This window comes from Streptomyces sp. NPDC042638, from assembly GCF_040647235.1.
Lineage (GTDB): Bacteria > Actinomycetota > Actinomycetes > Streptomycetales > Streptomycetaceae > Streptomyces > Streptomyces rameus.
The window spans coordinates 1-55,585 of sequence record NZ_JBEZBT010000054.1 but is presented as its reverse complement, the minus strand read 5'-3'; the positions used below and the strand labels follow the sequence as shown (position 1 = coordinate 55,585).

General features: G+C 72.6%; 37 protein-coding genes and 4 pseudogenes. 24 read left to right on the top strand and 17 right to left on the bottom strand.

Annotated elements, in window-relative coordinates:
• From AB0B40_RS31410 to AB0B40_RS31390, 5 genes and pseudogenes are all read left to right on the top strand, one after another.
• Nucleotides 1-233: pseudogene (locus tag AB0B40_RS31410) on the top strand (glucose-6-phosphate isomerase); the annotation flags it as partial.
• A 2-nt stretch (nt 234-235) separates the two neighbouring features.
• A complete protein-coding gene (gene gnd, locus AB0B40_RS31405) occupies nt 236-1,114 on the top strand; it encodes a phosphogluconate dehydrogenase (NAD(+)-dependent, decarboxylating) (RefSeq protein ID WP_345047263.1) in 879 nt (292 codons plus the stop codon).
• 6 nt (nt 1,115-1,120) lie between these two features.
• Nucleotides 1,121-1,714 (top strand): histidine phosphatase family protein, encoded by a 594-nt coding sequence (locus AB0B40_RS31400; protein WP_345047262.1) that lies wholly within the window; start codon nt 1,121-1,123, stop codon nt 1,712-1,714.
• Between the two features lie 142 nt (nt 1,715-1,856).
• A complete protein-coding gene (locus AB0B40_RS31395) occupies nt 1,857-3,320 on the top strand; it encodes a membrane-associated oxidoreductase (protein ID WP_362266885.1) in 1,464 nt (487 codons plus the stop codon).
• A gap of 103 nt (nt 3,321-3,423) precedes the next feature.
• Nucleotides 3,424-4,089 carry a TetR/AcrR family transcriptional regulator gene (locus tag AB0B40_RS31390; protein ID WP_345047259.1) on the top strand — a complete coding sequence of 222 codons (666 nt, stop codon included), beginning with the start codon at nt 3,424-3,426 and terminating at the stop codon, nt 4,087-4,089.
• Between the two features lie 144 nt (nt 4,090-4,233).
• On the opposite strand, the gene AB0B40_RS31385 is transcribed toward AB0B40_RS31390, so the two are convergent.
• On the bottom strand, nt 4,234-4,824 hold the full coding sequence (locus AB0B40_RS31385) for a TetR/AcrR family transcriptional regulator (protein WP_345047257.1): 591 nt from the start codon (nt 4,822-4,824) through the stop codon (nt 4,234-4,236).
• Between the two features lie 114 nt (nt 4,825-4,938).
• Here AB0B40_RS31385 and AB0B40_RS31380 point away from each other — a divergent pair, with 114 nt between their 5' ends.
• Nucleotides 4,939-5,817, top strand: coding sequence for an NAD(P)-dependent oxidoreductase (locus AB0B40_RS31380; RefSeq protein ID WP_362266883.1), 879 nt, complete (start codon nt 4,939-4,941; stop codon nt 5,815-5,817).
• A gap of 61 nt (nt 5,818-5,878) precedes the next feature.
• On the opposite strand, the gene AB0B40_RS31375 is transcribed toward AB0B40_RS31380, so the two are convergent.
• Nucleotides 5,879-6,316 (bottom strand): PPOX class F420-dependent oxidoreductase, encoded by a 438-nt coding sequence (locus AB0B40_RS31375; RefSeq protein WP_362266881.1) that lies wholly within the window; start codon nt 6,314-6,316, stop codon nt 5,879-5,881.
• Nucleotides 6,317-6,532: 216 nt separating this feature from the next.
• Between AB0B40_RS31375 and AB0B40_RS31370 the strand changes: the two genes are divergently transcribed.
• Complete coding sequence (locus tag AB0B40_RS31370; RefSeq protein ID WP_362266879.1) at nt 6,533-7,756, top strand: serine hydrolase domain-containing protein; 1,224 nt, start codon at nt 6,533-6,535, stop codon at nt 7,754-7,756.
• 55 nt (nt 7,757-7,811) lie between these two features.
• Here the strand turns inward: AB0B40_RS31370 and ribA are convergent, their stop codons facing one another.
• Nucleotides 7,812-8,483, bottom strand: a complete 672-nt coding sequence (ribA, locus tag AB0B40_RS31365; protein ID WP_345047251.1) for a GTP cyclohydrolase II — start codon at nt 8,481-8,483, stop codon at nt 7,812-7,814.
• Between the two features lie 38 nt (nt 8,484-8,521).
• Here ribA and AB0B40_RS31360 point away from each other — a divergent pair, with 38 nt between their 5' ends.
• A complete protein-coding gene (locus AB0B40_RS31360; protein ID WP_362266877.1) occupies nt 8,522-9,298 on the top strand; it encodes a creatininase family protein in 777 nt (258 codons plus the stop codon).
• Nucleotides 9,299-9,426: 128 nt separating this feature from the next.
• On the opposite strand, the pseudogene AB0B40_RS31355 reads toward AB0B40_RS31360, so the two are convergent.
• The 5 genes and pseudogenes from AB0B40_RS31355 to AB0B40_RS31335 form a co-directional block, all read right to left on the bottom strand.
• Nucleotides 9,427-10,389: pseudogene (locus tag AB0B40_RS31355) on the bottom strand (lysylphosphatidylglycerol synthase transmembrane domain-containing protein); the annotation flags it as partial.
• Between the two features lie 386 nt (nt 10,390-10,775).
• A complete protein-coding gene (locus AB0B40_RS31350) occupies nt 10,776-11,948 on the bottom strand; it encodes a class I SAM-dependent methyltransferase (RefSeq protein WP_345047248.1) in 1,173 nt (390 codons plus the stop codon).
• Nucleotides 11,945-13,126 carry a glycosyltransferase family 4 protein gene (locus AB0B40_RS31345; RefSeq protein ID WP_345047247.1) on the bottom strand — a complete coding sequence of 394 codons (1,182 nt, stop codon included), beginning with the start codon at nt 13,124-13,126 and terminating at the stop codon, nt 11,945-11,947. Before AB0B40_RS31345 ends, AB0B40_RS31350 begins: the two co-directional genes overlap by 4 nt.
• Nucleotides 13,123-13,521: a 6-carboxytetrahydropterin synthase gene (locus AB0B40_RS31340; protein ID WP_345047246.1), complete on the bottom strand. Its 399-nt coding sequence runs from the start codon at nt 13,519-13,521 to the stop codon at nt 13,123-13,125. Before AB0B40_RS31340 ends, AB0B40_RS31345 begins: the two co-directional genes overlap by 4 nt.
• 112 nt (nt 13,522-13,633) lie before the next feature.
• A complete protein-coding gene (locus tag AB0B40_RS31335) occupies nt 13,634-14,623 on the bottom strand; it encodes a dehydrogenase (RefSeq protein WP_345047278.1) in 990 nt (329 codons plus the stop codon).
• 107 nt (nt 14,624-14,730) lie between these two features.
• Here AB0B40_RS31335 and AB0B40_RS31330 point away from each other — a divergent pair, with 107 nt between their 5' ends.
• Both AB0B40_RS31330 and AB0B40_RS31325 read left to right on the top strand, forming a co-directional pair.
• The gene (locus AB0B40_RS31330) at nt 14,731-15,492 is read left to right on the top strand and encodes a CDP-alcohol phosphatidyltransferase family protein (protein WP_345047244.1); all 762 of its coding nucleotides are present in this window, start codon (nt 14,731-14,733) and stop codon (nt 15,490-15,492) included.
• A gap of 549 nt (nt 15,493-16,041) precedes the next feature.
• Nucleotides 16,042-20,793 carry a DNA methyltransferase gene (locus tag AB0B40_RS31325; protein ID WP_362266874.1) on the top strand — a complete coding sequence of 1,584 codons (4,752 nt, stop codon included), beginning with the start codon at nt 16,042-16,044 and terminating at the stop codon, nt 20,791-20,793.
• A gap of 33 nt (nt 20,794-20,826) precedes the next feature.
• Here AB0B40_RS31325 and AB0B40_RS31320 read toward each other — a convergent pair whose 3' ends face one another.
• The 6 genes from AB0B40_RS31320 to AB0B40_RS31295 form a co-directional block, all read right to left on the bottom strand.
• Complete coding sequence (locus tag AB0B40_RS31320) at nt 20,827-22,704, bottom strand: discoidin domain-containing protein (protein ID WP_345047241.1); 1,878 nt, start codon at nt 22,702-22,704, stop codon at nt 20,827-20,829.
• A 141-nt stretch (nt 22,705-22,845) separates the two neighbouring features.
• Complete coding sequence (locus AB0B40_RS31315; protein ID WP_345047239.1) at nt 22,846-24,210, bottom strand: GH1 family beta-glucosidase; 1,365 nt, start codon at nt 24,208-24,210, stop codon at nt 22,846-22,848.
• 29 nt (nt 24,211-24,239) lie between these two features.
• Complete coding sequence (locus AB0B40_RS31310) at nt 24,240-25,121, bottom strand: carbohydrate ABC transporter permease (RefSeq protein ID WP_345047238.1); 882 nt, start codon at nt 25,119-25,121, stop codon at nt 24,240-24,242.
• Nucleotides 25,114-26,100, bottom strand: coding sequence for a sugar ABC transporter permease (locus tag AB0B40_RS31305; protein WP_345047237.1), 987 nt, complete (start codon nt 26,098-26,100; stop codon nt 25,114-25,116). The genes AB0B40_RS31310 and AB0B40_RS31305 overlap by 8 nt, the downstream gene beginning before the upstream one ends.
• A gap of 8 nt (nt 26,101-26,108) precedes the next feature.
• Nucleotides 26,109-27,425: a sugar ABC transporter substrate-binding protein gene (locus tag AB0B40_RS31300; protein ID WP_362266871.1), complete on the bottom strand. Its 1,317-nt coding sequence runs from the start codon at nt 27,423-27,425 to the stop codon at nt 26,109-26,111.
• 816 nt (nt 27,426-28,241) lie between these two features.
• A complete protein-coding gene (locus AB0B40_RS31295; RefSeq protein WP_345047233.1) occupies nt 28,242-28,529 on the bottom strand; it encodes a hypothetical protein in 288 nt (95 codons plus the stop codon).
• A gap of 456 nt (nt 28,530-28,985) precedes the next feature.
• On the opposite strand from AB0B40_RS31295, the gene AB0B40_RS31290 reads away from it, so the two are divergent.
• Together AB0B40_RS31290 and AB0B40_RS31285 are read left to right on the top strand one after the other, a co-directional pair.
• On the top strand, nt 28,986-29,609 hold the full coding sequence (locus AB0B40_RS31290) for a lasso peptide biosynthesis B2 protein (RefSeq protein WP_345047231.1): 624 nt from the start codon (nt 28,986-28,988) through the stop codon (nt 29,607-29,609).
• 1 nt (nt 29,610) lies between these two features.
• Nucleotides 29,611-31,431 carry an asparagine synthase-related protein gene (locus AB0B40_RS31285; RefSeq protein ID WP_345047230.1) on the top strand — a complete coding sequence of 607 codons (1,821 nt, stop codon included), beginning with the start codon at nt 29,611-29,613 and terminating at the stop codon, nt 31,429-31,431.
• Here the strand turns inward: AB0B40_RS31285 and AB0B40_RS31280 are convergent.
• On the bottom strand, nt 31,415-32,716 hold the full coding sequence (locus AB0B40_RS31280) for a hypothetical protein (protein WP_362266869.1): 1,302 nt from the start codon (nt 32,714-32,716) through the stop codon (nt 31,415-31,417). The genes AB0B40_RS31285 and AB0B40_RS31280 overlap by 17 nt on opposite strands.
• Before the next feature lie 248 nt (nt 32,717-32,964).
• Here AB0B40_RS31280 and AB0B40_RS31275 point away from each other — a divergent pair, with 248 nt between their 5' ends.
• The 11 genes and pseudogenes from AB0B40_RS31275 to AB0B40_RS31225 all read left to right on the top strand — a co-directional run bounded on the left by AB0B40_RS31275 (nt 32,965) and on the right by AB0B40_RS31225 (nt 53,643).
• Nucleotides 32,965-33,843 (top strand): peptidoglycan-binding protein, encoded by an 879-nt coding sequence (locus AB0B40_RS31275; RefSeq protein ID WP_362266867.1) that lies wholly within the window; start codon nt 32,965-32,967, stop codon nt 33,841-33,843.
• A gap of 193 nt (nt 33,844-34,036) precedes the next feature.
• Nucleotides 34,037-34,729: a peptidoglycan-binding protein gene (locus tag AB0B40_RS31270; protein WP_362266865.1), complete on the top strand. Its 693-nt coding sequence runs from the start codon at nt 34,037-34,039 to the stop codon at nt 34,727-34,729.
• A gap of 22 nt (nt 34,730-34,751) precedes the next feature.
• Nucleotides 34,752-34,985 (top strand): annotated as a pseudogene (locus AB0B40_RS31265) (peptidoglycan-binding protein); the annotation flags it as partial.
• Between the two features lie 90 nt (nt 34,986-35,075).
• Nucleotides 35,076-35,378, top strand: coding sequence for a M23 family metallopeptidase (locus AB0B40_RS31260; protein ID WP_345047274.1), 303 nt, complete (start codon nt 35,076-35,078; stop codon nt 35,376-35,378).
• 132 nt (nt 35,379-35,510) lie between these two features.
• Nucleotides 35,511-36,374 carry a nuclease gene (locus AB0B40_RS31255; RefSeq protein WP_345047223.1) on the top strand — a complete coding sequence of 288 codons (864 nt, stop codon included), beginning with the start codon at nt 35,511-35,513 and terminating at the stop codon, nt 36,372-36,374.
• Between the two features lie 641 nt (nt 36,375-37,015).
• Nucleotides 37,016-38,083 (top strand): PQQ-binding-like beta-propeller repeat protein, encoded by a 1,068-nt coding sequence (locus AB0B40_RS31250; RefSeq protein ID WP_362266863.1) that lies wholly within the window; start codon nt 37,016-37,018, stop codon nt 38,081-38,083.
• Nucleotides 38,084-38,089: 6 nt separating this feature from the next.
• Entirely contained in the window at nt 38,090-40,981 is a 2,892-nt protein-coding gene (locus AB0B40_RS31245) for a DUF6603 domain-containing protein (protein WP_345047220.1), read from the top strand.
• A gap of 49 nt (nt 40,982-41,030) precedes the next feature.
• Nucleotides 41,031-43,562 (top strand): hypothetical protein, encoded by a 2,532-nt coding sequence (locus AB0B40_RS31240; RefSeq protein ID WP_362266861.1) that lies wholly within the window; start codon nt 41,031-41,033, stop codon nt 43,560-43,562.
• Between the two features lie 31 nt (nt 43,563-43,593).
• Nucleotides 43,594-49,728 (top strand): hypothetical protein, encoded by a 6,135-nt coding sequence (locus AB0B40_RS31235; RefSeq protein ID WP_362266859.1) that lies wholly within the window; start codon nt 43,594-43,596, stop codon nt 49,726-49,728.
• A gap of 581 nt (nt 49,729-50,309) precedes the next feature.
• Nucleotides 50,310-52,664 carry an FUSC family protein gene (locus tag AB0B40_RS31230; RefSeq protein ID WP_362266857.1) on the top strand — a complete coding sequence of 785 codons (2,355 nt, stop codon included), beginning with the start codon at nt 50,310-50,312 and terminating at the stop codon, nt 52,662-52,664.
• Between the two features lie 337 nt (nt 52,665-53,001).
• Nucleotides 53,002-53,643, top strand: a complete 642-nt coding sequence (locus tag AB0B40_RS31225) for a hypothetical protein (protein ID WP_362266854.1) — start codon at nt 53,002-53,004, stop codon at nt 53,641-53,643.
• A 29-nt stretch (nt 53,644-53,672) separates the two neighbouring features.
• Here AB0B40_RS31225 and AB0B40_RS31220 read toward each other — a convergent pair whose 3' ends face one another.
• Both AB0B40_RS31220 and AB0B40_RS31215 read right to left on the bottom strand, forming a co-directional pair.
• Complete coding sequence (locus AB0B40_RS31220; protein ID WP_362266852.1) at nt 53,673-54,794, bottom strand: IS630 family transposase; 1,122 nt, start codon at nt 54,792-54,794, stop codon at nt 53,673-53,675.
• An 84-nt stretch (nt 54,795-54,878) separates the two neighbouring features.
• Nucleotides 54,879-55,005, bottom strand: a pseudogene (locus AB0B40_RS31215) (IS5/IS1182 family transposase); the annotation flags it as partial.
• A gap of 253 nt (nt 55,006-55,258) precedes the next feature.
• On the opposite strand from AB0B40_RS31215, the gene AB0B40_RS31210 reads away from it, so the two are divergent.
• Nucleotides 55,259-55,480, top strand: a complete 222-nt coding sequence (locus AB0B40_RS31210) for a hypothetical protein (RefSeq protein WP_362266849.1) — start codon at nt 55,259-55,261, stop codon at nt 55,478-55,480.
• Nucleotides 55,481-55,585: the final 105 nt, after the last annotated feature.

Below are 55,585 nucleotides of genomic sequence, written 5' to 3'. Positions count from 1 at the left end.
TGACCCCGTCCGTGCTCGGCCAGCTGATCGCCCTCTACGAGCACAAGGTGTTCGTACAGGGCGCCGTGTGGAACATCGACTCCTTCGACCAGTGGGGCGTGGAACTGGGCAAGGTCCTCGCCAAGCGGGTCGAGCCCGCCCTCACCGAGGGCGCGGACGTACCCGGTCTGGACCCGTCCACCACGGCCCTCGTCGCCGCCTACCGCACTCTCAAGAACGCTCAGGAGAACTGATCATGCAGCTCGGTCTCATCGGTCTCGGCAAGATGGGCGGCAACATGCGCGAGCGGATCCGCCGCGCCGGCCACACCGTCATCGGCTACGACCGCAACCCGGAGGTCTCGGACGTCAAGTCCCTCGCCGAACTGGTCGAGAAGCTGGACGCGCCGCGCACGGTCTGGGTGATGGTCCCGGCCGGGACGGCCACCCAGGGGGTCATCGACGAGCTCAAGGACCTGCTGTCCGAGGGCGACACGGTGGTCGACGGCGGCAACTCGCGCTGGACGGACGACGAGAAGCACGCGGCCGAACTCGGCGTCAAGGGCATCGGCTTCGTCGACGCCGGCGTCTCCGGCGGCGTGTGGGGCCTGCAGAACGGCTACGCCCTCATGGTCGGCGGCGACAAGGAGCACGTGAGCCGCGTCAAGCCGGTCTTCGACGCGCTCAAGCCGGAGGGCCCGTACGGCTATGTCCACGCGGGACGGGTGGGCGCCGGACACTTCTCGAAGATGGTCCACAACGGCATCGAGTACGCCATGATGCAGGCCTACGCCGAGGGCTGGGAACTGCTGGAGAAGGTCAAGTCCGTGGACAACGTCCGCGAGGTCTTCCGCTCCTGGCAGGAGGGCACCGTCATCCGTTCCTGGCTGCTCGACCTCGCGGTCAACGCCCTGGACGACGACGAGCACCTGGAGAAGCTGCGCGGGTACGCGGAGGACTCCGGCGAGGGCCGCTGGACCGTCGAGGCGGCCATCGACAACGCGGTGCCGCTCCCGGCGATCACCGCTTCCCTGTTCGCCCGGTTCGCCTCGCGGCAGGACGACTCCCCGCAGATGAAGATGATCGCCGCCCTGCGCAACCAGTTCGGTGGCCACGCGGTCGAGAAGAAGGACTGAGCCGCCGTGGGGGACCTCCTGCTGGTCCGCCACGGTGAGACGGAGTGGAGCCGGTCGGGGCAGCACACCAGCTGGACCGACCTGCCCCTGACCGGGCACGGCGAGGAACAGGCCAAGTCCCTCGCCCCGCTGCTCACCGGCCGGACCTACACCCACGCCCTGGCCAGCCCGCTGAGCCGTGCGCTGCGTACCGCCGAACTGGCGGGCATACCCGCGGTCGAACCCGAGCCCGACCTGCGGGAATGGGACTACGGCGGCTACGAGGGCATCACCACCGCCGAAATCCACCGCACCCGGCCCGGCTGGGACCTGTGGACCGACGGCGTGCCGCCCGGCCCCGAGGGACACCCCGGTGAGTCCCCGGAGCAGGCCGGCGCCCGCGCCGACCGGGTCCTGGCCCGCGTCGACGCGGCTCTCACCGAGGACGCCGGCGACGTCGTCCTCGTCGCCCACGCCCACTTCCTGCGCGTCCTCACCGCCCGCCGCCTGGGCCTGCCGCCCGCCGAGGGCCGGCTGTTCCAGCTGGCCACGGGCACGGTCAGCCGGCTGTCGACCGAACACGGCCGCCCGGTGATCGCGGAGTGGAACGTCCGACCCTAGGGTCCTTCGTCCACCCGGATGCCCCCGCACCGCTGTCTCCGGCGGTGCGGGGGCACCGTGCCGTCGTGCCGGCGGCGGTACCCCGCGCAGGGTCCCGGCCGCCGATTGACAGCGGCTCGCACCCCGGGTCAGAGTCCCGCTGGTGGAGACCAACGAGCTGACGGCGGCCGAGGAGCGGGTGTGGCGGGCGTTCCCCCGGGGGGAGGCCGTGGACTTCCGGGAGACGAGCGAGGACGATCCCGCCGAGGGAGAGCACTGGGGACCCGGACGGACCCTGCGGGCCGAGGTGTTGCGGGCACTGCTGCTGGACGGGCCACGGCAGGACGGGGAGATACCGTCGCTGAACCTCGCGGGCGCCCGGATCACCGGCCGGCTCGATCTGCAGTACGCGACGGTCGACCACCCGGTGCGGCTGCGCCACTGCCACTTCGACGAGGCTCCCCGGTGCTACGCGGCCCGGCTGCGTGAACTCAACCTCAGCGAGTCCGTCCTGCCCGGGCTGGTCGCCCACGCCGTGCAGGTCGACGGCGTCATGCGCCTGACCCGGGCACGGTGTCACGGTGTCGTGCGGATGGGCGGCGCCCGGATCACCGGCAGTCTGTATCTGGAGGGCGCCCACGTGGCCGCGCCCGGTGGCGAGGAGCCGGTGCTCCAGCTGAACCAGGCGGCCGTCGGCGCCGACCTGTGGGCGCCGGGGCTGCGCACCCACGGGCAGATACGGCTGAACGGCGCCACCGTCGCCGGGTCGGTCAACCTCAACGAGGCGCGGCTCAGCCGGCCCGAAGGCGCCGCGCTGGACGCGGAGACGTTCGCCGTCGGGGGCGACATGCTGGTCCGGTACGCCGAGGTGCGCGGCTGGACGGGCCTGCGCGGCGCCCGTATCGCGGGGCGGCTGGACCTGTCGTACACCCTCCTGTCGAGTCCGGGCGGTTCGGCCCTGCGGGCCGGCAGCACGACCATCGGCGAGCTGTGGCTGCGCAAGGGGCCGCCCATGGAGGGCGCCCTCAATCTGCGCCGCGCCCAGGTCGAAGTCCTCTACCTGGAGCCGGAGTCGGTGCCCGACGAGGTGCTGCTCGGCGAGCTCACCTACACCTCGCTCGTCCCGCACGAGCCGGCCGAGCGCCGGCTGCCCATGCTGGAACGGGAGCGCGACGGCCATGTGCCGCACGCCTACGAGCAGTTGACGTCGTCCTACCGCCGGGTCGGCGACGACCACGCGGCCCGGCTCGTACAGCTCGCCAAGCAGCGCCGGCGCCGGCACACCCTTCCCTGGTACGGCCGGCTGTGGGGCCTGGTGCAGGACGTCACCGTCGGCTACGGCTTCCGTCCGCTGCGCGCCGCCGGCTGGCTGCTGTCGCTGCTCGCGCTCGGTTCCGTCACCTACGCCCTGCACCACCCGCAGCCGCTGAAGGCGGGCGAGGCACCGCCGTTCAGCCCGGTGTTCTACACGCTCGACCTGCTGCTGCCGGTGATCTCCTTCGGGCAGGACTCCGCGTTCGCCCCGCACGGCTGGTACCAGCTGCTCGCCTACGTCCTCGTCCTCACCGGCTGGATCCTCGCCACGACGGTGATCGCCGGTGTCACCCGCACGGTCAGCCGCCAGTGATGGCCGCCCGGAAGCCCCCGTCGTGCGCCGGGGCCCGGCTTCTACAATCACCGGCACGCGAAGGAGCGCGCCGCCCCGGCGCCTCATGGCCCGAAGGACACCGATGACCAGCGTCGAAGAACCGGCCGGACCCGGCGAGCGGGTGCGTGACGCCGCCCGCACCAGGGCCGAGATCCTCGACGTGGCGACGCAGGAATTCGCGCGTGGCGGCTACGACGGCACCCGGGTCGACGAGATCGCCGCCCGCACCCGCACCACGAAGCGGATGATCTACTACTACTTCGGCGGCAAGGAACAGCTGTTCACGGCCGTGCTGGAGCGGGCGTACGGGGTGATCCGGGAGGCCGAGCGCCAGCTGGACGTCGAGCACCTGGACCCGGTGGCGGCGATCCGGCGGCTGGCCGAGCTGATCTTCGACCACCACGAGCGGCACCCGGACTTCGTCCGGCTGGTCGGCATCGAGAACATCCACGGCGCCGTGCACATGGCGGCCTCCGAGGAGCTCGGCCGGATCGCCTCCCCGGCACTGGACGTGATCCGCCGCATCCTCGCCGCCGGGCAGGAGCGCGGGCTGTTCACCACCGGTGTCGACGCGGTGGACCTGCACGCGGTGATCAGCTCGTTCTGCTTCTTCCGGGTCGCCAACCGGCACACGTTCGGTGCCCTGTTCGGCCGGGACCTGGTGGACCCGGCGCGGCGGGAGCACTACCGGACCATGCTCGGGGACATGGTGATCGCCTATCTGACGGCGGGCCGGACCGCGCGGTGACGGCCTGACACCCACCGCGCGGCGCGTCACCCGCTCACCGGCAGGTCCGTCCAGGCCGCCACCCGGCGCAGTGCGTGGGCCGAGGAGGAGACGGCCGGCGCCGCGACCGTGGCCGATCCGGCGGGGCCGGGCTGATCCTGCGGGTCAGGGGCGTACGGCGGCGTCGAGCAGGGGGCCGAGTTCCCGTACGACCGTGTCGAGGGGCCGTGCGTCCCGCTCGGCCCGGGCCATCAGGATCGCGCCCTCCAGGGCGCTGATCATGAGGGTGGCCAGGGACCCGGCCCGTGCGGCGGGAACCCCCATGCCCGTCAGGGCCTCGGTGAGGGGGGTCCGCCAGGTCGCGAAGGCGGCTGCCGCCGCCTGCCGGGTCGAGTCGCCCGAGGTGGCGCAGTCGACCGTGGCGGCGGCGACCGGGCACCCCCCGGCGAAGCCGTCGGCCGCGTACTCGTCGGTCCACTGGGCGGCCATGGCCGCGAACAGGCCGCTCGGCGTCGGCTCCTCGAGCCCCGCGAGGAAACGGGCGACGCGCTTGCCCGCGTACCGTCCGGCCCACCGCACCGCCTCGTTGACCAGTTGCTCCTTGCCGCCCGGGAAGTAGTGCTGAAGGGAGCCGCGCGGTGCGTCCGCGTGCGCGGCCACCTCGCGCATGCCGGTGGCGGTGACGCCGTCCCGCCGGATGAGCTGGGCCGCGCTGAAGACCATCCGCTCCCGCGGTCCGCGCCGCTCCCGCGTCATCGTCGGCCTCCGTTCCTCGTTCCCATCCCGCGTCCCACCCTATGACCACCGTCATAACCGGCGCTACTATGACCACTGTCATAGTCGGCCCGTGGCGCGAAGGGCGGCCCCGCCGTGCACGTCGGATTCATCGGTCTCGGAGTCATGGGCGGGCCCATGGCCCTGCGCCTTGCATCCGCCGGCACCCCCCTGCTGGTCTGGAACCGCACCCCGGACCGCGCACGACCGCTGCGCGCGGCCGGGGCCGAAGTGGCGGCGGACGCCGGCGAGGTGTTCACGCGTACGGAGACCGCGCTGCTGATGCTCGCCGACGAGGCCGCGGTGGACGCGGTCCTCGGCCGGGGCACGCCGGAGTTCGCCGCGCGGGTCGCGGACCGGACGATCGTGCACATGGGCACGACCTCGCCGGAGTACTCCCACGCCCTGGAGAGCGACATCCGGGCCGCCGGCGGCCGGTACGCCGAGGCGCCCGTCTCCGGGTCCCGGGTGCCGGCGGAGCAGGGGCAACTGGTCGCCATGCTCGCCGGCGACGAGGCGACCGTGGCCGCCGTACGTCCGCTGCTCGCGCCGATGTGCCGGGAGACGTTCGTGTGCGGGCCCGCGCCCGGGGCGCTGCTGATGAAGCTGTCGGTGAACCTGTTCCTGATCACCCAGGTGACCGGGCTCGCCGAGGCGTTCCACTTCGCCGAGCGGCAGGGCCTGGACCGGCGGCTGTTCCTGGACGTCGTGGACGCGGGCCCGATGGCCAGCGCGGTGTCCCGGATGAAGGCACCCAAGCTGCGCGAGCGGGACTTCGCGGTGCAGGCGGCGGCACTGGACGTACTGAAGAACAACCGGCTGATCGCCGAGGCGGCCCGCAAGGCCCGCCTCGCCTCACCGCTCCTCGACGTCTGTCACACCCTGTTCGAGGAGACGGTGGCACAGGGGTACGGCGGCGAGGACATGGCCGCCGTGCTGCGGGCGATCGAGACGCGGACGTCCGAGGCCCCGTAGCCCTGGACCCGCCCGAGGGGCCGTCGACCGGGTCCCGCCGAGGCGCCGCCGGGGGGCCTGGTCAGCTCCTCGGGACGCCGTACGCCCGCTCGACACGCAGCCGCACCACCAGGCGGCGGTCACGGACCATGGCGGCCCGGTATTCGTCCCAGTCCGGGTGTTCGCCGAGGACGTCGCGGTAGAGCCGGACCAGCTCCTCGACGGTCGCGTCGTGCGGGTCGGCGGCGACCGGGGTCAGCTCGGCGGTGCCCTCGGCGACGGCGTACGCCCAGCGGTCGGCACTGGTGACGTGGTACGAGGCGCGGGGGTCCCGGCGGAGGTTGCGGGTCTTGGCGCGGTCGTCGGTGACCGAGATCCGGATGATCCGCTCGTCCGGGTAGTAGGCGTGGCTGACGTTGGACAACTGGGGGCGGCCGTCGCGCCGGAGGGTGACCAGCACACCGCCGTGGCCTTCGGAGATCAGGCCGAGCAGCGCGTCCTGCGGGGAGTCCTGGGTCATATCCGGATCAACTCGCCCGGCTCCCGCCGCATTCCCCCACCGGTCGCGCGAGGTGGACCGTGCCCGTGCTCGCGCCGCCCCGGCCGGCCGCCGTCGCGTCGGTCACACACATCGCGGACGAGCCGGTCCCGGCCACTGGTCCTGCGCGACGATGAGAAGCGGACGCGGCCCGGTGCGGCCGGGAGCAACCGCGGACGACACGACCGGAGGAGAGCGATGGCACAGCTGCGGCAGGACGTCGAGGCGGCGGAAGCGGGACTGGACGCCGGGGCGCTGGACCGGCTGGACCGGCACCTCGCCCGGCATGTCGACGAGGGCCGTCTGCCCGGCTTCCTGGTGGCGGTGGCCCGTGCCGGCCGGGTCGCCCATCTGACCGTCCACGGTCTGCGGGACGTCGGGGCCGGGCTGCCGGTCGAGCCGGACACGCTGTGGCGGATCTACTCGATGACCAAGCCGGTCACCGCGGTCGCGGTGCTGCTGCTGGTGCAGGAGGGCCGGCTCTCCCTGGACGACCCGGTCGACCGGTATCTGCCCGCGTTCGCGGGCCCGCGCGTGTACGAGAGCGGTTCGGGCACCGACGTGCGCACCCGCCCGGCCGCCGGCCCGGTTCTGGTCCGGCATCTGCTCACCCACACCGCGGGCCTGACCTTCGGCTTCTACCACCGCCACCCCGTCGACGCCCTCTACCGCGAGGCGGGCCTGGAGTACTCGGTGCCACCGGGCAAGGACCTCGCCGAGACCGTGGACCTGTACGCACGGATGCCGCTGCAGTTCGAGCCGGGCACCCGGTGGAACTACTCGGTCGCCTCCAACGTGCTCGGCCGGCTGATCGAGGTGGTGTCCGGACGGCCGCTGGACGCGTTCTTCGCCGAGCGGATCCTGGGCCCGCTCGGCATGACCGACACCGGCTTCCACCTCGCGCCCGGACAGGAGGGCAGACTGGCCCAGTTGTACGGCGAGACGGACGAGGGCGGGATCGAGCCGGTGCCGGGGCTGCCGGTGCACGGCCGGCCCCGGTTCCTGTCCGGCAGTGGCGGCCTGGTCTCCTCCGCCCATGACTTCCACCGCTTCATGGAGCTGCTGCGCCGGGGCGGCGAGCTGGACGGGGTACGGCTCCTGTCCCCACGTACGCTCGCCCTGATGACCCGCAACCAGTTGCCCGGCAAAGCCACCATCCGCTCCTTCGGCGCCCCGGTCCACCAGGAGCCGGCCATGGACGGCCTCGGCTTCGGCTTCAACGTCTCCGTCGTCACCGACCCCGCCCGCACCCTGGCGCCGTCCCACGCCGGCACCTACGGCTGGACCGGCGTGGCCACCACCGCCTTCTGGGTCGACCCGGCGCACGACCTGACCGTCCAATTCATGACCCAGGTGCGCCCGAAGAGGCTGAAGATCCTCCCGGAGCTGCGGCGGCTGGCACACGCGGCTGTGACGGACTGAACCGGATCCGCCGCCGGACGGGGGTCCGTGTGCGCTCCCGGCCGGCGGTCCGGTGTCAGGAGCCGTGGGCGACGGCGTCGAGATGCGGCAGATGGTGGTCCATCCGCTCCCGCTTGGTCCGCAGATACGTGATGTTGCTCTCGCACGGCTCGATCAGCAGCGGCACCTGCTCGGCGACCTGGATACCGTGCCGGACCAGCGCCTCCCGCTTGCGCGGGTTGTTGGACATCAGCCGTACCGAGGCCACCCCGAGGTCGCGCAGGATCTCGGCGGCGACGCGGTAGTCACGGGCGTCGACCGGCAGGCCCAGCGCGAGGTTCGCCTCGACCGTGTCCAGGCCCTCCGCCTGCAGGGCCATCGCGCGCAGCTTGGCGAGCAGTCCGATACCCCGGCCCTCGTGGCCCCGCAAGTAGACGACGACTCCGCTCCCTTGGGTCACCACCGCACGCATGGCCGCCTCCAGCTGGTCGCCGCACTCGCAGTGCCGGGAGCCGAACGCGTCGCCGGTCAGGCACTCCGAGTGCAGCCGGACGAGGACGTCGTCGGTGCCGATCTCGCCGTACACCAGGGCCACTTGTTCGTCACCACGGTCGTGGTCCAGGTAACCGATCGCCTGGAATTTCCCGTACACGGTGGGCAGCGGTGCATTCACGACGCGTTCCGCGCCCGAACGCCGCGGGGACTTCTCGCCGAGCACGCCGATGTTGACGCCGGTGTTTTCTGTCATGATCTGATTCCTCAACAGAGACGAAAGGCCGTGGAACGATGAGTGGTTCGGGCGCGCGGACGGTGGAATGCGAAGTGGCGAAGGGCGTGATGCCGACGGACACCACGGAAGACGTACAAAGGCGCGGGGCGGGTGTTTCAGCACAGGTCGCCGTCCTTCCCGTCGGAAGCTTCGAACAGCACGGGCCGTTCCTTCCGCTGGCGACCGACACGCTGGTCGCCTGCGCCGTGGCGCGGGAGATCGCCGCCGCGTACCCGGTGCACCTCCTTCCCCCGGTGACGGTCTCCTGCTCGCACGAGCACGCGGCCTGGCCCGGGACCGTCAGCATCTCCGCCGTGACCCTCCACGCGGTGGTCTCGGACATCGCGGCCTCGCTGCGCCGCTCGGGCGTCGAGGCGCTGGTCGTGGTCAACGGGCACGGCGGCAACTACGTCCTGGGCAACGTCGTCCAGGAGGCGTCCGCGCGCGGCGAGCGGATGGCGTTGTTCCCGGCCGCGGAGGACTGGGAGACGGCGCGGGAGCGGGCCGGAGTGGTCACCTCGCTGCTCACCGACATGCACGCGGGAGAAATCGAGACCTCGATTCTGCTGCACGCTCACCCCGAATTCGTCCGCCCTGGTCACGAGTCCGCCGATTTCACCGCCGACGACCGTCGGCACCTGCTCACCGTGGGAATGTCCGCCTATACCGAATCCGGTGTCATCGGCCGCCCTTCCCTGGGTTCGGCGGAAAAGGGAAAGGCACTGCTGGCGAGCCTGGCGGAATCCTTCGGGCCGTACGCCGCCCTGCTCACCGCGGCGGCGGAACGGAAGTAGCCCGAAGTGCCCTGCCGGCCGGGACCCGTGGGGGCGGCCCCGGCCGGCAGGCCGTCCGGCGGCGGGGAGGACGGGGTGCGCGAGGTCTCGAACCGGCGCCGGATCAGGACGGCGGCGCCGGGCAGGCTCGCCACGAGGCTCAGTACGCCGTAGACGACGGCGACCGCCACTCCGGTGTCCGCGCCGAGTCCCGCCGCGCCGAACGCCCACGCGGTGACGCCCTCGCGGGGGCCGAAGCCGCCGACGTTCAGCGGCAGGCCCATGGCCACCAGGGCGAGCACCGCGAGGGGCAGCAGCACCGCGACCGGGGCGGCCGAGCCGGCCACCCGGGCGGCGACCACGAACGTGGCCAGGTGCCCCGCCAGGACGATCGCGGAGGACAGCGCGACGCCCGGCCCGCTCTGCCGGGACACCAGGCCCTGGCGCGCCTCGGCGAGGGCCCGGCGCAGTGCGCCGCCCCGGCGGCGCGGGGGACGGTTCATGCGGACGGCGAGGACGACGGCGAGCGCCCCCGCGGCGGCCAGGGCGACCAGCGGCGCGAAGACGCGGACCTCGGCGCGCACCGGGGACGGCAGGGTCAGCAGCACCGTCGCGCCGGCCACGGTCAGCGCGAGCTGCCCCGCGACCCGCTCCAGGACGACCGCCTGCACCCCGCGCCGTACGTCACCGGAGCTCCGCCCGTGCCGGACCGCCCGGTGCACATCGCCCAGGATCCCGCCGGGCAGGGCCGCGTTCAGGAAGAGCGCCCGGTAGTAGTCGGCGACGGCCGCCCCCAGCGGAAGCCGCAGCCGCAGCCCCCGGGCCACCAACTGCCAGCGCCACGCGCTGAACACGGTGGTGACCGCCCCGATCCCCAGCGCGGCCAGCACTGTCACGGAGTCGATCCGGCGCAGCCCGTCGAGCAGCACACCGGTACCGAGCCGCCACAGCAGGACCGCGACGATGACGGCACCGGTGAGGGTGCCGAGGTGGGTGCGCAGGGCGCGGGAGTCCGGGCGCCGGGGAGCGCCGGACTGCGCGGGAGCGGCGGTGGGGCTGCTCCCGGCGCTCGGCGGATGCGCGGGGTGCGCCGCGCTGGGAGCCGTCCGCACGGGCACGAGGGGCTCGGGCGTCACCCGCGCGCGGCGCACGTCCGCCGCGACTCCCCGCGCGCGTCCCCCGCGCGCCGCCCGCACCCGCACCGAGCCGGGTCCCGACGCCACCGACACCGGCGCCGTACGGCCGCGTTCCCGGTCCGACACGGATCCGGCACGGACACGTCCCAGGTCCCGTGCCGGTGCCGCCTGGACGCGCTCGGCATCCGGCCCCGGCGCCACTCGCGCACGAGACCGGGCCGACACCAACCCCACACGCGCGAGTGCCTGATCCGGCACCGGCGCCACCCGGGCACGTGCCCGGTCCCTCGGTGTTCTGCGCGTGCGTCTGCCGGTGTCGGCCGCCGGGGTCAGCCTTGTCGCGGCTGCCGCCGCCCTCGCGGTCACGTTGCCTCGCCCGTCTCCCTGGGCAGCGCCAGCAGGTCGGTGTGGTGGACGACGACCTGTAGCGTGCCGGCGGCACAGGCGGCGAGCCGTGCGCTCAGGTACCGCTCGGCGGGGCCGCGCAGTTCCGGCCGCTGCTCGACGGCCGCGCCCACCCAGCCACGCAGCCACTGCTCGGTCAGCGCGGCCTCCTCGGGGCCGAGCCGCCACGGGCTCGGGCGCAGCAGGACCGTCGCCCCTCGCTCGGAGAACGCCTCGCCGGCCACGGTGACCGCGTCCGGGCCGAGCAGTCCGTCGCGCCGCTGGTGGGCGTTGAACGCCTCGGCGATCTCGTCGTCCAGCGGGTCCCCGGGGCCGACGTCGACGCGTCCCGCGACGGAGAGGGTCAGCAGGGCCGGGCAGCCGGCGCCCACGCAGGCGTCCGCCAGGGCCTCGGTCTCCTCACGGGTGAGGACGTCGAGGAGTGCGGACGCGGTCACCAGGGACGCCCCGGTCAGCACGTCCGCGGTGAGCCGGGAGACGTCACCGCGCCGGGTCTCGACCGTGACGCGGCCGCCGTCGGCGGCGGAGCGCGGGGAGGCCACGGCGGCGAAGTGCAGCAGGTAGGGGTCGCGGTCGTGCAGGACCCAGTGCTGGGCGCCGTCCAGGCGGGGCGCGAGCCAGCGGCCCATCGAGCCGGTGCCGCAGCCCAGGTCGTGCACCACCCGGCCACCGGTCCGGCCCGGCAGGCCGGACAGCCGGCTGCGCAGCGGGGCGAGCAGTTCCCGCGCGCGGGCCGCCGCGTCGGCGCCCTCCCGCAGTTGCAGCCACTCGGGCGCGTACCGCGGCGGCTGCTCAGGTCCACCGTCCCGCAGCCGTACGGTGGCCCGCTCGCCGGGGCCGGTCACCGGTCCGGCACCGGCGATGACCGGCGTGGCGGCGCCGTCCGCGACAGCAGCGGTACCGGCCGCCGGCCGCGGCGGAGCGCTCCGCTCGCCGGCGGACTCCCCGCCCGGGCCCCCCGTACCCACACCCATGTTCATGTCCATGCCCATGTCCACGATGTCCACGGCCCGCACCTCCTCGCCTCGCGCGTTCGCGGACTTCCGCCCGGACGCTCCCTCGACAGGGCCGGGCTGAACGGGGATCAGCCCGTCCGACCGGACCGCGACCTCTGCACCGCCGTCGCTCATGCCGCCCTCCCGGGGGGCTGGGGAAGCCGCTGGAGGACCGCCGCCAGGCTGCGGGCCGTGGTGGCCCAGCCGTCGAGCGCGGCGCGCCGGCCCCGGGCCGCGGCCTTCAGGCGCCGGCGTACGTCGGGTTCGCCGAACCAGCCGCGCAGTTCGGCGGCGAGCGCGGCGGGGTCCTCCGGCGGGACGAGGATGCCGGGCACCCCGCCGTCCGGGGCCCGGCCGACCGCCTCGGGCAGGCCGCCGACGTCGGTCGCGAGGACCGGGATGCCGCGGGCGAGCGCCTCGGTGACCGCCATGCCGTAGGTCTCGGCGTACGAGGTGAGGACCATCAGGTCGGCCGTGGCGTACGCGGCGTCGAGGTCGGCGCCGGAGCGCGGGCCGGTCAGGTGCAGGCGGTCGGCGAGACCGTACCGGGCGATGAGTTCCCGCAAGTGGGCTACGTAGTGGGGATCGTGGCCGAGGCCGCCGACGCACTCGCAGGTCCACGGCAGTTCCCGGACCGTCGCGAGCGCCTCCACCAGCCGGTGCTGGCCCTTGCGCGGGGTGACCGCGGCCACGCACAGCAGCCGGGAGACGCCGTCGGTGCCGGGCGCGAGCGGTGCGATGTCGGCGCCGGGTGCGGCCGTGTGCACCCGGCCGGGGGCGAGTCCGTGGTGGGAGACGAGCCGGCGGACCGCCCAGTCGCTGGTGGCGATCACCGCGGGGACCGCGCGCAGCACCGCCCGCTCGCGGGCGTCCAGGCCGGCGGCGACGGCCGGGTCCAGGCCGGTCTCGTCGCCGAGCGGCAGGTGGACCAGGACCGCGAGGCGCAGGCGTGCGGCCTCGGGAAGAACGATCTCCGGGACGCCGCAGGCGACGAGGCCGTCGAGGAGGACGACCGTGTCGTCGGGCAGGTCCCTCAGCGTACGGGCGAGCCCGTCGCGGGCGGAGCCGTCCGGGCGCGGCCAGCCGCCGGGCACGGCGTGCCGGACGACCTGCCAGCCGAAGCCGGGCAGGTCCAGGCAGATGCGGCGGTCGTAGGCGTTGCCTCCGCTGGGCGCGGCCGGGTCGTCGACGTCCCCCGGCATCACGAAGTGCACGGTACGCAGCGACATGGGGACGATTCCGGTGTTGTCGGTGACGACGGACTGCGCGGGCACGTACGCGAGACGGGCCCGCTCGACGGTCAGGTCGGTCACAGGCCACGCTCGTAACTCGCCCAGGCGATGTGCGACTCGTGCAGGGTGACCGCGATCCCCGTCAGGCCCTTGGCGCCCTCGCCGAGGGCGCCCTTGTGGACGCGTTCGGCGAGCCGGTCGGCGATGACCTTGGCCAGGAACTCGGTGGAGGTGTTGACGCCGGCGAACTCGGGCTCGTCGTCGAGGTTGCGGTAGTTCAGCTCGGCGGTGACGGCGCCCAGCTCCTGCGTGGCCAGGCCGATGTCGACCACGATGTTGTCCTCGTCCAGCTGTTCGCGGCGGAACGTCGCGTCCACCAGGAAAGTGGCGCCGTGCAGTCGCTGCGCGGGCCCGAACACCTCGCCGCGGAAGCTGTGGGCGATCATGATGTGATCGCGGACGGTGATGCTGAACAACGGACGACCCTCCAGGTGCGGCGCGTCTGGTCCCCCGGCCCCTTGTCCGCCGGGGGATGCCGTGTAGTACGGCTCTTCGCTTCCCCCTGTTCAGCCGTCTCTCACTCTTTTCTCAGGTCAGGCCGGTCTCCGCGTACCGGACCCGGTGGCACAGGGCGGGGAGCTCGCCGGATGCCAGTCGCGGCAGGACGTCCGGGAGTTCCTCGAAGGCGCTCTCCCCGGTGATGAGCGCGTCCAGCGCCGGGTCGGCGAGCAGGTCCAGGGCGAGCGCCATCCGGTCGGCGTAGCCGCGGCCGGGGCGGGCGGCCGGGGAGACGGTGCCGACCTGGCTGCTGCGTACGGTGAGCCGGCGGGAGTGGAACGCCTCGCCGAGCGGCAGGGCCACGCTCCGGTCGCCGTACCAGCTCAGTTCCACGACCGTGCCCTCCGGGGCGAGGAGTCGCAGGGCCCGGGTGAGGCCGGCCTCGGTGGCGCTGGCGTGTACGACGAGGTCGCAGTCGCCGAGGGCGTCGGCCGGTGCGGCGAAGTCGACGCCGAGCGCCGCGGCGGTCTCGGCGCGGGCCGGGTCGGCGTCCACCAACTGGAGCCGGACACCGGGGAAGCGGGCGAGCAGGGCGGCTACCGCGCAGCCGACCATGCCGCCGCCGACCACCGCGATCCGGTCGCCGATCAGCGGCGTCGCGTCCCACAGGGCGTTCACGGCGGTCTCGACGGTCCCGGCGAGCACGGCGCGTTCGGCGGGCACCCGCTCGGGCACCACGGTGACGGCGCTCACCGGAACGACGTAACGGCTCTGGTGCGGATACAGGCAGAAGACCGTACGGCCGAGCAGCGCGGCCGGGCCCTCCTCCACCACGCCGACGCTGAGATAGCCGTACTTCACCGGGGCCGGGAAGTCGCCCTCCTGGAACGGCGCCCGCATGACGGCGTGCTGGGTCCGCGGCACGCCGCCGCGGAAGACGAGCGTCTCCGTTCCCCGGCTGACCCCGGAATACAGGGCACGCACCAGGACCTCGTCCTCGTCCGGCTCCGCGAGGGTGACGTCGCGCAGCTCTCCGTGGCCGGGCGAGCGGAGCCAGAACGCGCGGGCCGAGCGGTTCACAGGCATCCTCCTGAACGTTCGGGAAGTTGTTCACGTACCGAGTTGTGCACTGGCCGCGCACAGTACGCGGCGTTGATCGACTCTGTCACTCGGCCGGAGGATGCGCGGTGGCCCTGAACAACACCTATGAGGCGAGGCTCCAGCAGGAGACCGCGGCGGGAGCGGGCGTGCAGCTCCTGCTGCTGGCCCTGCTCGGCTCGGCGATCGGCCTGGGACCGGCCGGCTGGCTGACGGGGCTCGTCTTCGCGTTCGCCACCTGGGCGGTCCTCTCCCGCGCCGTGCACCGCTCCCGGCTGCGCTCCTTCGGCCCCGCGAACCGGGTGACCCTCGGCCGGGCGACGCTGGTCGGCGGGGTGACCGCGCTGGTCGCCGACTCCTTCGAGAGCGCGCCGCCGGTGACGCTGCTGGTCGCCCTGACCGCGGTGGCCCTGCTGCTGGACGGCGTGGACGGCAAGGTGGCCCGGCGCACCGGGACGTCGACGGCGCTCGGCGCCCGCTTCGACATGGAGGTCGACGCGTTCCTGATACTGGTGCTGAGCGTGTACGTGTCCATGCGGCTGGGGCCGTGGGTGCTGCTCATCGGCGGTATGCGCTACGCGTTCGTCGCCGCGGCGCGGGTCGCGCCCTGGCTGACCGCCCCGCTGCCGCCGTCCTTCGCCCGCAAGACCGTCGCCGCGGTCCAGGGCGTCTGCCTGCTCCTCGCGGGCTCCGAACTGCTGCCGCACCCGGCGAACCTGGCGATCGTCCTGTCCGCCCTGGCCTCGCTGGTGTGGTCGTTCGGCCGGGACGTGCGGTGGCTGTGGCGCACCTTCCGCACCCCGCTGGAGGCACCGTCCGAGCCGAAGCTCCTGGAACTGGCGACACGCTGACCGCCCGGCCGCGGGGCGTCGAGGCGCACGGTGCCCTCCTCCGGCCTCCTGGCAGACGTCGTGCACGACTGCACCGGGCGAACGTCAGAGCGGTTCGGCGCCGGGCACGGTGGGAGCGGCCGGACCGGTGTGCGCGGACACCGGTACGGCCGGGCGGGTGTGGCCGGACCGGCCTCCGCGGGTCCGGCGGCCCCGGTGTCCCTCGTTCGCCGAGGGATCCGGTGCCGGTGACCTGACCGTTCGTCCGGTGGCCGAGGCCCGGGTGCACGGTGGCGGGCACGACAGTCCCGGCCGCGCGGAGACGGTCGGACGTCGCGGGCCCGATGCCGGGAGCACGCGCCGCACTCCCCCGCGCAGGTCTGCCGTCGCGGTCCCGGGCGGAGTTCCGGCTCCCGGGTGCCGCCGGGACGGGGCGGCGGAGCGTGGTCCTCTGGAACGACGGAGCCGCGGCACGAGGAGGGGGACGCGCTCGCCGGGTCACGCGCGAGCGCTCCGGCTCCCCCGGCTCATGCCCCACCCTGCCGTCCGACGAGAAACCGACGACCGCACATGGCCTCCACGTACTCCGCAGGTTCGCTGGTGTCCGCCCGCGGGCGGGACTGGGTGCTCCCGGAGAGCGAGCCCGATCTGCTGGTGCTGCGCCCGCCGGGCGGCTCGGACGACGACATCGCCGCCGTGTTCCCGGCCTTCGAGGAGGTCCGGGCCGCCACGTCCTCGCCGCCGACCCCCGCCGACCTCGGCGCCCCGGTCGACCTCGGCGACCCGGCCAACCTCAGCGACCCAGCCGACCCCGCCGACCCGGCCAACCTCAGCGACCCAGCCGACCCGGACGACCCCGCCAACCCGGCCGACCCGGCCAACCTCAGCGACCCAGCCGACCCCGCCGACCTCGGCGCCCCGGTCGACCTCGGCGACCTCAGCGACCCAGCCGACCCCGCCGACCCGGCCAACCTCAGCGACCCAGCCGACCCGGACGACCCCGCCAACCCGGCCGACCCGGCCAACCTCAGCGACCCAGCCGACCCCGCCGACCTCGGCGCCCCGGTCGACCTCGGCGACCTCAGCGACCCAGCCGACCCAGCAGACCCAGCAGACCCCGCCGTCCTCGGCGCCCCGGCCGACCTCGGCGACCCCGCCAACCCAGCCGACCTCAGCGTCCCCGCCGACCTCAGCGTCCCCGCCGACCCCGCCGACCCCGCCGACCCCGCCGACGGGCGCACCGTGCCGCGTGGTGGATTCCGCTCCGGTGCCCGTCCGTTGCGGTCGTCGGCCGGGGCCCCCGTCGAACCGCGTTCCCACCGCGCCGCCATCCGCACCCGGGTGTTCGGCGCCGTCCACTTGGTCGGGGGGCTGCTGCCGGCCGAGATGCTGCTGCGGATCGCCGAGGGCCGGGATGTGCCGGGGGCGAGCCCCGCCGACTACGGGCTGCCCTCGTCCCGGTCGGTGCGGGACGAGGCCGAGCGCAGCTGGGAGTACCTCCGGCCGCTCTGGGGCGAGCTGCGCGGCCGGCCGGCGAAGGTGCCGGGGACGGGCCGGCCGGGCACCGGCGCGACCGGCCGGGCCGGCACCGACTGGCCGGCGCCGCTCCTGCGGGAGCTGGGCTTCGGACGGCTCCTGCCGGTCGGCCCGGCCGGCATTCCCGCCGACTCCGGCCCGGACAGGCGGTTCCCGGTCTCGCACCGCTGGGGTCGCGCCCTGGTCCACCGGACGGCCTGGCGCACGGACCTGGACCGGCGGCCGGGCGGCGCGGAGACCCTCCCGCCGCAGTCGATGGTCCAGGAGTGCCTGAACCGCTGCGAGGCCCACCTGTGGGCGATCCTGACCAACGGCCGCCGCCTGCGGCTGCTGCGCGACTCCAGCACCCTGGCGACCGTGTCGTACGTCGAGTTCGACCTGGAGGCGATCTTCGACGGAGAGCTGTTCGGTGAGTTCGTGCTGCTGTACCGGCTGCTGCACGCGTCCCGGTTCGAGGTGGCCGAGGGCGCGGCTGCGGGGTCCTGCCGGCTGGAGCGGTGGCGCGCGGAGGCCGTCGCCGGGGGCACCCGGGCCCTGGAGCGGCTGCGCCGGGGTGTGCGGGAGGCGGTCACCGTGCTGGGCACGGGCTTCCTGCGGCACCCGGAGAACGGCCCGCTGCACGAACGCGTCCGCCCGGGGGACATGCGGACGGCGCTGCTGCGGCTGGTGTACCGGCTGCTGTTCGTCTTCGTGGCCGAGGACCGGGACGCGCTGCTCGCGCCCGACGCGGACGCGCTCGCCCGCGAGCGGTACGAGCGCTACTTCTCGTCGGCCCTGCTGCGCGCCCGCGCCCGCTGTCTGCCCGGCTCGGCGCACGGCGACCGCTACGAGGCGCTGCGCCTGGTCCTGACGGCGCTCGGCCGGGAACAGGGACGTCCGGAACTGGGCCTGCCCGGTCTGGGCGGCCTGTTCACCGAGACGGCCGCCGATGTCCCGCTGCGCGGCCTGAAGCTGTCCAACGAGGCCCTGTTCACCGCCGTGGACCGGCTGTCCCAGGTGCGCGACGGCGGATCGGGGCGCCCGAGGGCCGTGGACCACCGGCATCTCGATGCCGGCGTACTGGGCTCCATCTACGAGTCCCTGCTGGAGCCGGAGCCCGCGTACGCGGCGGACCGGGGGTTCGAGCTGATCGAGGCCGTCGGCAACGCGCGCCGGAGCAGCGGGAGTTACTACACACCGGCGGCGCTGGTGGAGAGCCTGCTGGAGTCCGCGCTGGACCCGGTGATCGAGGACGCGGTGCGGCGCGGTGAGGCGGCGGCGGCCCGGTCGGGCGGGAGCGATCCGGCCGGGGTGATCGTGCACGAGCTGCTGTCCTTGACGGTGTGCGACCCGGCGTGCGGCTCCGGCCACTTCCTGGTGGCGGCGGCCCGCCGGATCGCCAAGCGGGTGGCGGCGGTCCGGGAACGCACCCCCGAGCCGACCCTGGACGCCGTTCGGCACGCCCTGCACGAGGTGGTCGCCCGGTGTCTCTACGGGGTGGACCTCAACCCGATGGCCCTGGAGCTGGCGAAGGTCTCGCTGTGGCTGGAGGCGCTGGAGCCGGGCAGGCCGCTCGGCTTCCTCGACGGCCGCCTCAAGCACGGCAACGGGCTGATCGGCGCGACCCCGAGGCTCCTCGCCGGAGGTGTCCCCACCGACGCGTTCAGGCCGGTCGAGGGCGACGACAGGAAGAGCGCGGTCGAGCTCCAGAGACGCAACCGGGCCCAGCACGGGGGCCGGTACGGGCAGTCGTCCGGCACCGCGCCCGCCGCCGGCGACGGCAGCACCGGCCACCTCCGGGACCTGGCGGACCTGTGGTGTGCCGCCTTCGTCTGGCCCAAGCGGCCGGGGGCGCCGCAAGGCCCCACGGAGGGGATGTTCCGGGACCTGTGCGCGGGCGACCGGACCGCCGTACCGGCCGCCACGCACGCCGAGGTGCTGCGCCTGCGTGAGGAGTACGGCTTCTTCCACTGGCATCTGGAGTTCCCCGAGGTCTTCCCGGTGCCCGCTTCCGGCGCGGGGGCCCGGCCGGAGACGGGCTGGGCGGGCGGCTTCGACGCGGTGCTGGGCAACCCGCCGTGGGAGCGGGTCAAGCTCCAGGAGCGGGAGTTCTTCGCCGGGCGCAGCCCCGCGATCGCGCGGGCGGGGAACGCGGCGGCCCGCAAGCGGGCCATAGCCGGACTGCGGGGGGACCCGGAGGGGCGGCTGCTGCTGGCGGAGTTCGAGGCCGCCAAGCGCCGCTCGGAGGGCGAGAGTCACTTCCTGCGCACCAGCGGCCGCTACCCGCTGACCGGGCGGGGCGACATCAACACGTACGCCGTGTTCGCGGAGACCGACAGCACGCTGACCGGGCCGCGCGGGCGCACCGGGATCATCGTGCCGACCGGCATCGCGACGGACGCGACCACCCGCTTCTTCTTCAAGGACCTGGTCACGCACGGCCGGCTGGCCGCCCTGTACGACTTCGAGAACGAGGACAGGATCTTCCCCGGCGTCCACAACCAGCTGCGGTTCTGTCTGCTCACGCTGCGCGGCAGCGGGGACGTCGCCGAGCCGGCGCAGCTGGTGTTCAAGGTGCGCCGGGCCGCGCAGATCGCCGAGCGGCGCTACCGGCTGACGGCGGACGACATCCTGCGGATGAACCCCAACACCGGTACGTGTCCGGTGTTCAGCAGCCGCCGGGACGCCGAGATCACACTGGGGATCCACCGCCGGGTGCCGGTGTTCGTGGACGAGTCGCGCGCGGACGGCAACCCGTGGGGGGTGTCGTTCCTGCGCATGTTCGACATGGCGAACGACTCCGTCGTCTTCCGGCCCGACGCGCAGCGCGGGGAGACCCTAGGGAACCTCCTGGAGGAGGGCTGGAACCTGAAGGGGAACGTACTGGTCCGGGGTGCGGAGCGGTTGCTGCCGCTGTACGAGGCCAAGATGCTGCACCACTACGACCACCGCTTCTCCACGTACGAGGGCGCCAGCGACAAGCAGCTCAACAAGGGCACGCTGCCGCGGCTCACGGCGGAGCGGCACCAGGACGCGGCGGCCTGCCCCGTGCCGCGCTACTGGGTTCCCGAACAGGACGTGGCGAACGGTGAGTCGAGCCGCCGGGGACGGGAGATCCGGGCGGCGGGCGTACGCTCGCGGCTGGCCGCCCGGGGCTGGGAGCGGGACTGGGTGCTGGGCTGGCGGGACATCACCAACAAGAGCAACGAGCGCACCATGATCTGCGCCGTCGCACCCGCGCACGGCTTCGGCCACAAGTTCATGCTCGCGCTCGCGGACGAGGCCGCCCTGCTGATGAGCGTGTGGTCCTCGTTCGTCCTGGACTACGCGGCCCGCCAGTCCATCGGCGGGACGTCCATGAGCTACTTCGTGGTCCGCCAGCTGCCCGTCCCCGCGCCGCGGACCCTCGCCCGGCACGCCGGCTTCCTCCTGCCGCGCCTGGCCGAACTCACCTACACCGCCCATGACCTGACCGGCTTCGCCCGCGAACTCGGGGACACGGGCGCCCCCTTCCACTGGAACCCGGACCGCCGGGCGGTACTGCGGGCGGAGCTGGACGCCTTCTTCTTCCACCTGTACGGCGTGTCCCGCGACGACACGGCGTACGTGCTGGACACCTTCAACGTCACCCGTGACACCGACGTGCGCCGGTACGGCCGTTATCGCACCAGGGACCTGATCCTCGCCGAGTACGACCGCATGGCCGCCGCCGGACTCCGTCCCGGCACCCCGCTCGTGGAGGGGTGGAACCACGCCTCCACCCTGGTCCCGCCGCCGGGCCGGGGCCCGCGGCACCCGGCCCCCTGACCGGGCCACCGGCCCGACGGCTCACCGGCCGGGTCAGCCCTTCTGCTCGACCCGCACCCAGTCGATCTCGGCCCGCACTCCCCCGGACGCGATCCTGTCGACGCTGGACTGCGGGAGGCCCCAGTAGGGAGTCGTGGCCTTGTTCCAGCCGGCCGGGTAGGCGCCGCCGAGGGCGAGGTTCAGGATGACGTACTGGTCGTGGTCGTAGACCCACTGGCCGCGGGTGGACTCCAGTTTGCCGCGGGTCGTCTCCTGGACCAGGCGGTCGTCGACGTAGAAGCGCATCGCCGTCGGGGTCCATTCGACCGCGTAGGTGTGCCACTGGTCGGCCGTGCCGCCGTTCGGGTAGGTCTGGCGGGCTCCGATGTTGCCGTCGGCCGAGTAGCCGGGACCGTGCAGCGCCGTGCTGGTCCAGTCGGGATAGCCGATGTTCTCCATGATGTCGGTCTCGCCGGACGCGGGCCAGGAGACGGAGGGGTCGTCGACGTTGCTGCCGAGCAGCCAGAAGGCGGGCCAGAACCCGTCCCCGACCGGCAGCTTCATGCGGGCGCTCACCCTGCCGTAGGTGAAGTCGAAGTGGGTGTGGGTGTCGACACGGCCGGAGGTGAAGTCGTAGGTGCCGCCGCCCGCGCGGGTGCAGCCCTTGCAGTACTTCGCCGTCAGCAGCAGGCTGCCGTTCTGGGTGGTGATGTTGTCCGGGGAGTCGGCGTACGCCTGGGCCTCGCCGTTGACCGGGCCCATCTCGGTGCCGGTGCGCACCACGCGCCACTTGGAGCGGTCGAGGCCCGCGCCGGTGAAGTCGTCGAAGAAGGTGGTCCGGTAGGCGCCCGAGGGGTCGGCGGGGAGAGCCGGGTAGGCGGCGAAGGCCCCGCCGCCGGTGCCCCACACCTGGAACTCGTAGAGGGAGTAGCCGAACTGGGCGGTGGCGGGCGCCGGGTTGTAGAAGGAGCGGCGTTCCTTGCCGAGCATGCGGACGTAGCGTCCGGTCGCGGGCGACGGCAGCCTGACGGTGTCGTGCACGCCCGCCGCGTCGCCGGGCGCCTTGACGTCGGCGCGGCGGGCGGCGATGTCGGCGGCCGACGGTTCGTAGACCGTGCGCCAGGTGCGGTTGTCGTCGGAGACCTGGACGAGGTAGTCGACGGCGTAGGCCGACTCCCAGTACAGGTCCACGGTGTCGATCGTGGACTGTGCGCCGAGGTCCACCGACACCCACCGGTCCTTGTTCCAGTCGCTGGACCACCGGCTGGCATCGCCCCTGAGGTCGGCGGGCCAGCCGCCGTCGGTCAGGAACGCCGGTGAGTGCCCGGCGTCCTGGTAGTGGTCGGAGTACGCCGGGTGGTTCAGCGCGAGGTTGGTGCGGGTGGCCGACGCGGGGGCCGGTTCGCCGCCGTAGACCCGGAAGTTCCACAGCGAGTAGCCGTAGGGCGTGGCGCGTTCCAGGCCGCGCAGGCGGACGTAACGGCCGGTGACCTCCTGCGGGTAGGTGTGTGCGGTGACGGAGCCGCCGGTGCCGGCGGTCTCGGTGTAGAAGGGCGTCCAGTCGGTGCCGTTCTTCGAGACCTCCAGGACGTAGCGCTTGCCGTAGGCGGCCTCCCAGTCGAGGACCACACGGTCGACCCGGATGACGGAGCCGAGGTCGACGCGGATCCAGGCGTCGTCGGCGAAGTTGCTGGACCAGCGGCTGGTGCCGTTGCCGTCGAAGGCGAGGCCGGGGCCGGTGCCGGCGTTCTCGCTGCCGGAGGCGGTGACGGCGGCGGGGTTCACCGCGTAGGCGGCGGCCGCCCGGTCGGTGTCCCAGGTGGCGGCGGCGGTGGGGGCCGCGGAGGCCGGTGCGGCCAGGAGCGGGCCGGAGCACAGCAGGGCCGTGGTGGCCAGGGCGGCGAGCAGGGTGCGGGGGACGCGGGTGTGCATGCGGCTCTCCTTGTGGGGTGGAGGTGCACTTCCTGATCCGGGCGGACTCGGGGGTGGTTGTCACGTGCATGACATAGAGAGTGGTGCGCGGCCGGTGGACACGGGCGCCCCGCCCGCGTCCACCGGCCGTCCGGGCCGGGCTCAGGCGGCCCGGCGTGTCTGGCCGCGGTGCACGCGCACGATGTCCGCGTACCGGCGGCCACTGCCCTTGATCGTGCGGACCTGCGTGCGGTAGTCGACGTGGACCAGGCCGAACCGCTTGTCGTAGCCGTACGCCCACTCGAAGTTGTCCAGCAGCGACCAGGCGAAGTAGCCGGCCAGCGGTGCGCCCCTGCGCACGGCCGAGGCGCAGGCCGCGAGGTGGCCTTCCAGGTAGTGCTGGCGCTCGGGGTCCTCGACGCTGCCGTCGGGGCGCACCACGTCCGGGTAGGCGGAGCCGTTCTCGGTGACGTAGATCTTGCGGGCGCCGTACTCCTCGGTGAGCCGGAGCAGCAGCGTCTCGATGCCGGACGCGTCGATCTCCCAGTCCATGCCGGTACGCGGGACGCCCTCGCGCCGGACGGAACGGACGTACGGCGCGGGTCCCTCGGGGTCGTCGGCGACGTACGCCGGGAAGTAGTAGTTCAGGCCGAGCCAGTCGAGCGGGGCGGCGATGGCCGCCAGGTCCTGGTCGCCGAGCGGCAGTTCCACCCCGTAGGTCTCCACCATGTCGGCCGGGAAGCCGCGGCCGTGGACCGGGTCGAGCCACCAGCGGTTGACATGGCCGTCGTGCCGGCGGGCCGCCGCCACGTCCTCGGGACGGTCGGTGGCCGGGTGCACGGTGGAGAGGTTGTTGACGATGCCGATCCGCGCGCCGGGGGCGGCGGCGCGGATGGCCTGGGTGGCGAGGCCGTGGCCGAGGAGCAGGTGGCCGGAGGCGCGGACCGCGGCGGTGAGATCGGTGAGGCCTGGGGCCATCTTGCCTTCCAGGTGGCCGATCCAGGCCGAGCAGGAGGGCTCGTTGAGGGTGGCCCACAGGCCCACGCGGTCGCCGAGCCGGGCCGCGACGGCCCCGGCGTACTCGGCGAACGCCAGGGCGGTGTCCCGCTCCGGCCAGCCGCCGCGGTCCTGGAGCGCCTGCGGCAGGTCCCAGTGGTAGAGGGTGACGGACGGGGTGATGCCCGCGTCCAGCAGGGCGTCCACCAGCTCGTCGTAGAAGGCCAGCCCCTTGGGGTTCACCGGCCCCGTGCCGCCGGGGATCACACGTGGCCAGGCCACGGACAGACGGTAGCCGTTGACGCCGAGTTGCCGCATCAGGCCGATGTCCTCGCGCCAGCGGTGGTAGTGGTCGCAGGCGACATCGCCGTTGTCGTCGTTCGCGATCTTCCCGGGGGTGTGGGAGAAGGTGTCCCAGATCGAGGGCGCACGGCCGTCCTCGGCCACGGCTCCCTCGATCTGGTACGCCGCTGTCGCCGTGCCCCACAGGAAGTCGGGCGGGAAGGCGGCGAGGTCGATGCGTTCGGACACGGAGGTTCCTTCGTGATCAGGGATGGTGGTCACTTGACCGCGCCCGCCGTCAGACCCGCGACGAGATAGCGCTGGAGCAGCAGGAAGCCGGCCACGACGGGCACGCTGACGACCAGCGAGGCGGCCATGATCTGGTTCCAGTAGACGTCGTTGAGGGTGGAGTAGCCCTGGAGGCCGACGGCGAGGGTGCGGGTGGTGTCGTTGGTCATGACGGACGCGAAGAGCACCTCGCCCCACGCGGTCATGAAGGCGTAGACGGCGACCGCGACGATGCCGGGGATCGCGGCCGGCACCACGATCCTGAGCAGGGCGCGCAGCGGGCCGCAGCCGTCCACCAGTGCCGCCTCGTCCAGGTCGCGCGGCACCGAGTCGAAGTAGCCGATCAGCATCCAGATGGAGAACGGCAGCGAGAAGGTGAGGTAGGTGAGGATCAGGCCGCCGCGGGAGCCGAACAGGGCGATGCCGGTGGCGTTGCCGATGTTGACGTAGATCAGGAACAGCGGGAGGAGGAAGAGGATGCCGGGGAACATCTGCGTCGACAGCACGGTCACCGTGAAGACGCGCTTGCCCCGGAAGTCGTACCGGCTGACGGCGTAGGCCGCGAACACGGCGATGACCACCGAGAGCATCGTCGCCGCGCCCGCCACGATCAGCGAGTTCACGAAGTACCTGGCGAGCGGGACCGTCGACCAGATGTCGATGTACGGCCGTACGGTCAGACCGCTCGGCAGCCAGCGGAACTTGCCGGTGACGTCCGCGAGCGGCTTCAGCGAGCTGGAGATCATCACGTACACCGGGACCAGCACGAACCCGGCGAGCAGGGTGAGGAAGATCCGGCGGGACCACAGGAAGGAACGCGGGGGCGCCGTCGGCGAGCGGGGAGCGGCCACCGGCGAGCGGGTGCTAGACATCGGCGGTCCTCCGTCCGCGCGAGGTGAACAGCAGGTACACGCCCGTGACGACGAGCAGGAAGAGCAGCAGCAGGACGGACATGGCCGAGCCGGTGCCGAAGTTCCAGGTGACGAAGGACGCCTGGTAGATGTGGACGGAGATGAGGTCGGCGGCCTCGGGGGCGGACCTGCCGAACAGCACGTACGGCGTGTTGAAGTCGTTGAACGTCCACAGGAACAGCACCAGGACCAGGACCTGGTTGACCGGAGCCAGCGAGGGCAGGGTGATGCGGCGGATCTGCTGCCACGTGCCGGCGCCGTCCAGCGCGGCGGCCTCGTACAGCTCCCGGGGGATGTTCTGCAGTCCGGCCATCACGATGAGGAAGGCGAACGGCCAGCCCTTCCACACCGACACGGTCAGCAGGGCGTAGAAGCTGTTGTCCCCGATCAGCCAGAAGGAAGGCTGGTCGGTGAGGTGCAGCTGGTCGTGCAGGACGTGGTTCACCAGGCCGTTGTCGTGCTGGAACATGAACACCCAGGTGATGACGGCCGCGTAGACCGGCAGCGCGTACGGCACCAGGAACAGGGCCCGCAGCAGTCCGCGACCGCGGAAGGTGTCCTGCATGAAGACCGCGGCGGCGGTGCCGATCAGCCAGCACAGGCCGACCGACAGCAGGGTGAAGCCGACGGTGACGAAGAAGGAGTGCAGCAGCGCCTCGCCGACGGGGGCGTCGAAGTCCACCGACACCTGGTAGTTGCCGAGGCCGGACCAGGGGGCGGTGCCCCAGTCACGGATGTAGAACTGGGTGAGTTCCTTGAAGCTCATCACGATGCCGATGACCATCGGCACCAGGTGGACGAGGAGTTCGAGCAGCAGGGCGGGCAGGAGCAGCAGATACGGCAGGGAGACGCGGCGCAGCCGCCCGGCGCGGCGGCGGGGTTCGCGCGCCGCACCGGGGACTGCCTGGCGCACCGGCTCCTTGAAAGCGGTGGTCGTCATCGTCGGGCTCACGCCGCCGGCATCTGCTGCTGGGCCTTCTGCAGCTTCGCCCTGACCGAGTCGGCGGTCACCGCGCGCCCGGCGGCGGCGTCTGCGAACAGGTCCTTGACGGCCGTGCCGACCGCCGTCTCGAACTGTGACTCGGACGCGACCTGGGGCAGGGCCGCCGCGCTGGTGGCGAGGGTGTTCTTCAGCACCGCGGTGGCCGGCGTGCTGAACGCGGCGTCCGACTGCGCGGACTTGACCGGCGGGATGGAGCTGTAGGCCTGGTTGAGGACCTTCTGCTCCTCGTCGGAGGTCATGAACTTCACGAACCGCGTGGCGCCGTCGAGGTTGTCGGTGTTCTTGAAGACGGCCATGTTGATGCCCATGACCGCCGAGTTGACCTGGGTGCCGGAGCCGGGCGTACCGGAGATCACCGGTACCGGCGCGATGCCGTAGGCGTCCTCGCTCATGCCCTGGGACTTGAGGTTGGCGGCGGCCGACTGCCACAGCAGCATCGCCTGCTTGCCCTTGGCGAAGTCGCTCACCGACTGGTTCTGCGCGTACTCGGCGTCACCGGTCGGGATGACCTTGTCCTTGGCCATCAGGTCGACGTAGCTCTTGACCGCTTCGACCACCTTCGGGCTGGTGAAGTCGGGCTTTCCGTCGGCGGTGAAGAACTCGGCGCCGTGCTGCTTGGCGAAGACGAAGGCGTGGTGGATGTTCTCCGACAGGTTCGAGCCCTCGGCGCCGAGCGCGGTCTTGCCCTTGGCCTGGATCTTCTTGCTGTCGGCCGTCAACTCGGCCCAGGTGGCCGGGGGCTTGGAGATGCCGGCCTCGGCGAAGATCTGCTTGTTGTAGTAGAGGGCGTACGCCATCGAGTAGAGCGGGACCGCGGCCGGGTCCTTGCCCGGGGCGCCGGTCGAGCCCAGCGCGGTGTCGGCGAACCGGTCCCTGCCGCCGATCTTGGCGAAGTTCTTCGCGTCCCACGGCAGCAGCGCGCCGGTCGCCTGGAGGGAAGCGCTCCAGGTGTTGCCGATGTTCAGCACGTCCGGGCCCTGGCCCGAGGTGGTCGCGGTCAGGATCCGGTTGAGCAGGTCCGACCAGGGCACGACCTCCAGCTTCACCTTGATGCCGGTCTGCTTCTCGAACTTGTCGAGCTCGGGCTGGAGAACCTTCTTGTCCACCGCCACACTGGCACCCTGGTTGGAGGCCCAGTACGTCAGCGTCTTCGGGGAGTCGTTCGACCCGCCGCCGGCGGACGAGCCGCCCCCACAGGCCGTGGCGGCGAGGGCGAGTGACAGTGTGACGGCGCCTACGGCCGCGGCTCGGATGCTGCGCATGGCTCCCGGTGTCCCTTCGGGGATTGCACTCATGACTTAATTTAGGACGTGAGTTAATCCGCACGGGGGGCACTCGTCAAGGGATTCGGCAGTCCGATTCGGCCCGGACCCGCCCTCGGCGTCCGCCCACGGCGCCGGGCCGGCCCTCGCCGGGCGCTTCCCGCGACTCCGGCACCGCGGGACCGCGCGCCACCGGGGTCCGCTCCGCCCGCGCAAGCTGTCCGGGACCGTTCACCGCACCGCCGGGCGGCCGTTGCGGCACCGGGCGGGGAGGCGGTACGCCGCGGGGAGGAGGCGGTACCGCACGGACGACGGCACCGCGCGAGACGGCAGCACCGGGCGAGACGACGGCATCACGGGAGACGGCAACACCGGGCGAGACGGCAACAGCGGGCGGGGAGGCGGAAGGCGGTGCCGCGCTGGACCGCCCGCGTCCCGGGCCGCGGCGGCTCGTGATGCGGGCCGGTGCGGGGCCGTACTCCTTACCGAGGCCGTACTCCTTACCGGAGGGAGGCCGGAGCGAGGGCCGGCGCGGGAGGCGGCGCGTAACCCGCGGGCCCGCCGGTGAAAGCGCACCGGCCCTGGGGGCGCCCCGGCAACCGGGGGCGCAGCCGGACAGTCCGGCCGGCAGGACGGTGGCGGACAGCACGGCCGCGCCACCGCGGCTCTCGCGCAGGCACGCAGGGCCTGGCGCAACCCCAGCCGGCCGGCGGTGCCGAACGCCGCGCCGGAGGAGTTCTCCGCGCGCACGTACTCCCGCGGCACGCGCCCGCCGACGACGGCCGGCCGGAACTCGAAGCCGGGGCAAGTCAGCGGCTACGGTTGCGACGACGGAGCTGCATCGATGGACGACTGGGCGGTGTTGGTGATCCCTCTGATGCCGAAGTAGGCAGTGGTCATCGTGCTGACCGCGGTGAAGGCGCTGGCGAGAATGGCCACGGTCTGCGCGTTCCCCGTGCTGTTCACACCCCAGATCGCAGCGAGCGTGATCGCCAGGTCGCCGAGCAGGATGACCGTCAGGCCGGTCCAGGCCCGGGTTGCCTGGAGGCTTCGTTCAGCTGCGCTGTCCTTGCTCTGACCCACGTCATCTGTCGGCTGCGTCACGCTCTTCTCCTCCGCGCCATCAACGTCGGCCGGTCACGGAAGCCGCTGCCGACTCCCGGGGACCGCCTCTCAACCAGAGAACAATCCTCTGATCTCATTTGTGATCATAAAATGCGCTCAACTACCGGAGAACTGGCCATTCGAGTGAATTCTATCGCCGCCCGGTGACCCTCGCGACCGACGACCCCGGACTCAACCCGCAGCCCGGTTGCGGGGCGTCCACGGCGGAGTAGCCTGAGGGAGACGAACGCTGCGTGACCTGGAGGTAAGCGATGTTTCTCCGAATTCTGCGGCGTCGTATGCCGCACGGGCTCGTCCTTCTCGGCAATGGCCGGCTGATCCGGGGCTTCAGCGGCGGCTTCTACGACGGCCACGGATACCATTCCTGACACCGTCCACACGTCGCCCCGGAATTGCCGCGGAGTTGCCGCGGCAGCCCGACCTGGAGGATGTGCGGTGACAGAGAACGCCGATGCCCTTGCGGCCATGACGCGGATGCTGTCACCGCATTGCCGTGCCATCAGGATGTCCGACGGAGTGCTGATCGCGGACTGGAAGCGCACGCGTTTTCTCGGAATGGCTACGGCGGACATCCGGAAGTTCACCGACGGAAACTCCGCGGAACGCGACGAATTCGTCGCCGGTCTCGTTCGTGCCGGGTGTGCCACACCCCGCCGGAAGGAGTTCTCGGACGTCGAGGTCGGCCTCTGGCTGCGCGGAGTGCACCTGCTGATCCGGACCATCGGGTTCGGGCGCGTCCTCAGGCTCCTGTCCCTGGCGGCCCCGGATTACGCCCGTGCGGACCCTCCCTCCGCTCAGGACGTCGCACGGCTGAAGCGAGCGGTGCAATCACTCGGCCGCAGAAGCTGGTTCGTCAACGACGACTGCAAGGCCGAGGCCGTGACGGCTTTCGTCCTGCTGAGACGGCGCGGGCTGGAAGCCGCGCTGCACGTCGGTGTGCGCGAGCATCCGTTCGCCTTGCACGCCTGGACGTCCTCGGCCGGCTCGTGCATCCCTGAAGCCGATCCGCGCGGGCACGCGTTCGCACCGGTTCTCTCGGTCGACCGCGCGGGGCGGTGACATGGAAGCCCTCCGCCTCGAGTGGGCCGGTGGTGCGCCGAGACTCTGGGCGGACGAGGCCATGGCGCGGCAGGGACTGGTGACGACGGTCTCCTCCGGGGCCGGCACCGCGGTGGTCGTCGGCTGGGTCGGCTCGGTGCGTGACCGTGCGGCGGGCGCGCGCGGCCTCCTCGGCGACTTCGGCCGACCGGGAGCCGCACCGCGTCTCCCGACCGGTGACTACGCGGCCGTCCTGGTGTGCCGCGACCGCATCCTGCTGATGCGGGACGAGCACGCACGTATCCCCCTGTTCCTGAGGGAGTCCGGCGGCCGCGTGAGTGCGGTGAGCACCTCGGCACGCCGCCTGGGGGGCGGCGCGGAGCTGGACCGGCGCTACTTCTGCCGGTACCTGACCGGGAACATGGCGCAACCGCACTCGGAACTGACCCCGTTCACCGGGGTCCAGCGGATCCTGGGCGGCGAGGTGGTGGAACTCTCCGTCACCGGGCAGGTGCGCGGTCGGGTACCGCGGCGTGTCCCTCCCGCCGAAGCCCCGTCGGTACCGGCAGGAGAGGGTCCGCGCCCCGGCGAGGCCGCGAAGGACCTGCGCCGCGCGCTGGAGAACGCCGTCGGGCGCCGTATGGGCACGATGGCCGCCTGTCACGTCTCCGGCGGCACCGACTCCACCAGCATCGCCTTGCTCGCAGCGCGTCTGCTGGCCACGGGAGAGGCGCAGCCCGGGGGCCTCGTCCTGCTCTCCGGGCGCTTCGACAGCGGAGAACTGGCCGGCGAGCAGCCGTACCTCGACGAGGCGATGGAGGAGATCCGCCGCCACGGACCCGCGGCCCGCCAGGTGATCGTCGACGTCGGTGACATGGCCGACTTCGACGACTTCCAGCACCACGCGGGCGATCCGGACGAGCCACATGCGCACGCCTTCCGGGCCCCGTTCTGGAGCAGGCTTCATGCCGCTGCGGCGGAACTGGGCTGTGACACCCTCATGACCGGCTGCGGGGCCGATCCGGTCGTGGACGCCAACCCGCTTCACCTGCACAGGCTGGCCCGCACCGGACAGCTCCGGCAGATGACGAAGCAGGCCCGTGCCTGGGCCGCGGGCAGCGAGCGGGGCGTGCGGGACGTCGTCTCCGCCTACGTGGTGCAGCCGGCCTTCCCGCTGACGGCCGAACGGGTCACGGCGCTCCTCCGCCGCCGCGGAACGGTCCTCGGCGGCCTCGGCAGCTTCGCCCGCCCCCCATGGCTGCGGTCCGGATTCGCGCGGGCCCACGGCTACCGCGAGGCCAGCGTCGCGGAGAGCCGCTTCGTGTTCGGGCGCCGGCCCGAACAGTCCCTCTACGACGCGGCCAACTACCTTGCCGCTCCCGATCCCCTGTCCTGGCGCCGCGCGAGGCAGGACGGCTTCTTCCTCTCACATCCGTTCCTCGACCCGGAGGTCATCGCGGTGATGCGGCACCTCCCCGCCGAAGCCACGTTCTGTCCGGGCCGGCCGAAGGCGGTGCTGCGCGAGGCCATGGCGGATCTGCTCCCGCCCCGGATCCGCGGCCGGGCGGTCAAGGTCCCCTTCAACGAGCTGTACGCCCGGGGCCTGCGGACACACGGCGACGAGCTCATGGACCTCTGCCGCTCCGCGAGGCATCCGCTGGTTGCGGAGATGTTCGACATCGAGACGCTGTGCCGGGCAGTGAGAGAGGCGCGACTGGGCATAGGAGACGCGTATTCCTCGGATCGCATGAACAGCTCGCTCGCCCTGGTGATGTGGCTGGAGCGATGGGATCACCACTCCGGCGCGGCCGGTGCCACCATGCCGGTCACCGCTTGCTCTTGACGTCCCACAGCGGCCATTCGATCGGGCCTGTCGAGGCGGTGACGAGACCGTAACGGGCCACCAGCGCGGACGATTCCGTTCCGGTGAGTTTGCGGTCTTCCTCCCCGTTACGCAGGATGGTTTCGCTCACACCTGCGCCGTCCGGGCCGAACTGCCAGTAGACGGTGACGTAGCGGGGGTCCATCGTGTGCGCGGCGATCGCGTTGTTCTCGTGCACCCTCGCGCGGTAGATGACGGTGTCGAGGTCCTGCTTCTCCTTCATCCACCGGGGCGTCTTGCCGCCGGACCACGAGTACCCTTCCGGGGCGAGCTGCTCCAGGCCGAGCCGGTCCTTGCGGGCGAAGTCCGCGGTGGCGTAGAACGCCAACTGGTCGTACGGCGTGCTGATGGGCAGTTCCACCACCGTTTTGGTGTAGAACGCGTCGCCCGCCTCGATCCAGGTGCCGACGGGCACCCACGGCTGCGCTGCCACCAACTCGCCGCGCTGGTGAATCTCCCTGCGGGAGAGCGGGTGCTGCTCCGTGGACTTGCTCCACTGCTCGGCATCGGCACGCCACTGGGCGCGAAGCCGGTCCCTCGCACTCAGCGGCACCTTTTCCCCCATGGCGTGGAACTCGGCGGCGAGCAGGTAGAAGCCCACATCGCTGTGGTTCTCGAGCCTGATGTCGACCGGCACGGCGAATGCCTTACGGTCCGGACTCAGCAGGGGCTTTCCCACGGTCATGTCGATGAGGGGCTTGGCTCCGCGTTGGTACGGCTGGTAGAGGTACTGGTAGCCGAAGTTGGCCAGCGCGAGGAACGAGGAGACGATCACCGCCGCGGCCACCCGTTTCGGAGCGGGGATCACGACCGCGGTACGCCACACCGCGAAGACAGCCCACGCCGAACCCGCCGTGAGGAATGCCCACAGCACACGGTAGGCCGTGGAATCACCATCGCTGAGCGTCGCGAACAGGAGCATGGCATTCGCCGCGAGTGCCGCGACGGTGCCGATCAGCGCGACCATTCCCGAGTAGGGGAAGCGGTTCCGGAACCAGTGGTCCACGACCGCGGCAGCACCCAGCAGCGCGGTGATCGAGAGCAGGACGAGGATGACACCGGTCACGCGGCCCGTGTAGGTCAGGGCCTCACCGACGTCTTCGATGCCGAGCCACCCCAGCGGCAGCGCCGTCAGGAGGAGGACCAGCACGATCACCACCAAGGCAGCCGGTGACCGTCTGGTGCCCGTCCGGGCGCGTCTCGGCGGCGGGTGCGGGTCGGCGGCGGACCAGTGGTGGGTCTTCACCTGATCACCTTCCGGCGCCGGCGTGCGCGAACTGGACCACGGGGTTCTCCTTCGACGGTGCTGCGCCGGGACTCGGGCACCATCGTCCGTGGTGATCATCCGGCTCACCATCCGGATGCCTCCGCACGGCCTACACGGACGGCCCGTCAAACCCCGGGCATGAGGTTCGCCGTCGCCGGAGTCGCGACGAACGGCGGCCCGCTCACGGCCCGTTCGCGGAACCAGGCCGGATTCTGCATTATGGAGACATGCCCGATATATGGATGCCGGGGGCAGTCACGGTGGACCTGGGCGATCCCGCGCCGTGTGATCCGGCGTTCCCGGCGAGAGCCATCGCGCATATAACGGCGGACAGGAACGCCTCCGCCGCAGCACCGCAGGACCTCGTGCCCTTCGCCAATCTCAAGAGCTTCTTCACCCTCGGCGGAAGAGGCGTGGCGCCGCATCTCCTGTGGGATCCCTTCACCGGCGCGTTCGCCCAGTTCTTCCCCGCCACCTCCCGCAGCAAATCTCTCGACGACCGGCCCGGAGGCACCCGCACCAACCGCGCGGGCAAGGTCGTCATCCAGATAGAAGCTCTGTTCTTCCCGCACTGTCGGGTCGACGGCCGGGTATTCGCCAGGCTTACCGACACCCCTTGCAAAGGCTGGCGGGAACTCAACACATGGGTCCGCTCCTGGGGTGTGCCGGACATCTGGCCCATGGGTCCTCCGGCCGGTTTCACCCCGGCCCGCTCACCGGACGTCTGGAGGTCCCGGGGCGGCTGGTACGCGCACGCCCATGTCCCGGAGAACAACCATGTCGATCCCGGGTCCTGGCCCGCGTTCACGCAGGGACGTCCGAGCGGGCCGGGCAGGGGGCCCGCCGTCCGTCCGACGTTCGAACCGTTTCCCGGGGCATCCTTTTTCGTGGACGGGCGGAAGTCGCCGATCATCGCCGCGACGCACCGCCGGCTCGTGGCCGAGGGCTGCGGCCTGTACCGGTCCGGCGGCGAGATCGATGTGTGGGGGGCGGGTGATGCAAGGTCCTACGCCGCCTGGCAGCGGAAGCTGGGCTTCGTCGGCGGTGACGCCAACGGCGTGCCCGGCCGGTCGAGCTGGGACGCACTGCACGTCCCCAACGTCTGACGGCAGTCGGCGGCCGGCGGCCGGCAGGGCTCGCGGCACACGTTGCTCCGTTTGCGGGACAGGCCCGGCAGGCGCACGCTGGAGAGGAAGCGCAACGGCAGCCTGGAGAAAGAGAATCCCGCGCGAAGTGCCCCGTCTGCGGGCCCCGCGCGACGGCTGACCGCATCCGACCTCCCGCCGGAGGAGGGGCGCGATGGTCTCCCTTTCGAACGTGCAGTTCGGCAAGACCGGCGACGACGTCAAGGCCCTGCAGAGAGCACTGATCGCAGCCGGTTTCAGTGTCCCTGACGGAGCCACGGGCTTCTTCGGCACGCAGACCAGGTCCGCCTACGCCGCCTGGCAACGGTCCATCGGCTTCGAGGGACCGGATGCGGACGGATTCCCCGGCTGCTCGTCTCTGACGAAACTCGGAGCCAGAGCCGGATTCCCCGTGGACTGTCAGCATCCCGGGTCCGTCGCCAAGAGCGCGGTCCAGTACACGAAGAATTCCGGGATCGGCAGGGACAGGAACACCGCCCGTGCTTTCGCCCTGACGGCATGCGAGCGGACGGCCGCCCCGAAGGAGTGGGTGACCGGGGTGGGCAACGATGCGAACCTGCTCACTCTCATCGAGCGAGAATCGCGGTTCGACGCGAACGCGGTGAACCAGGACGATGTGAACGCCATGGGGCCGCGGCAGGTGGACGGAGCGAGACTCAACTGCTCCCGCGGCTATACCCAGGTGATTCCCGACGCCTTCGCCGGCAATCACCAGGCAGGCACGTCGAACCGGATCTATGAACCGGTTGCGAACATCGCAGCCGCCATCAACTACATCTGGCGGAGATACGGAGACATCTCGCGGGTCCAGCAGGCAAATCCGCACCTACCGCCCCATCCCTACTGAGGAGGGCGCCATGCCTGCCCAAGAGCCGTTCCCCGGAGCGGCGTTCTTCCACAAGGGTCAGCACAGCCCGGTCATCACCGCTATGGGCAAGCGCCTCGTCGCGGAAGGGTGCGGGAAGTACCGGACGAGCCCAGGCCCCGAGTGGACCGACGCCGACCGTGAGTCCTACGCCGCCTGGCAGCACAAGCTCGGCTTCTCGGCGAGTGACGCCGACGGCACACCCGGCCAGCAGTCCTGGGACCGGCTCCACGTCCCGGCGACGAGTGGCGGGGGTCATCAGGTCTCCTCTCCCGTACCGGGCCACGCAGTCACCACCTCGTACCACAAGAAGGGACCCCACTGGAGCCTGGGCTACCACACGGGTGCGGACTACGCCGCCGCGAAGGGTACGCCCTGCGTCGCCGTCCTCAGCGGTACCGTTCGCGCCGGGCAGGACGGCAGCTTCGGCAACTACCTCGTGCTGAGATCGGGCGGTTTCGACTACTGGTACTGCCACCTCTCTGAGCGGGACGTCACCAGTGGTCCCGTCCGGGCGGGGCAACAGGTCGCCAAAGTGGGCTCGACCGGCAACGCCACCGGACCCCACCTGCACTTCGAAAAGCGCCCGGCCGGTGGCCGTTTCGGGTCCGACATGCCTCCCAACTGGTGACCGTGCTCCCGCGCTGATGCGAACCGGTCAGGGAGGCGCACCATGCGAAACAGAGGTCGACGGGCCGTACCGGTGGGGCTACGGCTGAAGCCGTCTGCAGACACGCACCGTTGAATCCGCGGAGGAGTCGCCATGCCCATGCTGCTCATCAAGGGCTTCTACGACGTCAAGGGCTCGCAGCCGGACGGAGACACGGTCCATTTCACGGCCGACAACCCCGCGGAGTGGAGCCTGGTCGGCGGCGGGCTGGGCCGCGCCGTCGAGCACAGCGTGACGGGCCGCGCGTCACTGCGGCTGGACGCGATCGACGCACTCGAGACGCACTACGGCGCGAGCCGTGTCCACCAGCCGCTGCAGTTCGCTCACGCCGCACGCGACGAGTTGCTGGGCTGGCTGGGTTTCACCGATGTCCAGCACGGTCCGGACGAGAGCGTGACCGCCACCACCCCGGAGACGGTTCCCGGGTTCGTCCTCACCCGCGGTACCGATGTCCACGGCCGCTGCATCGCCCTGGCGGGGCGCGGAGCGCCCCCGGGGACCAGTGGCCTGGAGATGGACGTCGACGCAACCGTGCTGAGGACGACGGTCAACCACCATCTGCTCACCGCCGGGTTGGTGTACCCGACGTTCTACCGCAGCCTGTTCACCACCTTGCGGGCGGAGATGACCACCGTGGCCAAGGAGGCCCGAGACGCGGGACGGGGCCTGTGGCCGAGCGACGTCACCACGACCGGAGCGAAGATCACCGGCCTGGCCTCGTTGACGGACGACGTCGTCCTGCTCCCCAAGCTGTTCCGCCGGCTGGTGGACTACCTTCAGCTCGGCACCATGCCGCTGACCTGCTTCCCGGCCTTTCTGGCGGGCGTCGGGGACCGCTTCTCCATCCTGTCCACGGGCGAGCGGTGTCTCGGCCTCCACCGTGTCGTGGAGACCGCGAACGGCCAGACCGTAGGGATGACGCATCCTCCCGAGGACCTGCTCTTCGAGGACGCCTGACACCGGCCCCCCGGCCGCCGCCGACAGGCTCCGCCGGCTGGTCGACGACGCGGACACCGAGGCGACGCCCGGCTCGACGAGATGGAGTCGGTGCTCACCTCCCGCGACGGAGTCGGTGCTCACCTCCCGCGACGGTTTCGGCTGTTTCGCCTCCTGGCCGGCCAACGCCCAACTGGCCACGCTGAGCATGTGCTGGGCGATGGGCCCGAAGGGCGAGGCCTGCGCTCGCCGCCCAGCTCTCCGGTCGCGGCTTCACCGTGTTGGGCACCTGAGCACCCGGCCGGACCGAGGTGCGGCTCAGCACACGGTGTTGAGGTTGAGGAGCCTGCGCAGGAAGCCCTCGGCCGATGTGGCGAGCGTCGAAATTGCGACTAGGCTGGTGAGTTGCAGCAAGCGCACGCAGCCGGATGTGCGCTGCGGACGCGCATCGACAAGAGCGCGGTGTCCGCCGACGCCAGTCACACGTTCCCGTGTTCGGCGGTTACCGGCAGTTCATCAACTCGCCCGTGGCATCGGGGCGCACCCGCCCGTCCTGGCCCGGCGACGGCGCCCCGTGACCGTGCGCCACGGAGCCCCGAGGTTCGACGCCGCACCGCGGCCGGTCGGGCAGGGGGTCGGTCAGACACAAGGAGGAGCCGGTCATGAGTGAGCCCGGTACCGTGGCACTGGAGGTCAAGCACGACGGCTCCTGCCAGGCGATCGCCTTCAGCCCCGATGGCAAGCGCTTCGCCAGTGGTGGCAGCGACACCCTCCTGCGGGTGCGCCCGACCCACATCGGGACACCGCTGGACATGACGGTAGGCGGTGCCGTCACGGGCATCGCCTTCAGCCCGGACGGCGGCAGGCTCGCCGTGGCCGACTTCGAGCAGGTCTCCCTGCGGGACAGCACGACCGGCACGGCAGTCTGGCAAGGCCCCCTCGATCCGGGCGCATCGGTGAACACCGTACGGTTCGGCTCGGACGGGCGGGTGGTCGCGGCCACCGACACCCTGGTCGCCGTACTCGACCAGGCCTCCGGGGAGTTCAAGCAGCGGATCACCGTCGACCCGCCGCTGATCGCCGGTCTGGACGTGAGCCGGGACGGCACCCGGGTCGCCCTGGCCGTCGACGAACGTCACGGCGGGAACCACCGGAACGCCGGGTCCGCGCGGGTGCACGAGCTGGCCACCGGTACCGAGATCGGGCGGCTCACCCCGGACAACGCCGTCTTCGCCGTCGCGTTCGCCCCGGACGGGGCCCGGGTGCTGTGCTGCGCGGCCGACGACACGGTCCGGATGTTCGAGGCGCAGGGCGGCCGGCAGGTGTGGCCCGCCCCGGACGAGGTCGACAACCGGCTCACCTTCCCGACCTGCCTGGCGTTCGACCCCCAGGGCAAGTGGACGGTGGTCGGCGGCTCCGACGGGTTCGCCCGGATCCAGGACGCGGACACCGGGGACGAGAGGGGCCGGGCGCCCGTGCTGGCACCCGATGCCCCGGACCCGGGCTTCGGAGCCGTCACGCACGTGGCGTTCAGCCCCAACGGCAAGCTCGCGGCCAGCGCCTCCATGGACAACGTCGTACGGCTGTTCAACCTCGACGGCAGGGAGTTGTACACCGTGCCCACCGAGGAGGTGCTGACGATCGGGTTCAGCCCCGACGGCCGCTGGCTGGGCGTCGGCACCATGGCCGGCGCGCTGGTGATCGACAACGGCGAAGCCCATCAGGTGTGAGCCGTCATGGACCCGCACGAACTCCTCCAGCAGGTCGCCGGCCCGCTGCGCGCGCTGGCCAAGGACGCCGTGGACAGCCTGGTCCACACCCTGCCGGAGGTCGGCGAGGACCCCTCGGCCGCGGGAACGGTGCTCGCCGGACGGCTGCTCGACGTGCACGACCGGCTGCCCGCCGGGAACTCACTGGTGGAGCTGGTACGGGAGATGCTCGGCGACCTGGACGCCGCGTCGCCCGTACGGCTGCACGGGTGGCGGCGGGCACCAGGCGCGCCGCTCGGCGTGGCGCTGGTGCTGACCGACCCGTCCGGAGCGGCGGGCGGGCGCGCCGTGCTCGGAGTGACCCCGGACGGACCGGTGTTCGACGTCGTGGTCACCCCGGGGGCGACTCTGACCCTGCCCCAAACTGCCCGGGGGCCGTGGAGCGTGGAAGCGACCGTCACGGCCGGACAGGGCTGGGACACCGCCTTCGGCCCCGGCCTGCCGCCCGCGCCACCCGGCGGAACCGCGGCGATCCGGATGCGGCGCAGCGGCCGGCTCACCGCCGGAATGTCCGACGGGCCGGGGCTGAGCGTCGACGGCATCGCGCTCGCCGTGACCTCGGACCCCGGCACGCCCGCGGCGTTCGAGCTGGAACTGCAGGGGTTCACCGCCGCCGTCCTGCCCGCCGCGCTGGCCAGGCTCCTCGGGCTCGGCGTGGCCAGCCCGATGTCGGGTCCGCCCGCGCCGCTCGTCCTGCGGGCCGACCGGGTCGAGGGCCTGCGCTTCGGCACCGGCGGCCTGCACGTCCCCCTGCCGCTACGGCTGAACGGCCCCGGCATCTCGATCCGGGGGGCCGCCCTGGAGCTGACCTCCGACGGGGGCGGGCCGCGGCTGGCGGTGTCCGTGTCGGCCAGCGCCGGGCTGCCGGGCCTGCCGCTGCGCGTACACCTGGACGGGGCCGGGATCGACCTCCCCGTCACGTTCGCCTCGACGACCCGTCCGGGCCTCGACCCTCGTCAACTGCGCGAACTGTTCCCGGACGGCATCGGAACCGAGCTCGACGTGCCGCCCGTCTCCGGCGGCGGCCTGGTCACGCACATACCCGGCCAGGGTTACGCGGGTCTGATCTCGATCGACCTGGGCGTGCTGCGCGTCCAGGCGATCGCCCTGTTCCGGCCGCCCGACGGCACGACGCCCACCAGCTTCCTGGTACTGCTGGCCGCCCAGTTCCCGTCCCCCGGCATCCAACTCGGCCTCGGCTTCGCGCTGGACGCGGTCGGCGGCCTGGTCGGGCTGAACCGGCGCGCGGACGTCACCGCGCTGCAACAGCTCGTCGGCGACGGCAACGCCGACCACGTCCTGTTCCCCGACCACGCGGTGGAACGCGCCCAGGAAATCATCGGATCTCTCGGCTCGGCGTTCCCGGTGGCTCCCGGGCGCATCCTGGTCGGGCCGATGATCCGCCTCAACTGGGGCGGACGGATGGTGTCGCTCTCCGGAGCGCTGATCCTCGAACTGCCCGCACCGGCGCGCGCGATCCTGCTGGGGCGGCTGCTCGTCGGACTGCCCGACCCCGTCCTGCCGCTGATCCGCCTCCAGGCCAGTGTGCTCGGCCGTATCGAGCCGGCCGTCCCGCTGGTCGAGCTGCTGGTGTCGCTGTCCGGCTCGTGGATCGTCGGCCTGGCCGTGCGCGGCGAGATCTACCTGCTCGTACGCGGCGGCGAGCAGCCGGAGTTCGTCCTGTCGGCCGGCGGCTTCCACCCCCGCTACACGCGCCCGGCGCGGGTGCCCGCTCTGAGCAGGCTCCAGGTCGACCTGGCCCCGGGCAACAGTTTCGGACTGCGCATGGAGGCCTACTTCGCCGTCACCAGCAACGCGGTGATGTTCGGCGGCCAGGTCGAGCTGGACGCCACGATCGCGGGCTGCGGCGTGCAGGGCTGGCTGGGGCTGGACGTGCTGTTCGTCCTGGACCCGTTCGCGTTCTCCGTGCACGTACGGGCCGGAGTGGCGGTGCGCGCGTTCGGCCACCGACTGGCCGGGATCAGCCTCGACTTCACCCTGGAGGGGCCGGCCCCCTGGCACGCGTTCGGCACCGGCAGCATCTCCGTGCTGTTCTGGGACGTCGACCTGGACTTCGACGTGCGCTGGGGCTCGCCGCCCCCCGTTCGGCAGGAGGCCGGACGCAAACCGATCGATGACCTGACCGCCGAACTGACGCAGACGAAGGCCTGGGCGGCGGAACGGCCGGCCGCCGAACGCACCGCGCTGGTGTTCACCACCGCCGCGAACGAGAAACTGAACCAGGGAAGCCTGGTTCACCCCGACGCCACCCTGCGCGTCCGGCAGCGTGTGGTCCCGCTGGGCGTGCCGATCTCCCGGTTCGAGCGGCGGCCGGTACCCGTGCAGACCTGGACGATCAAGGACATCACCTTCGGCGCGGCCCAGCCCGCCGCCGGTCTCCCCTCACTGTCGGAGCGGTTCGTGCCCGGCGAGTTCTTCGACCTGACCGAGGACGCGCAGCTCACCGAGCCCGCCTTCGTCAGTTACGCCGGCGGGCTGCGGGCGAGCGGCGACGGTGTCCGGCTCGGTGCCGGCCACCGGGTCGACGACGGCTACGAGACCGGCTACGAACCGCCCCTGCCGGAACGGCAGTTCTCCGGCTGGCAGGGGTTCTTCCACCGCGAGGCGGTCTACGGGGTCAGCGCGGCCGAGAGGCTGGAACGGTGGCGCACCCTGGAAGCGGCCGTCAGCCCGCGCCCGGCCACGCTGAGCGTGGTCGCCGCGGCTTCCCTGAAGCCCCTGCTGCGCGACGTCACCCTGGTCGACGCCACCTCCGACGCCTGGCAGGCGGTGAGCGGACAACTCGCGGCGCCGCGGGACACGCTGCGGCTCGTCGAGACCTGGGAGCTGGGGCGATGACCGCGCCGGGCGGGCGCGGCACGCCGCAGGAACCCGTCGGGAGCGACTCATGAGCACGCGGTGGTTCTTCTCCTCGGCGCGCGTCGGCGCCGGTGCCTCGGCCGACGGCCAGGCGCTGCACACGTCGGTGCGGTTCGCCCTCGACATCGAAGGCCGCCACGAGGCGCCGCAGGTGACGGGACCGACCCTGTCCCTGGTGGGACCGGGCGACGTGCTCGGCTTCGACCGGTCGATGGTGCTGCGGGAGGAGCCGCCGCCCGGCACGGCCGACGCCGCGGAGAACGTCATGGCGAGCGTCGAGCTGGCGCACGCCGACCTGCCGTGGCTGCTGTCCCCGGGCACCGTCCCCACACTGCCCCAACCCAGCCCGCAGCCCTGGATCGCGCTGATCGTGCTGGCCGAGGACGAGGCCGCCCCACCGCGCGCCGCGAACCCGCTGCCCGTCCTCACCGCCCCGGTGGCCGCACTGCCCCCACTCGCCGAACGGTGGGCCTGGACGCACGTGGAGGCGCGGCTGCCCGACGACGTCACCGACGTCGAGCGTGCGCGGCAGCTCACCGAACGAGGAGCGCGCGACCACTCGGCCGGTGTCGTCGGGCGTCTGCTGTGTCCGCGCCGGCTGGCCCCGGACCGCGGATGGATCGCCGCGGTGGTGCCCGTCACGGCCGCCGGGCGGGACGCGGGCCTGAACGCGGCACCCGGGGCGGATGCGACAGCGGGCGCCTGGCCCGTCCCGGGCCGGGACACCGTCGACCTGCCCGTCTACCACTGGTGGACCTTCCGCACAGGGCGAGCGGGCACCTTCGAGGAACTCGCCCGCCGGCTGCGCTTCCAGCCCGCCGCCGAGTCCGGACTCGGCACCCGGATCATCGACGTCGGCCACCCCTGGCCCGCCGAGGAGGCCGCCGGTCCGGCCACCGTCGCCTTGGACGGCGCACTGCGGGCGCCCGGCACGGCGGCGCCCGAGACCTGGTCCGACCCCGCCGCCCAGGACCGCTTCCGCGCCCTGCTCCGCGAACGGGTGGACGCGCCGGCCCTGCACCGCGCCGAGACCGTGGCGGCCGGCGACGAGGACGCCGCGGACCGGGACGTCATCGCCGTCGCCCCGCCGCTCTACGGCAGCCACCACACCGGCGAACAGACCGTGCCCGCCGAGCCCGGCACCTGGATGAGCACCCTCAACCTGGAGGTCCGCCGACGAGTCGCCGCCGCGCTCGGCTGCCGCTATGTGCAGCTGGAGCAGGAGTTCCTGATGGCCCGGGCCTGGGAGCAGGTCGGCGAGATCCGGCAGGCCAACCGCCTGCTGGCGGCGAGCGAACTGGCGGCCGTCGTCGCGGAGCAGGCCCAGCACAAGCACCTCGACCCGCTGGGACCCGCCGACCTGGTCACCGTCATGGCGCCGGTGAGCGGGCGGGTGCCGGTGTCCGCCACGCAGCCGGGCGCGGAACCGACCACGCTGGCCACCCTGCTGGCCTCGGCCGAGGCCGTGCCGGCCGGCACGGCCAGTACCTCCTTCGCGCGGCTGACCCGCGCCAACGGCGCACTGGCCCGCCGCGCCCGGCGCGGCGCGGACGGCCAGGCCGCCGCCGGGCAGGCGGCCGAGCCGTTCCTCACGCGGACGCTGAGGAACATGGGCGTGATCAGTGACGAGGCGTCCCCGCAGGCCGGCCTGCCGGGCGAACTGCGCGCCGGACTCAGCCCCATGCGGCTGCACGTGCTGCGGATGGCCGACCGTATCCCCGCCGACTTCTGGGCGGAGCGCGCGGAGGACGACCGGCCGCTCCGGCCGATCATGGCCCATCCGAAGTTCACCGTGCCGATCGCCGGGGAACTGCTCGCCCGCTGGCCGGAATGGGCGCTGCCCGGCATCGGCGCGCTGCCGCCGGACACCGTGACCCTGCTGGAGACCAACCCCGAGTTCATCGCGGCGCTGCTGGTCGGGCTCAACCACGAGTTCAACCGCGAGCTGCTGTGGCGGCAGTTCCCCACCGACCAGCGCGGCACCCCGTTCGCCCGGTTCTGGCCGGGTGACGGCGCCGACGTCGAGGAGATCGCGCTGTGGCCGCCGGACGCCCCGCTGGGCAGCCAGTTGCGCACCGGTGGCCAGGGCGATCTGGCGCTGCTCGTGCGCGGCCGGCTGCTGCACCGCTTCCCCGGCACCGCCCTGCTCGCCGTACGGGGTGTGAACGGCAAGCTGCCGCCCGCCTTCGACGGAGTGCCGGCCACCGCGCTGGCGCTGGACGAGTCCACCGTGCTCTACCTGTTCCCCGGCCTCGACAAGGAGCGGGCCCGCACCGAGGAATGGCTCTTCGTGTTCCGCGAACCGATGCGCGGCACCCAGTTCGGGTTCGACTCCGGTGACCAGCCCACCGAGATGGAGACCTGGGCCGACCTGACCTGGCAGGGCATCGGCGTGGAACCCGCGTCCTTCGTCCAGCTCGGCCAGGCGCCCGCCACGCCGACCCGGCTGTCCCCACCCGACCCGCCGGCATGGGCCCGGGACGCGGCCGACATGGCCCGCATCGCCTTCCAACAGCCCTTCCAACTGGCCTTCCGCGCAGCCACGTTGCTGGGCGGATGACCACCGTGCCGAGGACAGGAGCAGTGGGGACATGACCGACGCGTTCGCCGCCCGCGCACAGCTGGACCAGGCACGCACCGCAGCGGACACCGCGCGGGCCCTCGTGGAGGAGAAGGAGGCCGTGGTGCGGCGCCTTCAGGCGCACATCCAGGCCGGTCTCCCGGATCCCGTCCTGGAGCCGACTCCCAGCGCCCAGTTGCTCACCGAGGCCGAGGCGGCCCTGCCGGACCTTCAGCGCACGGCCGACCAGATGAACAGCGCGGTGACCGAGGCCCAGGAGGAGCTGACCCGTGCCCTCGGCGAGGGCCAGGCACTGTTCCCCGACGACAACACCGCGCCCATCGCGCTGCTCCCGGTGCGGGTGGAGACCATCTGGTGGGAGCCGAACACCCTGCGGGTGAGGATCTACCCGGACGACATCCTGCTCCCCCGGTTCGAGCCCGAGCTCACCCCCGCCGAGGCCGCCGCCGGCACCGCGTACTGGCAGAATCCGGGCCCGGAAGCCTGGCAGAAGGTGCTCACCGAGCTGCGCCCGGCCCGCGCCTCCTGGGCGGTCCGCGCCTGCCGCCCCGGCGCTCCGGCGCCCGCCGTACGTCCGGACGACCCGCGGGAGCACCGGCCGCGCATGGCGTCGATGCCCAAGCGCTGGCGCTTCCTCGGGCTGTTCGGCGGCCAGGTGGTGGTGGACCAGCTGGGCCGTCCGGTGCCGGACCCGCTGCCGATCGGCCTGCTGCGCGCCGAGGACGAGGGCTGGGAGACCGACTGGTTCGAAGCGGTCAAGGCCGGCATGGGCGTCGAGCTGGTTCTCCCGCCCGAGAACACCGAGAACCTGGACCAGTTGCTGGTCGTCGGCGTGCGCGACGACACGCCCGCGGACGGCGCGGCCCGGCTGCGCGACCTGCTGCACGGCCACCGGTTCGGCGGCGGGCTCGGCCTGCTGCCCTCCGGCACCTCCACCAACAACACTCCGCACGCCCGCTCCGGCTGGTCCTCGGCTCCCGCCCCTCCGGGCCCCGATCCCGACCCCGAGGCGGGGGAACGGCCGGTGGCCGACGCGCTGGCGGCCGCGCTCGGCCTGCCGGACGCCGGGTTCCTGCGCGGCTGCCCCGGCGCCGCCGACACCGAGCCGTCGGCGGTCGCCGCGCTGACCCTGCTCACCTGGCCCACCCTCGGCAAGGGCTTCGCCGAGGCCGCGCTGACGACGATCGACCTGGGCACCCGAGGGACGAGCCATAGCGCCGCCGAGGGGCCCTGGCGCGCGATCCGCGAGCACCTCGCCGCGCACGTCCGCGGCCGGGGACCGCTGCCGATGCTGCGCGTCGGCCGCCAGCCGTACGGGGTTCTGCCCGTCACCTCGCTGGACGACTGGCGCGCCGGACGCGTCGACGACGTGGACGGCGTGATCGCGCCCTGGCTGATGCGGCTGCGGGAACGCTGGCGGGCCGTGCTGGACATGACGGTGACGCAGGAGACGGGTGAGGAGTTCGTCGTCCCACGCGTCGAACCGGGCAAGCCGGTGGACCAGGTCGCGGTGAACGCGTTGCAGCGGCTGCCCGTGGCGACCGGCCTGGCCATGCGCCGGATGGACGGGCCGGCGTTCGCCGTGCCGAAGACGCCCCGCGACGAGCCTCCTGCGCCGCTGGGCCTGCCCGGTCTGCCGCCGGACGGGCTGGTGCGCTGGACCACGCGCGGTGACGGCTGGACCTCGTTCGGCTGGGGCCTGGACGAGGCGACCGGCGTCCCGGAGTTCGTCCCCCGGCTCGCCCCGGACCCGGTGGCGTTTCCGGCCCGGGCGACGGCCACGGCGGACTATCTGGGGGCGGTACGGGCCTTCCTGGCGGGCGAGCTGGACGCCGAGGCGTACGACCATCAGTGGCCGGTGGAACTGTCCACGGGCCGGGAGGTCCCGCCTCGGCGCAGCACGTTCTTCGACCTCCCCGTCGTGGACGAGCCGGTGGTGGCGGAACAGCCGGGCGACGGCAACCAGCCGGGCGAGGGCAACCAGCCGGGCGAGGGCAACCAGCCGGGTGCGGAGAACCCGCCAGGTGCGGAGAACCCGCCGGGCGACGGCGAGGGTGCCCCGCCGGAGGGCGAGGCGACGCCCGGGGAGGTCCCGCCGGAGGGCGAGGCGACGCCCGGAGAGGTCCCACCGGAGGGCGAGGCGACGCCCGGAGAGGTCCCGCCGGAGGGCGAACCGGGCCTGAGCGGCGTCCTCGACGCGTTGCTGCTCCTGCCCAACTGGTCCACCTTCCTGGACGACCTCGACCCCGGGGACGACCCCCTGCGCCGGGCACTGGCTGTCACCGGCGAAGTGGATCAGCTCGTGGCCGACGTGCTGGAGGGCCTCGACGAGCACGAGCGCGCGGAACGCGTCGCGGCCGCCGCCGGTGCCGCGGGCGCGCTGCCCCGGCTCGAGCAGGCACTGCGGGCCCTCGCCGCCGTACCGGTGACCCGGCTGCCCGAACTGCTGCTGGAGGTCATCGACGTCTACTCGCACCGCCTGGACGCGTGGATCACCTCGCTGGCGTCCGGACGGCTGGCCGAGTTGCGGGAGTCCGGCGCCGAGGGCGTCCGGTTCGGCTGCTACGGCTGGGTGGAGGACCTGCGGCCGCCGGAGCCGAGGGAGCGGCTCGACATCGAGCTGGACGACGTGACGACCACCGTCGAAGTGTCCGGGAAGGACGGCTACATCCACGCTCCCTCACTGCACCACGCGGCCACGGCCGCCGTCCTGCGCTCCGGCTTCCTCGGCAACCCCGACGAGCGGAGCTACGCGGTCAACCTCACCTCCCGCCGCGCCCGTGTCGCACGCTGGCTGCTCGGCGGCGTACGCCAGGGACAGAACCTGGGCCCGCTGCTGGGCTACCGGTTCGAACGGGCCCTGCACGACGCCGGACTGGACCATCTCGTCGAACGGTTCCGCCGGCAGTTCCCGCTTCCGGTCGTGCCCGAGACGGGGGCCCAGGGGCCCGGCGCGGATCTGTGGGCGCGCAGTGCGGAGGCCGTCTCCGCGCGCAACGTCGTCGACGGCTTGGCCCTCGCACGGGCCGGGGCCGACGCGCCCGGCCGGGCCAGTGTCATCGACGGTGCGCCGGTGGTCGCGTCGGACAGCGACCGGGCGGCGGTGAACCCGCTGCTGGACGACCTCACCCAGGCGCTGGACGCGGCCGGGGACCTCGTGCTGGCCCAGAGCGTCCACGACCTGGTGGGCGGGAGCCCGATCCGCGCGGGCCTGACCGCCGACACCCTCGGCCGCGGCGAGGACGTGCCGGACACGTTCCGTGTCCTGCGCCCCCCGCACCGGGCCCGCGCCCTGACGCACCGAACGGCCGTGCTGCTCCCGGCCGAATCGACCGGGCCGACCGGCTGGGCCGCCGATCCGCTCGCCGCGCTGCAGCCCGCACTGGAGGCCTGGGTCGCCCAGCTGCTCGGGCCGGCCACCGGCTGGACACTCGCCGGGCGACTCGGCGACGGGCAGGAGGGCGCCCGCCCCTTCGAACTCACCGCCGACCGCCTGGGGTCGGGCGCGCTGAGCACCGTACTGGACGCGGCCGCCACCGAACCCTCCGCGCTGCGCGCGGCGGTCCGGAGCGCGATGGGCGTCGCGCCGGACACGTCCGTCGAGTTCACCGGCCCCGGTTGGAGCGGGCTGCGCGGCCGGGCGGCCCGGATCCGCTCCCTGCTGTCCACCGCGCAGCCGCTGCTGCCGTCGCACCTGCCCGAGGACCCGGGCGGCCGCTCGGCCGACACGGCGGGACTGCGCACCCGGCTCGCCGCCTTCGCCGCGAGCCCGCTGGTGGCCGGACACCCCGCCGAGGCCGAGGTGCGCCGGCTGGCAGCGGAGCAGGTCGTGCCGGAATCGGCCGACTCCTGGCTCTCTAGGGCCCGGACGGAGCTGTCCGAGGTGCTCGGCACGGACATCCCGCTGCTGCCCGCACTCACCGGCCCGGCCCCGCCGCCGGCGGGACGCGGCGGCCTTCCCGGCGCCGACATCGAGGACTGGCTGCGCCGCAACGCGGCGGTACGGCCCATGGTGCGCACCCTGCACGAGACGCTTCTGCTGTCCGGAACCCGGGCCGGGCGCGTGGAACGGCTGCGTGCCGCCCAGCATCCGACGACCGAGGGCGACGCCTGGATCGGCGGCGCCTTCCCGGCCGGGCAGCGCCCGCCCGCCACCACTCACCTGGTCTGGCACGCACCGGCCGACCTCACGCCGAACGCGGCCTTCACCGGCGTCGTACTCGACGAGTGGATCGAACTCCTCCCCGGTTCGGACCAGCCGCCGGGACCCGGGCCGGCCCCGCAGACCGAACTGACGGGCGTCGCCTTCCACTACGACCGCCCGGACGCGAAGGCCCCGCACAGCGTGCTCATCGCGGTTCCGCCGGACCTGAGCCGCGGCTGGACCGCCGACGGCTTGGTGCAGGTGCTGCGCGAGACGCTCGAACTGGGCAAACTGCGCGCCGTCGACTGCGACGACATGCCCCTGATGGGCTCCCTCCTCCCCGGCATCCGGATCTCCCAGCGGGGAGCGACCGGACAGGCCCTGGCGAGGGTCGAGACCAAGAGGCCCCGCACCGACCCGGACGGCCCCTTCCGGCTGGAGTCCCGGCACCAGGCCTCCGACGTCGAGTCGGGCCTGGCCGCCAAGGTGCACGACCCGCTGTGGCTGCTCACCCGGCAGTGGCAGTTCGGGGAGTTCACCGCCCAGGACGCCGGTTCTCCGGCGGTGGTCCGGATGACCGGCAGCAGCGCGCCCGTCGACGCCTGGCGCCCGGCCGGAGCGACCGACTGGGTGCCTTACGAACTCGGCCAGGGCCCGCTGGACACCTGGATCGAGGACGAGCCCGTCCAGGTCGACGAGCGGCTGCGCGCCGAGGGCGGCGCCGCGCTGTTGCGGATGTCCGACGACGCCGGGCTGCTCAGCGCCGCCCTCGCGGCGCTGGACCCCCACCGGCTCCAGGCCGGCGATGCGGACACCAGCCTGATCGGCCTGCTCGACGGCCGGATGCCCGACGCGGCATCGGTGGCGGCGGCACTGGACGCGGGCACCTTCGACGGCGGACCGGACCCACGAGTCGGCGAGGTCGCCGCACGCTGGCGGCACTGGTGGGACACACAACTCGCGGAGCGCGGCCCGGACTGCTTCGACCCGCATCGACTGGAGTACGCCGCCGAGCTGTCCACCGGCGGTACGGTGCTGCGCGCCGAGGAGTACCAGGGCGACGGCCTGGACTGGTACAGCCTGGACGTGCACCCCGACCCCGACATCGAGGCCGCACCGCAGGGGCAGCCACACGCGTTCACCGAGGAGGGTCTGCCCTCGACCGTGCGCTACGGCGGCCTGCCGGCCGACCGGTTCTGGGAGATGGAGGACGCCCGGGTCGACCTGGGGGCGGCGGACGTGTCCACCCTCGACACCGGCCGCCTGCTGCTGATCTCGTTCGCCACGGTCTACGGCAACGACTGGTTCCTGGTGCCGCTGGAGGTGCCGACCGCGTCCCTGACCATCATGGACAAGCTGCTGGTGCGCGATGTGTTCGGCCGCCATCACCTGGTCCGGCGCGCCGGCCGGGACGACTCGTCCTGGTCGATGTTCACCCTGGACAGCCCCGACCCGGACCACCCGGCGGCGTCCGGACTGCTGATCCTGCCCACGGAACGCGGCCAGGCCGGACAGCCCCTGGAACACGTGGTCCTGGCCCGCGACGAACTGGCCAACCTGGCGTGGGCCGTTCAGCACCATTACACCGACGGCCGCGGTGAACCGGTCGACCGCCGCGACCGCTGGGCGCGCGGCGTACCTCCCGAGCCGTCCGTGGCCGGGGAACTACCCGCGTACGCGGTGCAGACCGTCGTACCGGACTACTGGTTCCCGCTGGTCCCGGAACCGGTCCGAGCCGACCAGATCCGGTTCCGGCTGGCCACGCTCACCGGCCCCGGCCTCGCCGCACGGCCCGAGGGCCGGCTGATCGCCCCCGGACTGTGGCTGCACGAGGAGGAGGTGCCGCGCGACGGCGCGTACGTGACCCGCCGCCCGGTGCTGGCCCGCTGGTTCGACGGTTCCTGGCACAGCTGGGTACGCAGGGAGAAGGCCCCCGGCACGGGCGAGAGCTCCAGCGGACTCGCCTTCGACACGGTACGGCCCACGGAGCCGTGGCCGTGAGACAGGCCCTGGCGTCGCAGCGCGCCGGTGACCTACCCACACCCGGCCACGACGATGCCACCGTGCGCCCCGGTCAGGCTGCCGGCCGTCAGCAGGCGTTCGACGTGGGCGGTCATCGGACGTCACCGCCCGGAGCCGGCCGCCATGGCGCACCATGCGCGTGATCGGATCGCGTACCTGCGGTTTCATGGAACGCCCCCTTCCGGCGAAGCCCTCTACGCCGGTGGACCTCGCAGGGCGTAGCGCGGCATGTTCGGCACGCCCCGGAGGGACCGCTGGACGGTGACGGCCGACGCGGAACCCTTAGACCGGCAAGATCAACGCCGCGCCGGGTGTCACGCCGGGCGAGGACTGGCAGTCTTGAGGGAGGTGCAGCCACCGACGGGACACGGTGATCGCGGTGTATGCGGGTACCCGTCTGCTGGAGGGTGCCCGGGCCACGCCGGATGCCCCCGCCTGCACGCCGGTCGGCGGCCGCAAAAGCCGTTACCGGGGGCCGGAACGCTTCGGGAGGCCCAGCCACGGACCAGGACACCGCCCGACAACGAGTACCCGCAGGCACTGTGGGGCTGGCCGGGCAGGTGGGGGATGTCTGGACGTCCGCGTGGGACCGGGTCGTCGCCTCCGATCCCGGGTTCATCCGGCTGCTGAACGCGCTGCGCATCGTCTTGAGCGTGCTGCTGTCCGTCGTCGTGATGACTGCGCTGCACATCCCTCTTCCGCTCCTGGTCACCGGTGCGACGGCGGCGGAGGTCTTCTCGTTCGCCATTTCCGATCCGCACCGGCGCGATCAGGCGATCACGCTGGCTCTGGGACTGCCGACCGGTCTGACCGCGCTGGCTTTCGGAGCCCTCCTGGCGCATCACCGATTGGTGAGCGACGTGGTCTGCGTGCTGGTCATCTTCGCGGCCGCTTACGCGCGACGGTTCAGCGGACGGTGCAGCGCGCTGGGCGTCATCGCCTTCCAGATGTTCTTCATCACCCAGTTCGTCAGGCCTCACCCGCAGTGGCTGACTCAGCTGTGCCTGCTGCTGGTGATCGGTGCGGCCTGCAGCGCGGTGGTGAGGTTCGGGCTCGTCCCGACGTCGTCTCAGGGCACCCTGCAACGACTGCTCGATGCGTTCCGCGCGCGGCTGGTGCAGCACCTTGAGGCAGTCATCGACCTGGCTCGGCAGGAGCCGGGAACACCCGGCGCCGAACGGGCCGTGCGCCGTCTGAGGCGGCGCACGGCTGCCCTGCATCAGGCAGCACTGATGATCCAGGACCACTTGGACGAAACGATCCGGGAGCACTGCACGGCAGCCCATGTCCAGCGGCGCATCGCCGAGGCGGAAGTCGCCGCCGAACACCTCGCGGTCCTGTTGACGGGGGCGCTCGGCCTGCAGGGGGTCAATCCCGTCGCCAGCGACATCACCGAGCGCACCGGCCGCGTGCCACCAGACGTCCCGGTACCGCTGCGCACGGCCGACGAGCAGGTCGTCCACCGTCTCATCGCCGATCTGCACGCGCTGAAAGTGGTCGCCGGGCGGGCTCCCGGCAGCGACCACGGTGTCGGCCTGAAGATCGTGCGGGACCGGCTCCTGGGCTACCGCGACGACGAACGGCTGCCCGACGCGCCCCCTGCCGTGCAGGACGTGTTCCGGGCGATCGGCGAGGTCAGCCGAGCCCTGCTCGGCCTGCGCCTGGCACTGACCGGGCCTGACGAGAGCGAGGAGAGTCCGGATGACAGCCCCGAGACCGTGCGCTGCCGGGAGGAGCTGCAGACCGAGAACGCCGTCCTGGACGCCGAGGACGCCCTGAGGGAGAAGTCCGAGGAGGAGGGCGAACCGACCGGCCTGGAACGCACGACCACCCGCATCGCCGTGCAGGTTTCCCTCGCCTCCGCCCTGGCGATCGTGGGTGGCGAACTGCTGTCGCCGCAGCGCTGGTACTGGGCCGTCCTCACCTGCTGGGTCGTGTTCGTCAACACCTCCTCGGCCGGAGAGATCCTGGTCAAAGGGTCCCGGCGCCCGGTGGGCACCCTGCTCGGCGTCCTGGCCGGAATCGGCTTGGCCGGCCTGGTCGGCACCCAGCCCTGGACCGCGTTTACGCTGGTCATCCTGTGCCTGTTCGGGACTTTCTACGCGATCTCCTACGCGGTGGTGTCCTTCTTCGTCACCGCGATGATCGGGCTGCTTTACACGCTGTTGCACAGCTTCACCCCGGACCTGCTCGTGATACGGCTGGGCGAGTCCGCGCTGGGGGCCGCCTGCGCGATCGTGGTGGGCCTGCTGGTGTTGCCGGTGCGGACGCAGGAGCGCGCCGAGGAGCAGATCCGCGAAGTGCTCTCACGACTGCGTGAGGTGACCGGCCAGGGTGTGGCCGAGCTCGGCGGCGGTCGCCCCGTCGACCTGCTCCACCGTTCACGGGCCCTGGACAGCGCACTCGCTGATCTGCGGACCACCACGCTGCCGCTGCGCCATCCGATCACCCCCTTGCGCCGTCGCCGGCGGCTCACCCGTTACGTCCTGGGACTGCTGGAGACGGCCGCCTACCACGCCCGCAACCTCGCGGCCATCGCCCAGCCCGCGCCAGGCAGTCGGGGGATCGTGAGCGATGCGCGGCTATCCGAGGCGGCAGGACGCGTAGACCGCAACCTCGGCGCGCTCATCGAGTGCCTGCAGACCAAGGGGGACTGCCGGGAGCCTCTCGACGCCCAGGCGGGAACCGCCACCACGCACAAGGACTCCGAAGCCCCTCACGCCCCCGGATCCGGAAGGCGGACGGCGCCGGAGACGGAGCAGCAGCGAAACCGGCTCACTCAGGTGGCACTGCGTCATCTGCAGCGGGTGGACGAAGACGTCCTGGGACTCGCCCGCCCGCTCGGCATGGGATTCAAGGAACAGCAGGCCAGGCCGGACACCCGGCCGGCGGAGACAGCTGCCGCGGGCCGGTAGGACGCCGGCGCCCGCGGTGGGCCATCGCGGCGGTGGTCCGGCTGACGAGGCGTCACAGTCCCGGCGGCGCGACGACGCCGGCAGGGGGCCTGCGCTCACCAGGCCGATCGGGGCCGGTGACCGGGTGGTGACAGATCCGCCCCGCATCCGGCCACGGCGGGTGCTGCGGGGGAGGTCGTGGAGGTCGGCCGCGGCAGCACGGACGGCACACTGCGCGTCGGCGACCGGGTCGAGGGCCTGCGCATCTAGTGCTCTGACCGCATACCTTCGCCGGGTTGGGCGGGTGTGGGGCCATTAATGCCAGCTACCTGGCGAGGCATCCGCCTATGCTCGGCTCGTGCAGCCGCTTTCCGACCGCAGCAATCTGTTGATCACGGCGTTCCCAGCCGAGCTTGCAAGCGATGCCGAGGCAGTCCTGGCGGTGATGCCTGATTCTCGGCTCCAGCCGCATGCCTCGTTCTCGGTCGTTGTAGAGGGCCAGCAGGTTTTGATCCCCGGGCGCCTCTATAACGACGAGCCGTCAACTGACAGGGTGGCGTCGCTTTCGTCGCGCCAACAGCAGCTTCTGCACTGCCTGTACTCAAGGCACTGCGACGGGGTGGTCAGGCAGCGACACCTGGAGAAGGTCGTTGGTTCCACGGACCCGTGGGCCGTCCCCTTCGTGGTGCAGCTGGTTGGCGAGTACGTCTTGGAGATCCTGGTCGTCATCTGCGATGAGCTCCGTGATCTCGCCACGCCCGGCACCTGCGGCCACCTCGCTTACGGGCAGTTCCTCGTGGACAACCCTGCCTTCTTCGCGCGCACTCAACGGCGGGTTGTGAGCTACTGGAGCTGCTACTACCGCGGCACCTACGCGAGTTTTCGGGGCTACCCGGGGTGCACGATTCTTGACCTCCTACGGTCCGCTGCCTCCGACAGAGCAGGACATCCCTGGCCCAACCTCGCTCCAGCCGGCGCCAGGGTGGACGGCTACTGCTAGGACCCGGCCGGGCAAGGTCGCCGGGCTGGTCAAGCGGCATCGGCGAGGGGACGTCCGCCCCAACGGATGCCCTTCTCACTGCGGATGCGAGCGCGCTCGCGGCGCTGGGCTGCCAGCACGTCGGGGTGACGGGCATTCGCGTTGCGCCAGCGCAGATAGGCGTGCAGGGCGCGGGTCTGCACGGTGTGGTTGCGGTGGTTGGAGTTGGCGATAGTGAACTGCCGCAGCGGCCCGAAGTGCGCCTCGATTGGGTTGGCCCAGGACGCGTAGGTCGGCGTGAAGCACAGCTCGACACGGTTCTTCTTCGCCCAGCGGCGGATCGTCTCGCCCTTGTGGGCGGACAGGTTGTCCAGGATGACGTAGATGGGGGCGCCGTCCGGTCGGGCAGCCCGGACCGATCTGAGCGCGGCCAGCGTGTTCGCGGCGCCCTTCTTCCGGCGGTTGACGCCCCAGAGCGTGTCGTCACCGACCGAATAGCAGCCGTGGAAGTACCTGACGCCATGCGTGCGGTGGTAGGTCGCCGGGTGCCGCTCGGGGTGACTGGCCGGGGCCCAGCCCGCACCGCCGGTGGGGCGGATGCCGAGGGGGCCGAACTCGTCGAACGCGAAGACCCGGTCCGGGAAGCGGTCCAGGACCTCCTCGATCCGGTCCAGCTTTGCCTCGCGGTCGGGGTCCGGGGACTCCTTCCACGTCTTGGTGCGCTGGAAGGTGATGCCGCGGCGGGCGAGCAGACGGCGTAACGCCTCGCGGCCGATGCTGATGACCCGCCCATGGACTTTCCGCAGGTGGGCCAGCAGTTTGCGGATGGACCAGCGAGTGAAGGGCTGGCCGAGCTTGGTCGGGCGGGTGGTGGCCGTCTGAACGACGAAGTCCTCGTCGTCAGGACTGAGCAGGCGGGGACGGCCTCCCGCCCACCGAGGGTCCAGACAGGCCAGGCCGATCTCGTTGAACCGGTGGATCACATCCCGGACGGTGTCCTCGTCGGCCTGCACCAGCTGGGCGATCACCGGGACCCGGTTCCCGCCGGCCGACGCCAGCAGCATCATCGCGCGTCGGAAGCGGACCGAACTGGTGCTGCCCCGGCGCACGATCTGCTGCAGTTTCTGCCCCTCCTGGTCGGTCAACCTGCGCACGCGGACAGGCTCAGCCACCGCACCCCCAGCACTCGCATCGGACGTCACGCAACATCCAACCGCCCCGACCACCAACCCGGCGAACCAATGTGGTCAGAGCACTAGCGAGTCGATCGCACAGGCGGGACCGATCCAGCTCGCCGCGGGCACCGAGCTCCTCGAGCACCAGGCAGCGCTATTGCAGCCACGTGCAGCCAGACGTCGCCACGAACACGATCGCAGCCAGCACCCAGGCTTGAGGGAGCCGATCTCAGCAACGTGGACCTACTGTAGGAGGTGCCCGTCTATTCTCGTGGGCCCTTTGGGAAGCCGATCTGAGCGACGCAGGAAAAGCTGAAGAAGGCAGGTCTCGCCAAGCTGGGTACCCGAACTTCCCTGGGGGCAGGAAGGAACTGGTCCAGGCCGCCGAGAATGCGGCCGACGGGGACGCCGAAGCATTTCGGGCAATGCTGCGCCCAGCGGCCGAATCCAGGGGAGATCACATGCCCGGCAATAAGGAACGTGCAACCCTGCGCGCCGCGGCTCAGGCCGCCGAACAAGTCCTGGCGAACGTCGCCGAGCAGGCCGCGGCCGCAGAGCGCCAGTACGCGCAGGACCCGTACGCCCAGCGCGTCGCCGAGGTCGGGATGCTCACCGGTGCGTTGAGGGGCCTGCTGGACGCGGTGCGCCCCTTTACCGAGGAAGGGGAAGAGGACGGGCGGTGACCGGCGCTTTCGGCACCGGTCGCGAGGTTGGCGCCGGCACTCCATTCACCGAACTGCCGCAGCGGGCCGAAGTGGGCCTCGATCGGGTTCGCCCACGAGGCGTAG

Coding starts and splice junctions, on each gene's coding strand:
- gnd (WP_345047263.1), top strand. CDS start 236: ATGCAGCTCGGTCTCATCGGTCTCGGCAAGATGGGCGGCAACATGCGC.
- AB0B40_RS31390 (WP_345047259.1), top strand. CDS start 3,424: ATGACCAGCGTCGAAGAACCGGCCGGACCCGGCGAGCGGGTGCGTGAC.
- AB0B40_RS31385 (WP_345047257.1), bottom strand. CDS start 4,824: ATGACGCGGGAGCGGCGCGGACCGCGGGAGCGGATGGTCTTCAGCGCG.
- AB0B40_RS31375 (WP_362266881.1), bottom strand. CDS start 6,316: ATGACCCAGGACTCCCCGCAGGACGCGCTGCTCGGCCTGATCTCCGAA.
- AB0B40_RS31370 (WP_362266879.1), top strand. CDS start 6,533: ATGGCACAGCTGCGGCAGGACGTCGAGGCGGCGGAAGCGGGACTGGAC.
- ribA (WP_345047251.1), bottom strand. CDS start 8,483: ATGACAGAAAACACCGGCGTCAACATCGGCGTGCTCGGCGAGAAGTCC.
- AB0B40_RS31360 (WP_362266877.1), top strand. CDS start 8,522: ATGAGTGGTTCGGGCGCGCGGACGGTGGAATGCGAAGTGGCGAAGGGC.
- AB0B40_RS31350 (WP_345047248.1), bottom strand. CDS start 11,948: ATGAGCGACGGCGGTGCAGAGGTCGCGGTCCGGTCGGACGGGCTGATC.
- AB0B40_RS31325 (WP_362266874.1), top strand. CDS start 16,042: ATGGCCTCCACGTACTCCGCAGGTTCGCTGGTGTCCGCCCGCGGGCGG.
- AB0B40_RS31320 (WP_345047241.1), bottom strand. CDS start 22,704: ATGCACACCCGCGTCCCCCGCACCCTGCTCGCCGCCCTGGCCACCACG.
- AB0B40_RS31310 (WP_345047238.1), bottom strand. CDS start 25,121: ATGTCTAGCACCCGCTCGCCGGTGGCCGCTCCCCGCTCGCCGACGGCG.
- AB0B40_RS31305 (WP_345047237.1), bottom strand. CDS start 26,100: ATGACGACCACCGCTTTCAAGGAGCCGGTGCGCCAGGCAGTCCCCGGT.
- AB0B40_RS31300 (WP_362266871.1), bottom strand. CDS start 27,425: ATGCGCAGCATCCGAGCCGCGGCCGTAGGCGCCGTCACACTGTCACTC.
- AB0B40_RS31285 (WP_345047230.1), top strand. CDS start 29,611: ATGGAAGCCCTCCGCCTCGAGTGGGCCGGTGGTGCGCCGAGACTCTGG.
- AB0B40_RS31275 (WP_362266867.1), top strand. CDS start 32,965: ATGCCCGATATATGGATGCCGGGGGCAGTCACGGTGGACCTGGGCGAT.
- AB0B40_RS31270 (WP_362266865.1), top strand. CDS start 34,037: ATGGTCTCCCTTTCGAACGTGCAGTTCGGCAAGACCGGCGACGACGTC.
- AB0B40_RS31255 (WP_345047223.1), top strand. CDS start 35,511: ATGCCCATGCTGCTCATCAAGGGCTTCTACGACGTCAAGGGCTCGCAG.
- AB0B40_RS31250 (WP_362266863.1), top strand. CDS start 37,016: ATGAGTGAGCCCGGTACCGTGGCACTGGAGGTCAAGCACGACGGCTCC.
- AB0B40_RS31245 (WP_345047220.1), top strand. CDS start 38,090: ATGGACCCGCACGAACTCCTCCAGCAGGTCGCCGGCCCGCTGCGCGCG.
- AB0B40_RS31240 (WP_362266861.1), top strand. CDS start 41,031: ATGAGCACGCGGTGGTTCTTCTCCTCGGCGCGCGTCGGCGCCGGTGCC.
- AB0B40_RS31235 (WP_362266859.1), top strand. CDS start 43,594: ATGACCGACGCGTTCGCCGCCCGCGCACAGCTGGACCAGGCACGCACC.
- AB0B40_RS31210 (WP_362266849.1), top strand. CDS start 55,259: ATGCCCGGCAATAAGGAACGTGCAACCCTGCGCGCCGCGGCTCAGGCC.